60 protein-coding genes and 1 other annotated feature (2 of these 61 running past the window's edge) are annotated in these 55,947 nt (G+C 54.8%); of the genes, 36 read left to right on the top strand and 24 right to left on the bottom strand.

The features are described 5' to 3' along the window. Both norW and norV read right to left on the bottom strand, forming a co-directional pair. Positions 1-532: the 5' end (the start) of an NADH:flavorubredoxin reductase NorW gene (gene norW, locus PG888_RS06100; protein WP_270694418.1), read on the bottom strand. 638 nt of this gene lie to the left of the window's left edge; only the first 532 of its 1,170 coding nucleotides appear in the window; its start codon is at positions 530-532; the stop codon falls past the left edge of the window. Then, a complete protein-coding gene (norV, locus tag PG888_RS06095; protein WP_139707766.1) occupies positions 529-2,010 on the bottom strand; it encodes an anaerobic nitric oxide reductase flavorubredoxin in 1,482 nt (493 codons plus the stop codon). Before norV ends, norW begins: the two co-directional genes overlap by 4 nt. Before the next feature lie 170 nt (positions 2,011-2,180). Here norV and norR point away from each other — a divergent pair, with 170 nt between their 5' ends. Further along, positions 2,181-3,710: a nitric oxide reductase transcriptional regulator NorR gene (gene norR, locus PG888_RS06090; protein ID WP_163129268.1), complete on the top strand. Its 1,530-nt coding sequence runs from the start codon at positions 2,181-2,183 to the stop codon at positions 3,708-3,710. A gap of 122 nt (positions 3,711-3,832) precedes the next feature. Continuing rightward, positions 3,833-4,495 (top strand): response regulator, encoded by a 663-nt coding sequence (locus PG888_RS06085; RefSeq protein ID WP_139707762.1) that lies wholly within the window; start codon positions 3,833-3,835, stop codon positions 4,493-4,495. A gap of 118 nt (positions 4,496-4,613) precedes the next feature. Here PG888_RS06085 and PG888_RS06080 read toward each other — a convergent pair whose 3' ends face one another. From PG888_RS06080 to PG888_RS06070, 3 genes are all read right to left on the bottom strand, one after another. Continuing rightward, positions 4,614-5,570: a sensor domain-containing diguanylate cyclase gene (locus tag PG888_RS06080; protein ID WP_139728109.1), complete on the bottom strand. Its 957-nt coding sequence runs from the start codon at positions 5,568-5,570 to the stop codon at positions 4,614-4,616. 251 nt (positions 5,571-5,821) lie between these two features. Beyond that, a complete protein-coding gene (locus tag PG888_RS06075; RefSeq protein WP_270692958.1) occupies positions 5,822-6,574 on the bottom strand; it encodes a transporter substrate-binding domain-containing protein in 753 nt (250 codons plus the stop codon). Positions 6,575-6,923: 349 nt separating this feature from the next. Continuing rightward, positions 6,924-7,880 (bottom strand): sensor domain-containing diguanylate cyclase, encoded by a 957-nt coding sequence (locus PG888_RS06070; protein WP_270692957.1) that lies wholly within the window; start codon positions 7,878-7,880, stop codon positions 6,924-6,926. An 834-nt stretch (positions 7,881-8,714) separates the two neighbouring features. Between PG888_RS06070 and PG888_RS06065 the strand changes: the two genes are divergently transcribed. Then, a complete protein-coding gene (locus tag PG888_RS06065) occupies positions 8,715-10,280 on the top strand; it encodes a sensor domain-containing diguanylate cyclase (protein WP_270692956.1) in 1,566 nt (521 codons plus the stop codon). A 372-nt stretch (positions 10,281-10,652) separates the two neighbouring features. Here PG888_RS06065 and PG888_RS06060 read toward each other — a convergent pair whose 3' ends face one another. From PG888_RS06060 to PG888_RS06050, 3 genes are all read right to left on the bottom strand, one after another. Next, positions 10,653-11,051: an antitoxin Xre/MbcA/ParS toxin-binding domain-containing protein gene (locus tag PG888_RS06060; protein WP_234664832.1), complete on the bottom strand. Its 399-nt coding sequence runs from the start codon at positions 11,049-11,051 to the stop codon at positions 10,653-10,655. 284 nt (positions 11,052-11,335) lie between these two features. Next, on the bottom strand, positions 11,336-12,877 hold the full coding sequence (locus PG888_RS06055) for a tyrosine-type recombinase/integrase (protein WP_270692955.1): 1,542 nt from the start codon (positions 12,875-12,877) through the stop codon (positions 11,336-11,338). Between the two features lie 346 nt (positions 12,878-13,223). Continuing rightward, positions 13,224-14,378, bottom strand: a complete 1,155-nt coding sequence (locus PG888_RS06050) for a flagellar assembly protein FlgT (RefSeq protein WP_182939014.1) — start codon at positions 14,376-14,378, stop codon at positions 13,224-13,226. A gap of 207 nt (positions 14,379-14,585) precedes the next feature. Here PG888_RS06050 and PG888_RS06045 point away from each other — a divergent pair, with 207 nt between their 5' ends. Next, complete coding sequence (locus tag PG888_RS06045) at positions 14,586-15,206, top strand: FlgO family outer membrane protein (protein ID WP_182939015.1); 621 nt, start codon at positions 14,586-14,588, stop codon at positions 15,204-15,206. Between the two features lie 10 nt (positions 15,207-15,216). Further along, positions 15,217-15,642, top strand: a complete 426-nt coding sequence (locus tag PG888_RS06040; RefSeq protein ID WP_005338717.1) for an LPP20 family lipoprotein — start codon at positions 15,217-15,219, stop codon at positions 15,640-15,642. Between the two features lie 76 nt (positions 15,643-15,718). On the opposite strand, the gene pheA is transcribed toward PG888_RS06040, so the two are convergent. Further along, positions 15,719-16,891 carry a prephenate dehydratase gene (pheA, locus tag PG888_RS06035; protein ID WP_182939016.1) on the bottom strand — a complete coding sequence of 391 codons (1,173 nt, stop codon included), beginning with the start codon at positions 16,889-16,891 and terminating at the stop codon, positions 15,719-15,721. Between pheA and PG888_RS06030 the strand changes: the two genes are divergently transcribed. From PG888_RS06030 to PG888_RS05945, 18 genes are all read left to right on the top strand, one after another. Beyond that, a complete protein-coding gene (locus tag PG888_RS06030) occupies positions 16,890-17,129 on the top strand; it encodes a hypothetical protein (RefSeq protein WP_182939017.1) in 240 nt (79 codons plus the stop codon). The genes pheA and PG888_RS06030 overlap by 2 nt on opposite strands. Then, positions 16,930-17,052: a sequence feature (Phe leader region), on the bottom strand. It overlaps the preceding gene by 123 nt. A gap of 94 nt (positions 17,130-17,223) precedes the next feature. After that, complete coding sequence (locus PG888_RS06025) at positions 17,224-17,835, top strand: HAD family hydrolase (protein WP_182939018.1); 612 nt, start codon at positions 17,224-17,226, stop codon at positions 17,833-17,835. A gap of 18 nt (positions 17,836-17,853) precedes the next feature. After that, complete coding sequence (locus tag PG888_RS06020; protein WP_182939019.1) at positions 17,854-18,132, top strand: DUF6482 family protein; 279 nt, start codon at positions 17,854-17,856, stop codon at positions 18,130-18,132. 79 nt (positions 18,133-18,211) lie between these two features. After that, positions 18,212-19,048, top strand: a complete 837-nt coding sequence (locus PG888_RS06015; protein WP_182939020.1) for a hypothetical protein — start codon at positions 18,212-18,214, stop codon at positions 19,046-19,048. 103 nt (positions 19,049-19,151) lie between these two features. Continuing rightward, positions 19,152-19,724 carry a DUF3157 family protein gene (locus tag PG888_RS06010; protein WP_182939021.1) on the top strand — a complete coding sequence of 191 codons (573 nt, stop codon included), beginning with the start codon at positions 19,152-19,154 and terminating at the stop codon, positions 19,722-19,724. Positions 19,725-19,920: 196 nt separating this feature from the next. After that, positions 19,921-20,571: an autotransporter outer membrane beta-barrel domain-containing protein gene (locus PG888_RS06005; RefSeq protein ID WP_182939022.1), complete on the top strand. Its 651-nt coding sequence runs from the start codon at positions 19,921-19,923 to the stop codon at positions 20,569-20,571. Between the two features lie 180 nt (positions 20,572-20,751). Further along, complete coding sequence (locus PG888_RS06000) at positions 20,752-21,699, top strand: YbgA family protein (protein ID WP_182939023.1); 948 nt, start codon at positions 20,752-20,754, stop codon at positions 21,697-21,699. A gap of 146 nt (positions 21,700-21,845) precedes the next feature. Next, complete coding sequence (locus tag PG888_RS05995; RefSeq protein WP_270692953.1) at positions 21,846-22,733, top strand: MerR family transcriptional regulator; 888 nt, start codon at positions 21,846-21,848, stop codon at positions 22,731-22,733. Beyond that, a complete protein-coding gene (phrB, locus tag PG888_RS05990) occupies positions 22,730-24,151 on the top strand; it encodes a deoxyribodipyrimidine photo-lyase (protein WP_270815658.1) in 1,422 nt (473 codons plus the stop codon). Before PG888_RS05995 ends, phrB begins: the two co-directional genes overlap by 4 nt. Before the next feature lies 1 nt (position 24,152). Then, complete coding sequence (locus PG888_RS05985) at positions 24,153-24,581, top strand: nuclear transport factor 2 family protein (RefSeq protein WP_182939026.1); 429 nt, start codon at positions 24,153-24,155, stop codon at positions 24,579-24,581. Beyond that, positions 24,578-25,312 carry an SDR family NAD(P)-dependent oxidoreductase gene (locus PG888_RS05980; RefSeq protein ID WP_182939027.1) on the top strand — a complete coding sequence of 245 codons (735 nt, stop codon included), beginning with the start codon at positions 24,578-24,580 and terminating at the stop codon, positions 25,310-25,312. Before PG888_RS05985 ends, PG888_RS05980 begins: the two co-directional genes overlap by 4 nt. Next, positions 25,309-26,568: an NAD(P)/FAD-dependent oxidoreductase gene (locus PG888_RS05975; RefSeq protein ID WP_182939028.1), complete on the top strand. Its 1,260-nt coding sequence runs from the start codon at positions 25,309-25,311 to the stop codon at positions 26,566-26,568. The genes PG888_RS05980 and PG888_RS05975 overlap by 4 nt, the downstream gene beginning before the upstream one ends. Further along, a complete protein-coding gene (locus tag PG888_RS05970; protein ID WP_182939029.1) occupies positions 26,565-27,347 on the top strand; it encodes a DUF1365 domain-containing protein in 783 nt (260 codons plus the stop codon). Before PG888_RS05975 ends, PG888_RS05970 begins: the two co-directional genes overlap by 4 nt. Next, positions 27,347-28,603 (top strand): SAM-dependent methyltransferase, encoded by a 1,257-nt coding sequence (locus PG888_RS05965; RefSeq protein ID WP_182939030.1) that lies wholly within the window; start codon positions 27,347-27,349, stop codon positions 28,601-28,603. Before PG888_RS05970 ends, PG888_RS05965 begins: the two co-directional genes overlap by 1 nt. 2 nt (positions 28,604-28,605) lie before the next feature. After that, entirely contained in the window at positions 28,606-29,082 is a 477-nt protein-coding gene (locus tag PG888_RS05960) for a DUF2878 domain-containing protein (RefSeq protein ID WP_182939031.1), read from the top strand. Then, the gene (locus PG888_RS05955) at positions 29,082-29,255 is read left to right on the top strand and encodes a TIGR02450 family Trp-rich protein (RefSeq protein ID WP_182939713.1); all 174 of its coding nucleotides are present in this window, start codon (positions 29,082-29,084) and stop codon (positions 29,253-29,255) included. Before PG888_RS05960 ends, PG888_RS05955 begins: the two co-directional genes overlap by 1 nt. 1 nt (position 29,256) lies before the next feature. Further along, entirely contained in the window at positions 29,257-29,799 is a 543-nt protein-coding gene (locus PG888_RS05950) for a chalcone isomerase family protein (RefSeq protein ID WP_182939032.1), read from the top strand. A gap of 14 nt (positions 29,800-29,813) precedes the next feature. After that, on the top strand, positions 29,814-30,353 hold the full coding sequence (locus tag PG888_RS05945) for a DUF3833 domain-containing protein (RefSeq protein WP_182939033.1): 540 nt from the start codon (positions 29,814-29,816) through the stop codon (positions 30,351-30,353). Positions 30,354-30,426: 73 nt separating this feature from the next. On the opposite strand, the gene nqrM is transcribed toward PG888_RS05945, so the two are convergent. The 9 genes from nqrM to PG888_RS05900 form a co-directional block, all read right to left on the bottom strand. Next, positions 30,427-30,651 carry a (Na+)-NQR maturation NqrM gene (gene nqrM, locus PG888_RS05940; protein WP_005338668.1) on the bottom strand — a complete coding sequence of 75 codons (225 nt, stop codon included), beginning with the start codon at positions 30,649-30,651 and terminating at the stop codon, positions 30,427-30,429. A gap of 9 nt (positions 30,652-30,660) precedes the next feature. After that, the gene (locus PG888_RS05935; protein ID WP_182939034.1) at positions 30,661-31,698 is read right to left on the bottom strand and encodes an FAD:protein FMN transferase; all 1,038 of its coding nucleotides are present in this window, start codon (positions 31,696-31,698) and stop codon (positions 30,661-30,663) included. A 3-nt stretch (positions 31,699-31,701) separates the two neighbouring features. Next, positions 31,702-32,925, bottom strand: coding sequence for an NADH:ubiquinone reductase (Na(+)-transporting) subunit F (gene nqrF, locus PG888_RS05930; protein ID WP_139707906.1), 1,224 nt, complete (start codon positions 32,923-32,925; stop codon positions 31,702-31,704). A 32-nt stretch (positions 32,926-32,957) separates the two neighbouring features. Beyond that, positions 32,958-33,554, bottom strand: a complete 597-nt coding sequence (gene nqrE / locus PG888_RS05925; RefSeq protein WP_182939035.1) for an NADH:ubiquinone reductase (Na(+)-transporting) subunit E — start codon at positions 33,552-33,554, stop codon at positions 32,958-32,960. 3 nt (positions 33,555-33,557) lie between these two features. Continuing rightward, positions 33,558-34,190, bottom strand: a complete 633-nt coding sequence (locus tag PG888_RS05920) for an NADH:ubiquinone reductase (Na(+)-transporting) subunit D (protein WP_139707908.1) — start codon at positions 34,188-34,190, stop codon at positions 33,558-33,560. Next, positions 34,183-34,971 (bottom strand): Na(+)-translocating NADH-quinone reductase subunit C, encoded by a 789-nt coding sequence (locus PG888_RS05915; RefSeq protein ID WP_182939036.1) that lies wholly within the window; start codon positions 34,969-34,971, stop codon positions 34,183-34,185. The genes PG888_RS05920 and PG888_RS05915 overlap by 8 nt, the downstream gene beginning before the upstream one ends. Next, complete coding sequence (locus PG888_RS05910) at positions 34,961-36,190, bottom strand: NADH:ubiquinone reductase (Na(+)-transporting) subunit B (RefSeq protein ID WP_042058348.1); 1,230 nt, start codon at positions 36,188-36,190, stop codon at positions 34,961-34,963. The genes PG888_RS05915 and PG888_RS05910 overlap by 11 nt, the downstream gene beginning before the upstream one ends. A gap of 3 nt (positions 36,191-36,193) precedes the next feature. Next, complete coding sequence (locus PG888_RS05905) at positions 36,194-37,537, bottom strand: Na(+)-translocating NADH-quinone reductase subunit A (RefSeq protein ID WP_075114005.1); 1,344 nt, start codon at positions 37,535-37,537, stop codon at positions 36,194-36,196. 434 nt (positions 37,538-37,971) lie between these two features. Continuing rightward, complete coding sequence (locus PG888_RS05900) at positions 37,972-38,286, bottom strand: BolA family protein (protein ID WP_182939037.1); 315 nt, start codon at positions 38,284-38,286, stop codon at positions 37,972-37,974. Positions 38,287-38,490: 204 nt separating this feature from the next. Here PG888_RS05900 and PG888_RS05895 point away from each other — a divergent pair, with 204 nt between their 5' ends. The 5 genes from PG888_RS05895 to PG888_RS05875 all read left to right on the top strand — a co-directional run bounded on the left by PG888_RS05895 (position 38,491) and on the right by PG888_RS05875 (position 43,356). Beyond that, positions 38,491-39,624, top strand: a complete 1,134-nt coding sequence (locus PG888_RS05895) for a methyltransferase (protein ID WP_182939038.1) — start codon at positions 38,491-38,493, stop codon at positions 39,622-39,624. Positions 39,625-39,641: 17 nt separating this feature from the next. Continuing rightward, a complete protein-coding gene (locus tag PG888_RS05890) occupies positions 39,642-40,226 on the top strand; it encodes a YajG family lipoprotein (protein ID WP_005349692.1) in 585 nt (194 codons plus the stop codon). Positions 40,227-40,228: 2 nt separating this feature from the next. Continuing rightward, positions 40,229-40,816: a peptidylprolyl isomerase gene (locus tag PG888_RS05885; RefSeq protein ID WP_042657198.1), complete on the top strand. Its 588-nt coding sequence runs from the start codon at positions 40,229-40,231 to the stop codon at positions 40,814-40,816. A 173-nt stretch (positions 40,817-40,989) separates the two neighbouring features. Beyond that, positions 40,990-42,369, top strand: coding sequence for an AmpG family muropeptide MFS transporter (locus tag PG888_RS05880; protein WP_182939039.1), 1,380 nt, complete (start codon positions 40,990-40,992; stop codon positions 42,367-42,369). Between the two features lie 156 nt (positions 42,370-42,525). Then, positions 42,526-43,356 (top strand): nucleoside-specific channel-forming Tsx family protein, encoded by an 831-nt coding sequence (locus PG888_RS05875; RefSeq protein ID WP_182939040.1) that lies wholly within the window; start codon positions 42,526-42,528, stop codon positions 43,354-43,356. A gap of 108 nt (positions 43,357-43,464) precedes the next feature. Here the strand turns inward: PG888_RS05875 and PG888_RS05870 are convergent, their stop codons facing one another. After that, positions 43,465-43,947, bottom strand: coding sequence for a YajQ family cyclic di-GMP-binding protein (locus PG888_RS05870; protein ID WP_182939041.1), 483 nt, complete (start codon positions 43,945-43,947; stop codon positions 43,465-43,467). 200 nt (positions 43,948-44,147) lie between these two features. Between PG888_RS05870 and PG888_RS05865 the strand changes: the two genes are divergently transcribed. Next, positions 44,148-45,101, top strand: a complete 954-nt coding sequence (locus PG888_RS05865) for a ketopantoate reductase family protein (protein ID WP_182939042.1) — start codon at positions 44,148-44,150, stop codon at positions 45,099-45,101. A 37-nt stretch (positions 45,102-45,138) separates the two neighbouring features. Then, positions 45,139-45,699, top strand: coding sequence for a DJ-1 family glyoxalase III (locus PG888_RS05860; protein WP_182939043.1), 561 nt, complete (start codon positions 45,139-45,141; stop codon positions 45,697-45,699). Positions 45,700-45,810: 111 nt separating this feature from the next. Here PG888_RS05860 and PG888_RS05855 read toward each other — a convergent pair whose 3' ends face one another. Continuing rightward, positions 45,811-46,017, bottom strand: a complete 207-nt coding sequence (locus tag PG888_RS05855) for a hypothetical protein (protein WP_182939044.1) — start codon at positions 46,015-46,017, stop codon at positions 45,811-45,813. A gap of 131 nt (positions 46,018-46,148) precedes the next feature. On the opposite strand from PG888_RS05855, the gene dinB reads away from it, so the two are divergent. From dinB to rlmM, 6 genes are all read left to right on the top strand, one after another. After that, positions 46,149-47,204 carry a DNA polymerase IV gene (dinB, locus tag PG888_RS05850; RefSeq protein WP_139707965.1) on the top strand — a complete coding sequence of 352 codons (1,056 nt, stop codon included), beginning with the start codon at positions 46,149-46,151 and terminating at the stop codon, positions 47,202-47,204. A 66-nt stretch (positions 47,205-47,270) separates the two neighbouring features. Then, positions 47,271-49,412, top strand: a complete 2,142-nt coding sequence (locus PG888_RS05845) for a methyl-accepting chemotaxis protein (RefSeq protein ID WP_182939045.1) — start codon at positions 47,271-47,273, stop codon at positions 49,410-49,412. Positions 49,413-49,695: 283 nt separating this feature from the next. Further along, complete coding sequence (locus PG888_RS05840) at positions 49,696-50,616, top strand: transcriptional regulator GcvA (RefSeq protein ID WP_042058376.1); 921 nt, start codon at positions 49,696-49,698, stop codon at positions 50,614-50,616. After that, entirely contained in the window at positions 50,609-51,238 is a 630-nt protein-coding gene (locus tag PG888_RS05835) for an alpha/beta family hydrolase (protein WP_182939046.1), read from the top strand. The genes PG888_RS05840 and PG888_RS05835 overlap by 8 nt, the downstream gene beginning before the upstream one ends. A gap of 54 nt (positions 51,239-51,292) precedes the next feature. Then, positions 51,293-51,679: a DUF423 domain-containing protein gene (locus PG888_RS05830; RefSeq protein WP_182939047.1), complete on the top strand. Its 387-nt coding sequence runs from the start codon at positions 51,293-51,295 to the stop codon at positions 51,677-51,679. Next, complete coding sequence (gene rlmM, locus PG888_RS05825; RefSeq protein WP_182939048.1) at positions 51,672-52,766, top strand: 23S rRNA (cytidine(2498)-2'-O)-methyltransferase RlmM; 1,095 nt, start codon at positions 51,672-51,674, stop codon at positions 52,764-52,766. Before PG888_RS05830 ends, rlmM begins: the two co-directional genes overlap by 8 nt. A gap of 82 nt (positions 52,767-52,848) precedes the next feature. Here the strand turns inward: rlmM and PG888_RS05820 are convergent, their stop codons facing one another. The 4 genes from PG888_RS05820 to ppnN all read right to left on the bottom strand — a co-directional run. Continuing rightward, on the bottom strand, positions 52,849-53,307 hold the full coding sequence (locus PG888_RS05820) for a hypothetical protein (protein WP_182939049.1): 459 nt from the start codon (positions 53,305-53,307) through the stop codon (positions 52,849-52,851). 117 nt (positions 53,308-53,424) lie between these two features. Beyond that, on the bottom strand, positions 53,425-54,432 hold the full coding sequence (locus tag PG888_RS05815; protein WP_182939050.1) for an isocitrate dehydrogenase: 1,008 nt from the start codon (positions 54,430-54,432) through the stop codon (positions 53,425-53,427). Between the two features lie 159 nt (positions 54,433-54,591). Then, on the bottom strand, positions 54,592-55,392 hold the full coding sequence (gene xni / locus PG888_RS05810) for a flap endonuclease Xni (RefSeq protein WP_182939051.1): 801 nt from the start codon (positions 55,390-55,392) through the stop codon (positions 54,592-54,594). Between the two features lie 139 nt (positions 55,393-55,531). Then, on the bottom strand, positions 55,532-55,947 hold the 3' end of the coding sequence (ppnN, locus tag PG888_RS05805; RefSeq protein WP_182939052.1) for a nucleotide 5'-monophosphate nucleosidase PpnN. 940 nt of this gene lie beyond the right edge of the window; 416 of the gene's 1,356 nt are visible here — the last part of the coding sequence; its start codon lies off the right edge, out of view; its stop codon occupies positions 55,532-55,534.

Raw genomic sequence — 55,947 nt, 5'->3', positions numbered from 1 at the left:
TCACAATTCGGTCTTGACCCACCATATCCATAGCCAACTCACAGCCGATCAAACCAGCTCCGAGTACCATAATGCGTTTTGCATTCTTAATTAATTGTTCGGCATTGGCATAATCATTTTGGCTATTGAGGGTAACCATTTGATCTGAGTTTGGTATGGAAGGCCGTATAGAACTGGCCCCAGTTGCCAGCACTAGCTGGCCATAATAAAAATCGCCATGATCTGTGTGTACCATTTTGTTATTCGGACTAATGCTATGCACAATCGTATTAGGTGACAGAATAATACGTTGCTGTTCAGCAAATTGAGCCCCCGTCAACTTTGTCATTGCGCTGGCGGTGTAATCACGACTGACCACATGACTCAAGTCCGGCTTGTTATATTCATTGCCATTGTCAGCGGTAATAAGACGGATCGGTCTTTCACCATCTAATTTACGCAAGCTTTTTACCAACTGCTGAGCGGCAAAGCCGCTGCCGATGATGACTATATCCTGGCAGGAACCAACATCACGCTCATTTAAGGCGCTCATACACATGCCTCCACTGCGCATGGTTCGAATACCTCTTTACCGATGCCGCAGCCAGGGCAAAGGAAACTCTCCGGTACAAGGCTCCAGGGAGTGCCAGCCGCAACCAATTGATCCGGCTCGCCTAAGGCGGGGTCATAAACCCACTGGCAGACAGTGCAGAGCATTGCTTGATCATCGTCTACTCCGGCTACAACTGACTGGGTGGTCTCCTCTACAGGGGAGATATCAACAGTTGATGTTTCTTGATGGGCTGCTTTTTCTAGGAGAGGCATCTCAATCGGATGTAACGCCCATTGACGTGCGAGCTGGCGTCCGTGCTCGCGGCATTCTGCCAGTGCAGAACCATCTGGCCGCCATTTGGCTTTCAGAGAAATGCTGATATCAAAGCCTGCATCCATCAGTCGGGTCTGGATACGGTCTACTGCACCACCAGTCCAACCGTAACTACCGAATGCAGAAGCCCGCTTGTTTCTAAAGCGCAGGCCAGTGATCTCCTCCAGCATGCCTGCCACTTTAGGCATCATGACGTTGTTCATTGTGGATGAGCCCACGAGTATTCCCTTGGAGCGGAACACTTGTGTCAGGATCTCGTTCTTATCGTGGCGGGCTACGTTGTAGATCTTGACTGCGACCCCAGGGTCAACTTCGTGAATACCCTGTGCGATGGCATCGGCCATCATACGGGTGTTGTTTGACATCGAGTCATAGAACAGGGTGATACGATCTTCTTGGTAGTGGTCTGCCCACTCCAGATACTTGAGAATAATTTGGGTCGGATCCTCACGCCAGACAATACCGTGGGAGGTTGCCACCATGCTTACTGGCAGGTTGAATCCAAGCACCTCTTTGATTTTAGCTGTCACAAGTGGGCTGAATGGGGTGAGGATATTTGCGTAGTACCGTTGGCACTGCTCCATCAATTCGGTTTGATCTACTTCGTCATTGAACAGATGCTCATCACAATAGTGTTGACCGAAGGCATCGTTAGAAAACAACACTGCGTCCTCAGTCATGTAGGTCATCATGCTGTCGGGCCAGTGCAGCATAGGTGTTTCAATGAACACCAGCTGCTTGCCATTACCGATGTCGAGACTGTCGCCTGTTTTGACTGGATGGAAGTTCCATTCAGGATGATGATGGTGTCCCGTGATTGAGTCGATAGCGTTGTGAGTGCAGTAAATCGGAGTGCCTGGGATACGAGCCATCAATTCGGTCAGTGCCCCTGCGTGATCTTCCTCAGCATGGTTGATCACCACATAATCGATAAGGTTAAGGTCGATCTCTGCTGCAAGGTTTTGAACGAACTCTCGGCTGAACTTATGATCGACTGTATCAATCAGCACGTTCTTCCCTTCACGGATGAGATAGCTGTTGTAGCTCGTCCCCTTGTTTGTCTTGTACTCAGTACCATGAAAATCTCGAACTTCCCAGTCCCGTTGGCCGACCCAGTGAATGTTGTTTTTGACATGAATGGTCATCTGGCAATTCCTCAGTATGTAATAGTTGGTATTTCTTGATATCAACTATTGCAGCTAACATGCCAACCCATAACTTATTGTTTTTGTGAGATTTAATTTATTGATTTGTTAAAATGACATCGCATTGATATTGTTTAAATGACAGCATCAATGTCATTTGGACACTAACGATGATTTCGACAGACAGTTTGGCTCGTATTGCTATAGACATACAGCTGGGGATTTCACATCAAGACAGATTCCACCGCCTTATCCAGAGTATTCGCAGCCTACTGAACTCAGATGCGTCAGCCTTGCTACGGTACGAAGGAGGCCAGTTCATCCCGCTCGCCATCGATGGTTTAATGCAGGACGTATTAGGACGCCGTTTCGCCATCAAGGAGCACCCACGCATGGAGGCAATTGCTCGTGCTGGTGACGTAGTACGCTTTCCGGCAGATAGTAACTTGCCAGACCCCTATGATGGCTTGATCCCTGATCATGCAGAATTTAAGGTGCATGCTTGTGTTGGTTTACCTTTGTTCTCCGATCAAGTCTTGATTGGTGCATTGACCATCGATGGAATGAATCCTGCCCAGTTTGATGACATTAGCGATGAAGAGTTGCGTTTAGTTGGTGCGCTAGCGGCAGCGGCATTAAGTAACTCATTACTACTAGAGCGTTTAGCTCGCCAGAGCAGTGAGCCATTAATACCTTCAACACCAACAGGTGCAGATAGATTCGAGATAATCGGGCATTCTCGGGCGATGCAGCAGCTAAAGCATGAAGTAGATATAGTTGCTAATACTGATTTAAACGTCCTAATTTTGGGCGAAACGGGTGTAGGTAAGGAGTTAATAGCAAAAGCTGTACATCTTGGCTCGCCACGGGCAGATCGCAAATTGGTATATCTCAATTGCGCAGCTCTACCGGAATCCGTAGCAGAGAGTGAACTATTTGGACATGTGAAGGGAGCGTTTACAGGCGCTATTCATAACCGTGCGGGTAAATTTGAACTAGCGGATAAGGGCACATTGTTCCTGGATGAAATTGGTGAATTATCCTTATCATTGCAGGCAAAATTGCTACGTGTCATTCAATATGGAGACTTGCAGCGGATTGGTGATGACACTCCACTAAAAGTCAATGTACGTGTGCTTGCTGCAACGAATCGAGACTTGAAGAAAGCGGTCATCGATGGCGAGTTTCGAGCAGACCTCTATCATCGCCTGAGTGTTTTCCCTATACATGTACCAGCCTTGAGAGACAGAGAGGATGATATCTCCTTGCTGGCTGGTTACTTTTGCGAGTGCTGTCGAGTGAGTATGGGGTTAGAGCAACTGCGGATCCAACCTCAAGCACTGCATCTTTTGAAGGGCTATGACTGGCCTGGTAATGTGCGCGAACTGGAGCATGCCATTCATCGTGGTGCCGTATTGGCTAGAGCAGAGCAACGAAGTCCGGTTCTGACGCTTGCAACCCATCATTTCAGTATAGCTATACCACCAATGCCTCAATCTGGCATAAGTCCTACCGAAAATATGGATGACTTCGCTAGTAACCAAATGGGTTTGAGAGCATCAACTGATGCATTTCAGTCTGCGTTAATTAAAAAGGTACTAGCAGATCATAATGATAATTGGGCTGCAACAGCACGAGCCTTAGATATTGATTGTGGTAACTTACATCGTCTAGCCAAACGACTGGGGTTAAAATCATAAAGATACATAGCTATGGGCCATTATATAGTTGCATCCTGCATATTGGTTAACATATTGATTTATAGTGTTTTTTATGCACATATGGTGTAATGTGACGCTAGCATGGTATTGAGTATGTAGTTATGGACAACAAAGTTTCAATCGAAGAAATGCAAGCATTAAAAGTATTGCTTGTAGATGACCACTCTATATTACGAGCAGGAGTCAAAGCTACACTCTCAACAGATCACCTTATGAAGGTGATTGCAGAGGCTGGCAATGGTAAAGAAGGATTAGAGCTAGCAGTAGAATATGAACCAGATTTAATATTGCTTGACCTTCAAATGCCAGTGCTTAATGGATTAGAAACGCTGAAAAGAATCAGAGCAAAGAAAATAAAAAGCAAGGTCGTTATCTTTACCGAGTCAGATTTGGAAATTGATGTTGTAGAGGCGTTTAGGTTCGGAGCCAATGGATATCTTTCAAAAAATATTGAACCGCTTGATTTAATTAGCTGCATTAAGAGCATATGTGCAGATACATCAATTGAAAGTCCTCAGTTAAACAATAAAAAAATGTCAAGTTCATTATCAGAAAGTAATGTTGGAATTATTGAATCATTAAGCCATAGAGAAATTGATGTAGTAAAACTTCTTGCTGAAGGTCACTCAAACAAAGTCATTTCAAAATTATTATTTATATCTCATGGGACGGTAAAAATACATGTGAGAAACATTCTAAGAAAACTAAAATTAAAGTCTAGAGTTGCAGTTACTGTATGGGCACATAATCGAACTATTAAGTGATTATAATTTAAAAATGTACATTAATAAAAATTATCTTGATATTTTTATTGTTGCAGCTTATTGCCATTCTAGTTAATGACTCTCTTTAATCATATGCCCATAGGGTGCATATGATTTATCAATTCTGCTTGCAACGATACATGGCCTCATCCGCCAATCGGAGTAATATATTTAGGTCTGGTGGTGTAGTTGCATCATACTCCACAACGCCTATAGAACAAGAAAGGGTATATACCTTACCGCTATGTTTATTGAACTCATTGAAGGTTTGAATTACTCGTTGATTGATAGAGTCAACATTGTTCATATTGGTCTCGGGTAGTAAAACCACGTATTCATCACCACCTAATCGAGCACAGATATCAGCATTTCTAAAAATCAAGTTGATCAAGCTGGCGGCTTGGCACAATGCATCATCTCCAACATCATGACCAAATCGATCGTTTATAGATTTGAAATGATTCAAATCTATAAACAATAATGAAAGGCATCTTTTCGTTCTGAATGCATGTTGCAAATACCTCTCAGCCAGAAGAATAAAACCTCGCCTGTTGGTTATCCCCGTCAACTCATCTATTGTCGCCATTTGAACTGCACGTAACTCGCTTTCAACTGTTAATGCCAAGTCGGTAAATAAAGCTCTATCCTTTTCTCCAAAAAACCTAGCTTTACGGTCTATAAGGCACAGCGATCCGATATGCAATCCATCAGTTATTACTAATGAATGACCAGCATAGAATCGGATGTATGGCTCCCCTTGAACCATTGGATTATTATAATAAAGAGGATCTTTGGTTGCATCCTCAATAACAAGCATGCGTTCTTTAAGAAATCCATCTTTACAAAAAGAGATATTATGAAGAGGTTCATGGATGTTTAGGCCATAACAAGGCTTGGCCCACTCGTGTTCATTGTCTCCGAATGAGATCAGGGCAATAGGCACATCAAACATGTTGCGAGCCATTCTTGTTATACGAATGAAACGCTCTTCTGTTGGGGAGTCAAGCACTTGGAGGCGGCGCAATGCATCTAAGCGAAGAAAGTGGGGATCACTGGTTTCAGAGAACGGTTGCATCCTAGCGGCCTTTTTACGTTGTGTCCGAAGCGATGTGATTATGACATCCATTTGGATATAGCTAAATAGAATGCTGGATTACGGATGACAGATTTTTAGTGCGGGTATGCGAAAATGCACATTTTTGGTTGTCTAATGAGACCATTGCTAAGGGGGCAATGAAAACTCAATCGTGTTGTTCTATGAAGGCGAGGATATCATCGATCACCCCAGATGCTTGTAAAGCGCCGTGGCTCGAACTGGATTTTAAATTAATCATAATAGCAAAACTGCTCTTTCAGTTGCTCTACTCTACCTTCGGCTTTCATTTTTTTAAGCATTAAGGCCAAATCTTTAGCTAGCCTTGAGTGTTTCTTATTAATATACGCATAGCCTGCCAAGGTATCAACAATTCCTGCGGAATATATCTTATTATACTCGGTCGATTCCGCAAGCAATGCATGCTTGCTCCTATCAAATACCAGAGTTTGTTCAACAAATACATCAACGCGTCCTTTTATCAGTTTTTTCAATCCCTGCTCAGTTGTGTTTACCTCTGTCGGTAGGGGTAAGGTAATAAGCTTGGAAAGCGCATCTTCGGCGCGTTTTGAGCCTCGTCTGAACTCAACTCTTAATCCTTCCTTATCTAGGCTATGCCAGGAATTATACTTTGATCTGTTGTCATACACATAAGCTTCAATAGTTACGTTGAAATGTGATTCATTCACTCTGATCAAGTTGGTTGTTTGCTGTTGGTATTCAAAGGCCCGATGAATTTCACCATCAACACTGCCATCCTCCGCGAGGATCGGCGCTCTTCCACCAGGAACGCCTTGATATAGAAATTTGTATCCCAATCTAGAAAATGCCTCACTATAAATATTATATAGCCAACACCCATACTTTGAATGATAAGTGTCCTCTGAACTAACTAGAACTATTTTGGTTTCAACAGCAATAGCACATGAAGAAAGTGTCGTAAGGAGAATGAACAATATGTTTCTTATATTGTATTCTGAAAGCATACATACCCCACATTGACACATCCCACTTTTAATATAGCTCATGTTAAAAAATTAGCCATGTAAAATCAAATGATGTTTACAACAGGTCTCACGAGATATGGATTTGCACCACTTAAACTGTGTCTCTTCCCAAATAGTTTGAGCTGCTGAAAGTTAATGTATAGAAATTCGAGTGGCTACTCACCAATGCGTATTTATCGGCAGGCAATTAAAAAGATGCGCTGAAACAAAATAAGAAAAACTCATCATGACTAGGATATATTTTTATACGGTTAATTCCTTTTGCCCGTATATGAATAATAATCTGTCACAGACATGCTCAGATAGTTGAATTGTTGGCGACAGCTCTTTATCGTTGCACTTTGCATGAATACATCTCTTCATCTGCTTGCCGCAGTAGTTGATCTAAATCCGGTGGCATGGTCGCATCGTAAACAACAATGCCTAGAGAACATGAAAGTTGATATGGCTTCCCACTATTGCTATTGAAATCATTCGTTGCCTGATATAGTCGCTCTTTAATTCTGTGGCAATTTTCACCACTCGTCCCTGGTAAAAGAACGACAAATTCATCTCCACCAAGACGAGCGAATATATCTGCATCTCGAAATACTCGGCATAATAACTCGGCCATATGTTGCAATGCGTCATCGCCAATATCATGACCAAACTTATCGTTAATTAGTTTGAAGTGATTTAGGTCTAAAAAAAGTAAGGCCGCTGGGTGTTTTACACGAAATGCATATTTCAAACTTTTTTCGGCGAGCAGCATGAATCCTCTACGGTTAGTTATCCCCGTCAATTCATCTATGGTTGCTCTCTGAACGGCTTGTAACTCACTCTCAACCATGGATGCCAAATCAGCTAACAGCGCTTGGTCTCGTGGGCTAAAACCCCTGGGTTTAGAGTCTATGATGCACAATGTACCCAGCTTCAAACCGTTCCCAACTTCTAGTGGATGGCCTGCATAGAAGCGAATGTGTGGTTCCCCCGTGACTAAGGGGTTGTCAGAAAATCGTGGATCTTGGGCCGCGTCTTCAACTACAAACAGTTCTTCACCGAGAATTGCATGACCACAAAAAGAAATGTCTCGCGGTGTCTCCAATACCGGCAACCCACAACATGACTTGAACCACTGTCTGTTTTCATCCACCAATGAAACCAATGCGATGGGCACATCAAACATGTTGCGAGCCATCCTGGTAATCCGGTCAAAACGCTCCTCTGCGGGGCTATCAAGTATCGCTAATCGGCGCAATGCGTCTAAGCGAAGCCGTTCGTTATCCGGTACTTCTGGGCTTTGCATCAACATCTCCTTGTTGTGTGGGCAGTGTCTGCCGCCAACATATACAGTGTGTCTCTACGTTTGATGTACTGACAGTCTATTACAGTAGATAGACCTATCATTGTGAGCCATATCTCTTTGGTGACAGAGGCAAGGTTTACAAGCTTGGTAACGTGGGTGTAGATAGCTTTACCACCAAGAATCCACCTGGTGCCCTCTATTTTTGTTCGGCCATCCTAGCAAAATGCCACGTCTCAGTTAACCGATTTGTCATTAATGAACTGACCTCATATCATAAAGTCTCCCAGCTTTTGCATCTGGAGCCAACGAGATGGTCAGAGTCATTTTTCAAGCCAAAGTACATACCAGTGTTGACTCCGGCAGGTGGGTCGAAGTCCCGCGTTTATGTTTACAACACTGTGTCGTGGAGGATTTCAAGGCTCACACTAGCTGGAGAAAACTGATCTCATCTTTAGAGCTGGACGAGACTCTGGAAGCGCACACCAATAGGTTGTTTGGTGATGCTAGGCGATTAGACCTGAGCGCAGCACCTGAAGGTGTTTCTGTAGATGAGTTCGGGGCTTTGGCTATTGTGACTATAGATTTGATGTTGTGCGACCAATCCCATTAAAAAATAGCAGATTCATACACTTATGGTTGTCGTTATTCGGTCATTGCCTTCATCGTAGACAAACCTTAACGTTCTGATTGCATGCAAGGTTGCAAGCCGTCATCGAGGAGTGTGCCCTAAATGGTGGGCGTTCAGGTTGGAGGGAGTGATCACAATCATGGGCTCATTCAAATCTTTCTAGTATAGTTAGCCCCTCAGACCTTTTCAGACAGGATGTCGGTGTAATGAGTGATAAAACCCAGTGGAAAACATGGTCATTGATTTCCCGCATGCGTCTTGGGTTAGTTCTGCTTTTCGTCCCCATATTAATTCTCGGGGCCATTTATTACTATCATATGACCGTCACTCTGCAACGTGATTTACAGCAACAGTTAGTATCCAAGAATGATCAACTTCATAATGTTTTGATTAAGCCATATATTGATACCCTCACAACACAGTTTGAGCTTATCTATCGCAATGTTGATTATAAAGACTTTATAGATAACAAGATCAAACATCAGTCTGAATACTTAAAGGACTGGCGGCGTTATCAGGAAACTGCTGGGCTACAATACATCTATGTTGGCACAGAGCATCGACAATTGCTTGTTCATCCTGAATGGCAACCAGACTCAAATTTTAACCCACGCATAAGGCCATGGTATCAACTTGCCGTTAAAAATAAAGGCAAGATGGTTTGGACTGAACCATATTACGACTACATTTACGGAACGCTATCCCTCTCATTAGCTAAAACAATTGAAGATCCGACAGGGAAGTTAGTTGGTGTTTTTTCAATTGATACATTACTTCAACCCATATCAAAGTGGCTTAATTATAAGCAAGATGCTGGGTATCAGATGTTGGTGAATGGGGCTGGTAAGATGTTAGTTCATCCAGATAAAGAGCTAATGTTTACGCCCATGAAAGATATGACTTGGCTTTCGAAGTTCACAAAAGACAAAGGCGTATTCCATGATAAAGAATCTGGGATGTTTGTGGCATATAATAAAGTCGATGGTCAAGACTGGATCTTGGTTAGTGTTGTTCCAGAATCTACCTTACAAGGTGTCATTGAAAGTGTATCACTTAATGTTCAAGGGATCATCGCACTAACCTGCATCCTTTATCTATTGCTCGCGCTATCATGGTCTCGTTATTTTCAACGTATGCTCAATGAGCTTTATGGTGTTATTAGGTCAAGTCGTAATAGCTCATTGAAAACACCCAAAAATAGAATGGTTGAGTTATCACATGTGTATGAGGAAGTGGCAAAATCGACACATGAATTATCAGAGGCTCGCTTACAGGCTAATGTTGACCAACTGACAGGTTTATACAACCGTAGATTTTTTGACATAAAGCTTTCTCAGCTGTTAAAAAAGCAAGAACCATTTTATTTAGCGCTGTTAGATTTAGATGACTTTAAAAAAGTGAACGATACGTTCGGGCACCAAACTGGTGACTCTGTATTAAAAAGAGTAGCGAAACTTGGAAATTCAATTTTTTATGAGCATGGCTGGTTCTGTCGATATGGTGGAGAAGAATTAGCTGTATTGTTTGAAGTGGGCTCTGGGAACTTATCGATATCTTTACTGGAGGCATTAAGGCATGGTGTTGAGCATCTGGACTGGCGTGAAGATGCTCTTCGAGTAACACTCAGTGGTGGGGTTGCTGTTAGTAAAAAAGATATTAGTGCAAAAGAGCTTATAAATGCAGCTGACATTCAGGTTTACAACGCTAAACGCGATGGTAAGAATCGAATTTACGAGTGCATATCAATAACTACTGTTCATGACACCATGTAGCGTGAATCCCATATGATTGATATATATGCAAGAAATAAATTGAAGTTTTACTATTCAGTGCCTTAGGCACTAATTTAACCAGTTATTGTAAGGGTATCTCCTTCGATAGAATTCGTTATTAGATTGTTATGACCTTCAATTATGAGTGTTTATTGATGAAATAATAGCCGTGGGTGTACAAAACTGGTTTATCTTCGCTGCGTAGCAGCGGAATAATGGTGAGCTGCTTAAATTTCATTGATGCTCTCATAATTAGTAAATGGACAGTTTTCCGAATTTTTCAAGTGGGGTAAATGAAATAAATTTCAAAAAATGATGAGATTGGTTGTTTTTGAAGCATTCTGTAGGGATTCGCCTATCAGAAACCTCGATTTAGTTGCACACCCCATGCTGAATCCGCCCCACCAAATTCACAACAGCCTGAACCCCCATCTGTGTAGTCAATAACTCGGCTGGAGCCACGCCACCGAGGCCCCAGGCTGGTCTGTTTAGCCATGACAACGCCTTGGCAGTATCGTTCTTGTTGAGGGATAGTGCCGCATCGAGGGCCTGCACAACGCCGTATACCCTAGCCCCCTGAGAGATTGATAGGGTAGCCCCAATCCTCAGCTTGCGAGCAACAGTGCTCCTGCTAATGCCTGCTAAGCGGCATATCAAACCCGTATCGGTACTCATCAATTCAGCCAGTCGATGAATGATGCCAGGAGCTACGCCAGCTATGATCCAGAGATGTGCACTCAGTGGATCTTGAGGGATGTTGAGAGTCGTCATAAGGGTGGGGGCTGAACTAGCCTGCGTACTGGGTTGATAAACTGAAAGTGACATATTTTACTGTTCCCATATTGACAATGATTTGTTCTCATCATCGTACTCGATGTTCAGATTTTCTGACAGTTACCTCACTGGTTATAATTGTTGATGTTGCTGCTGCTATGGAGGGCACACGCCCCCTCCATGAGCGAATGAACGAACTGAATCATGTTCATGGCCTATACCTAGAAATATGGCCTCATTCAGCAAATCCATTGTAAGAAAATAATAGCTTTATATTCAAGCTACAGCATTTCTTTAAGCCAAAAAATTTGCTCTGCATTTAGTTGGTTTTGGTCACTCAAATCTTTCATTTCTTGTACGAAAGTAGAGAGTTCATCTTTTATATTCTTCTTTATACATCTCCTAACATAGCTTTCATATAAGCTATTAACAGATGGAGGGAAATTCGTTTCCTGTTGCACCTTTATAGCTGCATTAGAATTGGTTGCACTCCTTAACTTTTCTCTTGTAGCTTTGCTGATATTGTTGTCAATATAGTAATTCATCAACGTTTCGAGGCTGTGTCCAGTGATCTTAGATAAATCTTGAATAGGCACTCCGCTTTCTAGTGCTTTTTTGGCAAAAGTATGTCTGGCATCATATAGTCGGCCTATCTTAGGAAAATTAAACTCTTTTTTAACTGCCTGCCAAGTTTTCTGATAAAGGCTCGAAGTTACATGGGGGGCCTTTGCGTCGCGACAACAAGGAAACATTAACTCACCCTCTCGATCACTCAAACTTTTTAGAATTTTGTATTTCGCTACATAATTCCAGTATGAGTCAGACTCAATAGCAACAATGCGTGCAGCCTTGTTTTTACTAATTTGCTCAGGAATACGTATGGATCTATCATTAATATTAAAATTGTTGCTTGTGTTTCTATATATTTCAGAGTTTCTTGCCCCGCATAGGAACATGGTTGCAACTATGATCTTGGAATCCCCACCACCTGGAGTGTCTTCATTAAAAATAAATTCCACGACTTCATTTGTGGGGTCAGTATATGTTGTGACAGGCCTCTTAGGGTTTCTTGGGAACAGAAAAATATGCCTATCAATTTTATTCTTTGGTAAATAGGTGCACGTAACACACATATTAAACAAGCTGTTTAATAAGGAATAGTATTTCCTCATTGTTTCTGATGTTATTGGCGTTTCTTTGTTCTGCCAATACTTTTTGAATATTACTGGATGATCTTCATTAAATTCAGATAGCTTTAGGTCTAACCATGGTTCAAAGGCAGATGAGATTTCCCTTATTGTTTTGTCGGTAACAGGGCTTAATGAATTTCTCTTGTTTGATTTATTTTCACGGTCGTTTTTATAATGCTCTAAAAGATATGTTCTCAATGTAAAAGACTGATATTTCCACTTTTCTGGATTAATCTTTTCAGCATCACTAACTAATCTCTTAAACTCTTCCTTAGCCTGTGTAACGCTAAAAAAACCTTTTTGGTAATGTCCACTTTTAGTGCGAGGCGTCCAATTGCCAATTTTCTGCCTCCGATTTTTATCGTAAACAATATAGAATGTCTTAACACTGTTTCCGATTCTTAGTTTTAATCTTGGTTTGTTCTTTTCATTATATTTTTCATCGTCAGAACTATAGTGCGTTAATTCAACACATTTATTTTTATCATTAATAAATGGAAGACTATCTATGTACTGGTCTTTAAAGGTAAATGAGAATTTCCCTTTAATTATGGCCGCAGGGTGACCCTGGAGCAGCGTCTTAAGATCGAACTCTTCTTTGCGTATGGATGTAGCCGGATTTTTGGGAGCCATTGGGTACCACCGAAAAATGTTCTATTGAGACATTATAGCGGCAAAATAGCGCAAAAGTAGAGTTGAATGGCGTGAATAGCTCTTAAATAGCGCAAAACTGGCATCGATTGCGCCGCTCACAAAACAAGCAGCCTGGTTGTTTATGAATGTTTTTTGATCTATAAAGCTATGTTTTTAAAGGAAATATTTATAATTCCTAATATTTAAGAAATCTTATAACAGCCTATTTAGATAGATTTTTAAGCAATAAACATCCCTTAGGAGGGGACCGCTCTATCCTACTGAGCTACGGGAGCTGTGTGGCGGACATTATACAAGAAGCAACTCCCTTTTAAACCCTTGATTCTTATTCCAATATTGCCAAATCCCCATTCTGGATGTTAAACGGCGAATATTTGTTCTGGCTGCTGATGATGGCGCCATCGTCAAATACCTGCACCACCTCGAACAGGCCGTCGGCCGGATTGCGCATCATGCGCGACTTGCCGTAGGGGTCGATGAAGTCGGCGTTGTGCTGGATGCGGAACTGGTCGCCGAGCTTGACGCCGTTGCGCCGCCCCAGATTGATGTAGGGGCCGCGTTCGTTCTGACCGACCACCCGAGCGGTGACCGGGGCGCAGGTAAGCTGGGCCACCAGATCCTGAGCGGCTTGTTGCAACTGGTAGTTGACCTCCTGGCCATAGCTCGATTGCCAGAACTGGCCGCTGCTGCTGCCCACCTGTTCCCGCTTGTCAAAGGTCCAGGTGGCGCGCCCTTCGTAAACCTTGCGGTTGATCAGGCTGCCGTTGATGCCGTCGAACAGGTAGAGCTGCATGCGAAAGTTGCGCACGGGATCCTCATACCAGCTGGTCAGCTGATTGCCCTGCGGCTCGATGGAGAGATCGTCGATGCTGCCGAGCACTAGATACTGGCTGTCGGTGCGCAGGCTGAGCGCCTTGATCTCCTCGAGGGCGCTGCGATCCCCCTGCTGCAGATGGAGCGGATCGATGCGCAGGTTTTCATCCAGCCACTGGCGCACCGCGACCCCTTGCGGCGCATTGGCGAGAGTTTCGAATAGCCGCCGCGAGAGGTTTTCCGGCATGTCGTCCATGGCGCCATAGCTGGCCTGATCCGGATAGCGCAGCCGTAACCTGACCAGTGTCAAATCCTTGGCGAAGTGCTGGGTCTGGCAGATCTGGCGCTCGGCCTGAATGTCGGCCACCAGGGTGATGTACATGCGACCGTTGCGCACCTCTTCTCGCTTGAGGCGGTATTGGCGAATGTCGCCGCCGGAGCGGATCTGGATCTGCTCGGAGCGCAGGCTGCCATTTTCCAGACGCTGGACGCTGGAAACGGCCGCGCCGCTGGCCAGCAGTGCCTGACGCAGGGCATCGCGGGTCGCCTGCTCGCGGGCGTAGACTTCATCACCCCCCAAAATGGCGGCGCTGCCCTGCGCTTCGATCAGTTCGGCACGGGCGCTCAGGCTGGCCAGCAGCAGGGTCAACAGCAGCGGTAATTTCATAACAGATACCTTGAGTTGGCGGGCAGGCGCGCCATTTTGGAGGAAATGGCGCCCGCTGGCCGACATGGATCACAACACTTACCGGGTGGCAGCGCACGCTGGCGCTGACAATGACCATTAAAAAGCAAGAATCATGCCTCATTCCCGGCTCAAGCTTTGTCCGGCGCGTCCGATAATAAGTCAGGTGCAGATACAGGAAAGGTATCCATGAACAAACTCATCACGGCGTTGGCGTTCGCCCTGGCATTGGCCGGGTGCGGCTCCGACCCTATCAATCGGGATCAGGGTGACCCCCGCCAGGCGGCGCAGGGGATGGAGCTCAACTGGCTGGTGGCGCGTATGACCGATCAGCTGATGGAGCGCAAATCTCTGACCACCCTGACCGAACCCATAGCAGTGGCTTCCTTTGTCGATCTCGATACCCTGCAGGATACCAACTGGATGGGACAGCAGATTGAGGAAAGCTTTATCTACGAGCTCAACCGCCGCGGCGAGGTGGTGGTGGACTTCAAGCTGACCGGCAGCATCAAGGTGACGCCGCAGGGGGATTTCGTGCTGAGCCGCAACTACAAGGATCTCTCCTCCCGTTTGCCCATCTCTCGCATTCTGGTCGGCACTTTCAGCCGCAACAGCAAGGGGATCCTGGTCAACGCCCGTGTTATCGACATGCGCACCAAGATGGTGGAGACCACGGCCCAGAGCCTGCTCCCGCAACAATATCTGTTCGGTGCCAACAACTCGTTTGGCCGGGCATCGATCAATCGCGGTTATCTGATGCGTGACAGTCAGGCCAGACCGGGTGGCCATCTGGTCAACCTGACCCCGTGAGGAGCGAATCATGAAAATCCTGTTTGGTTGCCTGTTGGCACTCTTGCTCACCGGTTGCAGCGGTAACCGGGTGGTGGATTACACCCAGGGTGGCAAGCCCGATGATTTTCCGGTGCTCAAGGCGGTGGGGTATGCGGTGATCGACATCCAGCCCGGCCCCTCCCAGTCTGAGAAGATGTTGCAAGCCATTCGCGCCTCCAAGATGGATGCCTATCGCGAGCTGGCCGAGCAGCTCAATGGCCAGCAGGTGCGCGGCCAGAGTAGCTACCGCGATCTGACCCAGACCTCCAACTCGCTGGATGTGTCTGTGGCGGGCGTGGTGCGCGGTGCGCGGGTGGTTGCCTCCTATCCGCGCGGTAACACCTATGCCACCGAGATGGAGCTCGATACCCGCGCCCTCTACAACATCAACCAGTTGATGGCCGGTCAGTTCTGAGTTGATAGGCAGGGCCTGAAACAGGCATCAAAACAAAAGGCGAGCAGAGTGCTCGCCTTTTGTCGTTGTGGGCTGGTTAACTCCCCATCAGCACCGGCGGTACTGCGGTGGGTTTCACATCCTCGCTCGGGTAGCAGCCCAGCACCTTGATATAGCGGGTGATCTTGGTCAGCTCCACCAGTGCGGCCTGCATCGCCGGGGTCTGCAGGTTGGCGGAGACATCGAGATAAAACATCTCTTCCCACGGGTTGCCCTGCACCGGACGGGACTCCAGTTTGGTCATGTTGATCTCGTGGCTGCGCAGCACCAGCAGCGCCTCGACCAGCGAGCCCGGCTTCTGGGAGGTGGACATGATGAGGGTGGTCTTGGCCGGGATCTGCGGCGCCACGTCGATGGGCTTGCGCGCCACCACGATAAAGCGGCTGTAGTTCTCTTTCTGGTTGGCCAGCTGCTCGGCCAGCACGTCCAGACCATACAGCTCGCCACCGGCGGCGCTGCCGATAGCGGCGGCCTCTGCGCTCGCCAGCTCCTTCACCTTCATCATGGCGCTGGAGGAGGAGTCGCAGATCTCGTGACGGGCCTCTTCCAGCTTGCTCAGATAGTGGGAGCACTGCTGGAACACCTGCGGGTGGGCATAGAAGGTCTTGATGCGGCTTAACTCGGTCGGTACGGCGGTGAGGATGCAGTGCTCGATGGGGTAGGTAAGCTCGCCAACGATGGAGAGGCTGGTGTGCTGCATCACGTCATAGACTTCGTTGATGGAGCCCGAGCTGGTGTTCTCGATGGGCAGCACGCCAAAGGCGGCGCGGCCCGACTCCACCGCATCCAGCACTTCACGGAAATTCTGGCAGTTCACCTCGATCACCTGATCCTTGTAGCGCGCCAGATATTTGCGGGCGGCAAGGCTGGAGTAGGAACCGCGCGGCCCCAGATAGGCGACGCTGGTCATCGGCTCCTGCTGCTCCGGGTTGAGCAGGCTCTGCAGATAGGCCTGCTGGGAGAGCACAGAGTCTTCGATGATGGTGTGGTAGATGCGGGTGATGTACTGGGCATCCAGCCCCAGCACGCGCCCTTTCTGGATCAGGGCGACCAGCAGCTCCTGCTCCCGCTGGTGGTCGCGGATGGGGCGCGGGTTGGCCTGTTTGGCTCGGGCCACCTCGATGCTGAGGGTCTTGCGTTTCGCCAGCAGGGCAAGCAGCTCCTGATCCAACCGGGTGATGTCTTGTCTGATCTCGTCGAGCGTTGCCATGATTGTTCCCTATCCAAGTAATCGATTGATATTAATGCAAAAAAAAGCCTCCGCTAGGGGGAGGCTCGATTCGTCTTTGCTTTCTGGTCACACGACGACAGGCCTTCCCTCAAGCGGGCCGGATAAACGAGAAAGCAAAGAAGAATGTTGGCTGCATGGTCAAAATCCTGATGGTAACGCCCTAACCATTAAGGGATTTGCCGGTCTGATGCAAGTAAAACTTGCCCACGGACGGTGATGGGGGCAGGGTATCCGGTTAAGAAAATGGCGTATGAATGAAGTTCTATTGACGCTGTTTTGACGGCAACCACGCAGTGGAGGAGGTAAAGACGATGACGATTATTTTCGATCTGGGACGGGTGGTGGTGAGCTGGGATCCGGTCGGCATAGTGCGTTCGGTGCGTGGCCCGCAAGGGGCCGAACAGTTGGCGGAACAGCTCTTTAACCACCCGGACTGGCTGGAGGTAGACAGAGGTACCATGTCGCTCCACACCATGGCCCGCGAAGCACAAACGCGCACCGGCCTCTCCGCGGCACAGAATCTGGCCATTTTGCAGGCAGTTCCCGCCTCCCTGCTGCCAGATCCCGCTATGCTAACCCTGATAGCCGAGCTGCACGGGGCGGGGCACACCCTGTATGCCCTCTCCAACATGGGTCATGCCAGTATCGACTGGCTGGAGCAGCATCAGGATTTCTGGCGCTTCTTCAGCGGCAAGGTGGTCTCGGCGCGGGTGCGGATGATGAAGCCGGAGCCGGATATCTATCGCTATCTGCTGGTGTCGTTCGATCTGAAACCGGCAGAGTGCCTCTTCATCGATGACAGTCCCGCCAACATTGCGGCCGCCGAGGCCCTCGGCATCAGGGGGATCGTCTTCACCGATGCGGCAAGTTGCCGTCAGCAGTTGGGTGAGCTGGGCTGTTTGCCCGCCACCGGCAAGGGGTGATGCCCCTGTGGGAGCACTATGGAGCATGGCCGGTTTCGCAACTGGTTGAGTCACTATCCCGAAGCGACCCTGATTATCGCCTGCAAGGATGGCAGCGGTTATCAGCTCTGCATCGAGGCGGAAGGAGAGTGCCTCTGCCTGACCGACAGCGAGGGAGGGCGCCTGACCTTTACCTCGCTGGATCAGGCGCAGGGTTTCTTGCGAGCCCATCTGGTTCATCAGGCAAGATTGCGAATTTATGACGCCCAAAATGAAGATTTAGCAGCAGAATCACAGGAAATAATCATCAAGTTTTAATTTTAACCAGACTCTTTAAGGGTCTATTCAGCTTGTTTCCCGCACAATACTGCACCTGTTCATCATTCGGAGCTGTTTAATGGGTGCCAATGTTGTTGTACTGAATCAGGGATATGATCACTCTTTTCAAGCCAGGGAACAGCTGCTGATTGAGCGACTGGCAAGTTTTGACGAGCTGATTGTCTCTTTTTCGGGACGGTTGGAATCCTGCTACAGCATCGATCTTTGCCGTGCCAGCGGCGTCAAGATCCGCGCCATCACCCTCGATAACCCGACCCGCAGCCGCAGCGAAGTGGCCCGTGCCCGCCGTTATTGCCAGCGTTATGACATCGAGCACTGGATCGTCAAGAGCGACGAGATCGTCTTCTGTGATCGCCTGCCAAATATGGAGGGGCTGATCGACCCGGTTCGCCGCATTGGTGAGCATGTGCAGAGCCGTCCCGAGTGGGCCCACCTGCCCTTGCTGATCCCGGCTGCGGTGGAGGAGCGGGATGACTATCTGGCCCAGTTCGGCTCACTGCCTGCCAATACCATCTGGTTTTTTGCCGACAACGGGGTGATGAGCCGCGATTTTCGCTATGGCTTCAACAAGCGTCAGCTCGGCCGCTGGGGCAAGGGGAGCAACGGTTGCCTGAGCAATCGCTTCACCAATCCACGGCTGCTCAAGCAGCGCTATCTGCGGATGGTGGATCAGGCAGAGCAGATACTGGCCGACATGGGACTGGACGAGGCGCAGGTCTTTTTCCATACCCTGTGCGACTGCTCCACCATCCTGGCCCGGGTGAGTCTGCCCGAGCATCAGCGTGCCCAGGCCTTTGATATGCAATCGGATATTTTGTCTGCTCTCAAGGGAACCGAGTTCGATCTGGTGACCCTGGATATGGCGCAGAAAGAGCGGCACGATCTCGCCATCTAGCTTGCGGGAGGAGCGGGGGGCAAGAACGTGAGTGCTGTCATAGGCAAGGGGTCACGGGACTGTTTATACTGTCGCCCTTTCATCCGTTACCGAGCTTCGCCCTATGAAACCCTTGTCCCGTCTGCTGGTTGCCCTGTGTCTCACTCCCGTGCTGGCACAGGCGGCTCCTCTCTCTCAGGTAACACTGCCCGATGGCCGGCAGGTTCAACTCAACGATGACTTCACCTGGGAGTATCTGGTGGTCAAACCGGCAGACCCCGTGCAGAGCGTGGCTGCCAAGGAGAACTCGGGGGCCGTGGTGGCGGTCGCTGCCCCGGTGCTGACCGATCAGGCCAAGGCCAATCCGGAACTGCTCGCCCAGATGGCACGCGACGGTGTGGTGGTCAAGCTGGACAAGATCGAGGGATCTGACCCGCTGGCGCTGACCTTTATGGTGAGCAATACCGGCAGCCGCAATGTGGTCGGGGTGCGTGGCATGGTGACCCTGTTCAGTGCTGACGGGGTGCAGCTGAGCCGTCAGGAGGCCCGTTTCTGGGTCGCCGAGAACCGCCTGCCGGAGACCTATCTGCGCAAGGGGCAAGCCCGTCCATCGCTCGCCCTCGAGATCCCCCGTCCCGCCGGATTGACCGGTCAGCCGCTGGTGCGGGTCGAAATTGACGAGGTGGTCTTCCGCTGATTTTTTCGCAGATCCGGCCCATGCAAACTGTGTGGGCCGGCAACTTGTTGCCGCTGACACCTCCAGCAATATCTGCTTACATCTGACATGGTTTTGCAACAGCTTGCCGCTCGGCAAGCAGGGAACCTCGCCGCACAATGACTCCATACCTGCTCGTAGCCAGTAGCCACGGGCCCAATCACATGGAGTTATCATCATGAAAAAAGCAACCGTCTCTCTTCTGGTTCTGGCCGGGTTTGCCTCTACTTCCGCCATGGCGCAGGATGCCTTCAGCTACGCCAAGGGTGGCCTGACCTGGGCACACACCAAATCCGACTATCTGAGCCACAACAAGTTTCTGTTCCCCCGTGATGCCAGCAGTGAGGGGACTCGCGATTTTGGCGGTGTAACGCTGGATCTCTCCAAATCGTTCGCCAACAACTTCTACGGCCGTCTGCTCTCCGAGGGCACCTCTGCCCAGCACGGCAATGACAGCATGGGGATTGGCAGTCTGGGTATCGGTGTGTTTACCCCGCTCAGCACCGGCCTGAACCTCTACGGTGAAACCGGTCTGATGGGTTACACCATGGAGCGTGAGCGAGCCTATGACTTCAGGGGTTGGGATACTGTGCTCCGTAAGAGCAGTGGCAGCATGTACGGTGAAGTGGGCCTGCGCTACGACATCGGCGATATCGAGCTCTCCACCGCTTATCGTTACGCCAACATGACCGACGATATGCACGACTTCAAGGTGGGCGGTGCCTACAAGCTCAACCAGAATTGGGCACTGACTGCCGATTACACCTATCGCAACTGGGATCTGCAAAAAGGTTCCATCTCCAGCCTGGGTGTGAAGTACAGCTTCTAATTTTCCTTCCCGTAGTCCGTAGTGTCTTGATTTTTACCCATGGCGTTCGCCATGGGTTTTTTCTTTTTCCGGTGATCCCTTTTTTCTCCTTGTGTCGTATCAGTCGCAAATAGTTATACAACTTTCATTTTTTTGTATAACTGCTATAACTGAATCAAGACTTATACAAGGAGTGTCATCATGTACAAGATTAAAGTCGGTATCAGTGCCTGCCTGCTGGGCCAAGAGGTGCGTTTCGATGGGGGCCACAAGCGCTCCAGCTTCTGCGAACGGGATCTTGGCGCTCACTTTGACTATCACCCCGTCTGTCCCGAGATGGCCATCGGTCTAGGGGCGCCTCGCGCCGCCATCCGGCTGGTCAAGCGCCACGGCGAGATCCGCGCCGAGGCGAGCAACGGCAGCTTCGATGTCACCGAAAAGCTGATTGCCTTCAGCGAGCAGAAGGTACGTCAGCTCGACTTTATCTCCGGTTATATCCTCTGTGCCAAATCACCCAGCTGCGGTATGGAGCGGGTCAAGGTCTATGGCGCCAACAACGAGGGGAGCGCCAAGGAGGGGATTGGCCTCTTTGCCAAGGCGTTGATGGAGGCCAACCCCCTGTTGCCGGTGGAAGAGGATGGCCGCCTGTGCGACCCCATCCTGCGGGAGAACTTTGTGCTGCGGGTCTTCGCTTACCACGACTGGCAGCAGCTCTGCGCCCGCGGCATTACCGCCTCTGCGCTGATCCGCTTCCACTCTCGCTACAAGTATCTGGTGCTCTCCCATGCCACCACCCACTACCGCATCCTCGGCAAGCTGCTCGGCAATCTGGGCAAGTCCACCAATTTGCAGGAGGTGGCCGACAACTACATCAAGGGATTGATGACGGCGCTGACCCTGCGAGCCAACCGCCGCAGCCACACCAATGTGCTGATGCACCTGCAGGGCTACTTCAAGCGAGTGCTGACCCCGGCCCAGAAGCAGGAGCTTGCCGATACCATCGACAAGTACCGCACCGGCATCTTCCCCTTGCTGGTGCCGCTCACCCTGATCCGTCACTACCTGCGCGAGTACCCCAACCCCTATCTCGCCGAGCAGGTTTATCTCAATCCCCATCCCGATACGCTCAAATTGCGCTACGGGCTCTGAGAATGCTGTTTTGTGCGGTCGAGCAGGTCTATCTCGACCTTCACCCCGATACGCTCAAATTGCGTTACGGGCTCTGAATCCGTTCTGTTGCCCCGGCGCATGATTTGCGCCGGGGAGCCTTACCCCTCTGTTTGATGGACGTTGTCATGTCTGATTTATCGCAAGAAGTTGCTCCTCTCGCTGATGAGGGGATCTACCCCATTCGCGAGGTCTCCCGCCTCACCGGCGTCAACGCCGTGACCCTGCGAGCCTGGCAGCGCCGCTACGGGTTGGTACAACCGGCTCGCACTGAAAAGGGCCACCGCCTCTACAGCGAGCAGGATATTCGCCAGATCGGCGAGATCCTGAGCTGGCTGGAGCGGGGGGTGAGTATCGGGCAGGTGAAGGGACTCTTGAGTGAACCCCATTCTGAGCCAGTGAGCGATCACTGGCAGCAGACCCTGGAGCAGTTCAGTCAGGCGTTGCTCGCCTTCAACCAGCGCAAGGCGGAGGCCGAGCTCAACGATCTGCTGGCGAGCTACCCGTTCGAGCTGGTACGCAGCCGTGTACTGCAACCGCTGGTGGAGCGGCTGCTCGGGCTGTGGCGCGAGCGGCCCGATGGCGATCTGCTGCAACAGGTGTGGCTGGGCTGGCTCCATACCCGCTTCGCCCGCCACCTGATCGAGCAGGAGAAGGGCGTGCCGGTCACGTTGGCGAGCTGGGGACAGGTCGGCCCGCTCGATCTGGTGTGGGCCGCTTACGAGCTGATCGGTCAGGGCTATGAGGTGCAACTGCTGGGCGCGGTTGAGCCGCGCCATGCCAGCCTGCTGGAAGGACGCGCCGCCACCCCCTGGCTGGTGCTGCTGGGGGCCGGGCTTGGCAAGCAGGAGCAGGCCGCCGACTGGCCCGCAGGTACGCGCCTGTTTGGCGAGCTGGGGCGCCTCTACGATGATGAGTGGCTTAAAGCCCACGGCTGGCAGGCGAGCCTTGCCGAGCTGATGGTGGACGTGACTGCTGTGGCTGGTGCCAGCGGACGCGGGAGGAAAAAGTCATGAAGCTGGTTTGGTTGCGCAATGATCTGCGCCTTGCCGACAACCCGGCCTTGCGGCATGCCTGCGCTGATGATGAGCCGGTGGCCGCGCTCTTTATCGTCTCCCCCACCCAGTGGCGGCAGCACAAGATGGCCCCCATCCGTCAGCGCTTTATGTTGGCGCAGGTGGATGAATTGGGCCGTGAGCTGGCGGCGCTCGGCATCCCGCTCCATCTGCTGCGAGTGGAGACCTTTGCCGAGGTGCCCGCTGCGTTGGCTGATTTAAGCCGGGAGCTGGGGGTGACCCAGCTCTACGCCAATCAGGCCATCGAGATCGACGAGCAGCGTCGCGACCACGCCGTCAGCGCCGCACTGGCAGAGCAGGCGGTGAGTTGTCACTGGCTCAACGGCTGCTGCGTGTTGCCGCCGGGGCGGGTGCTGACCGGGTCGGGGGAGATGTTCAAGGTCTTCACCCCTTTCAGCCGTGCCTGGCTCAAGGCCCTCGATGAAGATGGTTTTGTCATTCACCGCGCCCCTGCGCCCCGTGGTGAGCCCTTGCCGTGGCAGCCGCTGGCCGAGCGGGAGTGGGTCGATGAGGCGCTCGGCGAGCTGACGGCTGATCCTCTCTGGCCTGTGGGGGAGGCGGAGGCAAGCCGCCGTCTGAATGATTTTCTGGAGCAGGCGGTGCTCGATTATGGCGAGACCCGGGATTTTCCTGCCATCGCGGGCACGTCCGTGCTCTCCCCCTATCTGGCTGCGGGCATTATCAGCCCCCGTCAGTGTGTGGCTGCGCTCCAGCAGCGGCTTGGCTATCGGCCCCAGTCGAAGGCCCTGCCCGGTTTTGTCTGGATCAATGAGCTGGTCTGGCGCGAGTTCTATCGCCACCTGCTGGTACTGATCCCGACCCTCTCCATGAATCGCCCGTTCAAACCCGAGACGGCGGCCTTGCCGTGGAGCTGGGATCCGGATGCCTTCGCTGCCTGGTGCGAGGGCCGTACCGGCTACCCTATCGTCGATGCGGCGATGCGTTGTCTCAACGCCACCGGCTGGATGCACAACCGGCTGCGAATGATAGTGGCGAGCTTTCTCACCAAGGATCTCCACATCCACTGGCGGCTCGGGGAGGACTACTTCATGAGTCAGCTGATTGATGGCGATCTGGCTGCCAACAATGGCGGCTGGCAGTGGGCGGCGGGCACAGGTGCCGATGCGGCACCCTATTTCCGGGTGTTCAACCCCACCACTCAGGGGCAACGATTTGATCCACAAGGGGAGTTCATCCGTACCTGGGTAACTGAACTGGCCGATATTCCCGCCGCTTATGTGCATCAGCCACACGACGTGCTGCGGCTCAAGGGGCGACAGGATTATCCGGCACCCATGGTGGATCACGCCGTTGCACGGGTGAGAGCCATCGAGATGTTTCGCGCTCTGGAGAAATAGGATGAACGAGCCGCTGGCACGCTTTATTGGCCTCTATCAGCAATTGGACAAACAGCAGTTGCACCGCTTGCCCGATGTCTATGCCGAACAGGTAGTCTTCACCGATCCGGCTCACCGCATCGAGGGGTTGGCGGCCCTTGGCGACTATTTTGCTGCCCTCTATCAGCGCCTCGCCTACTGCCGTTTCGTCATCACCAGTCAGCAGCAGCAAGGGCCGCAGGCTTGGCTCGGCTGGACTATGACCTTCTCCCACCCCAGATTGCGCGGTGGTGAGCCGGTGACGGTGGAGGGGGCCACCCGCCTCGAGTTCGACGCGGCAGGCAAGGTGTGCCAGCACCGGGACTATTTTGACCTGGGCGCCATGCTCTACGAGCAGTTGCCGCTGCTCGGGCCCGTGGTGCGCACTATCAAGGGGAGGCTCGGCGCATGAGCGGCCGGGTGCTTATTACCGGGGCGACCTCCGGTATAGGTCGTCAACTGGCGCTAGATTACCGGCGTGCTGGCTGGCAGGTGTGGGGCTGCGGCCGCGATGGCGAACGGCTGCAGGAGTTGGGGCTTCATGGCGTCACGCCGCTGCAGTTCGATGCCCGGGATGTGGCCGCAATGAACGGGATAGCCGCTACGCTGCCGCCGCTGGATCTGCTGATCCTCAACGCAGGCAACTGCGAGTACATGGATGTCGGCGAGGGGTTTGACAGCGAGCTGTTTGCCCGGGTGATCGAAACCAACCTGACCGCCACCGGCCATGCGCTGGCCGCCTTCTTGCCACTGCTAGGGGCGGGATCACGGCTTGCCATCGTCAGCTCATCGGTGAGCTGGCTGCCGCTGCCGCGAGCCGAGGCGTATGGCGCCTCCAAGGCGGCCCTCGACTATCTGGCGGATACCTTGCGTCTGGATTTTGCCAGCAAAGGGATCGGCGTGACCCTGATCCGCCCCGGCTTTGTCCAGACGCCGCTCACCGCCAAAAATGATTTTCCCATGCCCTGTCTGGTGACGGTGGAGCAAGCCTCCCGCGCCATCATGGACGGGCTGACCGCTGGTCGTCACCAGATCCACTTTCCCCGCCGTTTCATCTGGTTGTTGCGCCTGCTTGGTGCGCTGCCGGTGGGGCTCTGGCTGCGCCTTGGCCGCGCACTCGTATCGAAAGGAAGCCATTCATGAAGAAAAAGATCGCCATCGTCGGTTCAGGGATCTCGGGACTCACCGCCGGTTTTCTGCTCCACAAACTCCATGACATAACCCTGTTCGAGGCGGCGCCGACCCTGGGCGGTCATACCGCCACCGTCGATGTGGATCTGGCTGGCCGCAGCTATGCCATCGACACCGGCTTTATCGTCTTCAACGATCGCACCTACCCCAACTTCTTGAAGTTGCTGGCGCGGATCGGCATGGCACGGCAACCGGCTGAGATGAGCTTCTCGGTGAAGAGCCCGGAAGGGCTGGAGTATAACGGCCACAACCTCGATACCCTGTTTGCCCAGCGCAGCAATCTGCTGAGCCCCCGTTTCTATGGCTTCGTCGCCGAGATCTTGCGGTTCAACCGGGAGGCGCGGGCCTGGCTGGCGGATGGTCAACATCAGGATTCAGGCCCCGAGCTGACCCTGGGGGACTTTCTGCTGGCGGGGGAGTTTAGCGACTACTTCGCCCGCCACTACATCTTGCCGATGGGGGCGGCGATCTGGTCATCAACGCTGGCCGATATGCGCGCCTTCCCTCTTGGCTTCTTCCTGCGCTTTTTTGCCAACCACGGCCTGCTCGATGTGGCCAACCGGCCCCAGTGGTACGTGATTCCGGGTGGCTCGCGGGAATATATCGGCCCCCTTACGGTGGGTTGGCAGTCGCAGATCCGCCTCGCCTGTCCGGTGCAGAGCGTGCGGCGGGTCGCGGATGGCGTGGTGATCCAGAGCAGCTACGGCGAGGAGCGGTTTGACGAGGTGATCTTCGCCTGCCACAGCGATCAGGCGCTAGCGCTGCTGGCGGATCCCGGCGAGCGGGAGCAGGCTATTCTCGGCGACATGCCCTATCAGGCCAACGATGTCTGGCTCCACACCGATGCGCGCTGCCTGCCGACCCGTCGCAAGGCATGGGCCAGCTGGAACTATCAGCTCGATGGCAACGACGAGGCACGGCCGCTGGTGAGCTACAACATGAACATCCTGCAGGGTGTGAACTCGCCAGAGCCCTTCTGCGTCAGCCTCAACCCCAAGGGCAAGGTGGATGAGAGCAAGGTGCTGCGTCGCTTCGTCTACCACCATCCGGTGTTTAATCAGGCCTCCATCGCCGCTCAGCAGCGGCGTGCGGAGATCTGCGGCCAGCAGCACACCCACTTCTGCGGCGCCTACTGGTACAACGGCTTCCATGAGGATGGGGTGCGCAGCGCGCTGGACGTCGCCAGGCGCTTCGGAGCCGAGCTATGAGCGACGCCACCGTGGCCACTCAACATGAGCGTGCCGACGAACTGGCTGGCGTCACCAGCGCCATCTGGCAGGGTTCAGTGCGCCACCGCCGTTTTGCACCGCGGGCTCACTCCTTCTCATACAGCCTCTTTATGCTGGGGCTGGATCTCGATGAACTGCCGCAGCTCGATCAGGGGCGCTGGTTCGGGGTTGAGCGGGCAGGGCTGCTCTCGTTTCACCGCCATGACTATCTCAAGGGGAGTGAGGGAAGCCTCAAGCAGGCGGTGTGGCAGAAGGTGAGCGAGCTGGGTGGTGATGCCGAACCCGAGGGGCGGGTGCTGCTGCTCGGCAATGTCCGTTGTCTGGGGTTCTACTTCAGCCCGGTCAACTTCTACTTCTGCTACCGGCAGGGGGAGGCGCGCTATCTGCTGGCGGAGGTGTCGAACACCCCCTGGAACGAGCGTCACTACTACCTGCTGGATCTGGCGGCGCTGGCGCCCCATGACAAGGATTTTCACGTATCCCCCTTTATGGGGCTGGCGATGCGTTACCACTGGCGCATCAGGCCGCCCGCGCAGGAGACACTGATCCATATCGAGAGTCATCCCGTATCCGGTGAAGCCAAGCTGTTTGACGCCACCCTGGCGCTCACGCGCGAACCCTTGTCGCGCAAGGGGCTGGTGGCCCTGCTGGCCCGCTGGCCCTGGATGACCATGAAGGTGCTGCTCGGGATCTACTGGCAGGCCCTGCGTCTTTTTATCAAACGAACACCGATATTTACCCATCCGGAGAGCCGCTAATGGAACTTGCTCAATCTACCCTCTCAGCCTCATTCATCGATAAAAGTGCAAGGCAATTGCTGCTCAAACTGCTGGGGCGTCTCGAACATGGCCAGCTGCTGCTGCGGGATGGTGGTGAGCGCCACAGCTTTGGCGTCGCGGGCACCGGTCTGCATGCCGAACTGGTGGTGCAGGATCCAGCCTTCTATCGCCGTCTGTTGCTGGGGGGCAGCATTGCCGCCGGAGAAACCTGGGTGGAGGGGCTCTGGACCAGCCCGGATCCGGTGGCGCTGGTACGGCTGCTGGCTCGCAACCTGACGCTGCTCGACTCCCTTGAGCGGCGCCTCGGCTGGCTCAGTTTTCCCTTCAACAAGGTGCGCCACTGGCTCAATCGCAATACTCTGACCGGCTCGCGCTCCAACATCGCCGCCCACTACGATCTCGGCAATACCCTCTATCAGAGTTTTCTCGACAGCCATATGCAGTACTCGAGCGCCATCTATCCGAGCGCCGAGGCCACTCTGGAAGAGGGGCAGCAGGCCAAGCTGCGCACCATCTGCGAGCGGCTGGAACTGGGGCCTGACGATCATCTGCTGGAAATTGGTACCGGCTGGGGTGGCCTCGCGGTCTATGCCGCCCGCCACTACGGCTGCCGGGTGACTACCACTACTATCTCCCGAGCCCAGCATGACTATGCCAAAGAGTGGATTGCGCGGGAGGGGCTGGGGGATCGCATCACCTTGCTGCTGGAGGATTACCGCAAGCTGGAGGGCACTTATGACAAGCTGGTCTCCATCGAGATGATCGAGGCGGTGGGTCACGCCTTCCTGCCCGACTATTTCCGCCAGTTGTCACGGCTGCTCAAGCCCGGTGGTCGCCTGCTCATCCAGGCCATCACCATCGCCGATCAGCGCCATGCCCAGTATCTGCGCGGGGTTGATTTCATCCAGCGCTACATCTTCCCCGGTGGCTGCCTGCCCAGCGTTTCCCAGATGGCGGGACTGCTGGCGCGGGAAACCGACATGCAGCTGGTGCGATTGCACGATCACGGCCATCACTATGCCCGCACGTTGGCTCACTGGTGCGAGCGTTTTCTGGGACTGGCGCCCGAGCTGCCCAAGCTCGGTTATAGCCAGGATTTCATCCGGTTGTGGCACTTCTACTTCGCCTATTGCGAGGGGGGATTCTGGGAGCGCAGCATCAGTCTGGTACAGTTGGAGGCTGCCAAGCCGGGCCCCACTGGCTGGTCGGGTGATGTGCCAGTAAGCGGTCACTGACCATGTGGCAGTGGGCTCACCTGCTGGGATTCAACCTCTACTGGTTGCTGGCGGTGAAGTGGCAGCAGCCTGGCCCGCTGCTGGCAATGTTGCTGCTGCACTTTCTTTTCTCACCCAGCCGCCAGCGTGACTGGCGGCTGCTTCCCATCGCGGTGGCTGGCTGTCTGCTGGATGCGCTGCTCTGGCAGCTCGGTTTGTTCCAGTTCCCGTCCGGTTTTCCCTTTTGGCTGGTACTGCTCTGGCTCGGTTTTGCCCTGACGCTGGGTCACGGCATGCGCTGGCTGCTGCGCTTGCCCCGCTGGCAGCAGGCGCTGTTTGGCGTGTTTGGCGGTGCCTCCTCCTATGTGGCGGGGGCCGCCATGGGGGCAGTACACTTACCTTGGGACATCTGGATCAGCACGGCGCTGCTGGCAGTGATCTGGATGTGGTGGTTGCCCGTACTCCTGTGGGTAATGGTCAAGCTGGAGGGTGAGTCATGATGAACGCCTTTTCGACCGACTCGTTGCTTTTTTCCAAATGGACCAAAGAGAGCCAGCACGAGCTCGCTGACCGCTTCTATCTGGTGGTTGCCTGCCAGCGGAACGCGAAAGGGGAGCTAATGCAGGTGGTGATGCAGGATATCAACACCCTGCAGGAACAGGAGATGGACTGACATGAACTGGAAGACCCCAACCACTGGCATATGGGGTGGAATTAACCCGCTACTACTGGCGTTTACGCTCTTTGCTGCAACCGCTGTGCACGCTTCTGCCGCACCTTGGCAGCAGCTGCGCCCGGTCGGGCAGGGGGAGATGAACTGGCTCTGGTTCAAGCTCTATGATGCCACCCTCTACAGTGCGAGCGGGCACTATCAGCCCGGTCACTATCCACAGGCTCTGACCCTCACCTATGCCAGATCCATCGAGCGGGAAGATCTGCTGAGCGCTACTGCCGCCGAGTGGCAGCGGCTCGGTCTTGGCACTGACTCCGAACGTCAGCGCTGGCTCGGCCAGCTCGCTGCACTCTGGCCCGATGTGCAGGCAGGCGACAAGCTCACCTTCTATGTCGACAAGGGTGGGGCAGGCCACTTCTGGTGGCAGGAGAAGCCGCTGGGCACTTTGGCGGATCCGCAATTCTCGGCCGCTTTTCTCGCCATCTGGCTGGCTGACAACAGCCGCGATCCCGCCCTGACCCGCAGCCTGCGCGGCCAACCCTGAACATGGAGTGTCTGATGTCTTTCTATCGTGCATACCGCTGGTTGCTGCTGCTCCCCTTTTTGCTGCTGAGCGGCTGTGGTGCCAGTCTCGATGACTATCGGGGGCAGGGACCAAACTGGGATCTCGCCCGTTTCTTCAACGGCAAGCTGGTGGCTCACGGCTTGGTGACCGACCGCAGCGGCGAAGTGACCAGTCGCTTTCGGGTCGAGATGGTGGGTCGTTGGAAGGATGGCAAGGGAGAGCTGTTCGAACAGTTCTACTTTGACGATGGCCGCCAGCAGACCCGCACTTGGTATCTGAGCAAGGGTGATGATGGTCACTGGCGCGGTACCGCTTCCGATGTGGTGGGGGAGGCGGTGGGTAAAACCCAAGGCTTTGCCCTCAACTGGCGCTACCAGCTCGATCTGGCGCTGCCGGATGGCGAGGTGGTGCGGGTGAGCTTCGATGACTGGATGTATCTGCTGGATGAGGATCGCCTGATCAATCGCGCCGCCATCAGCAAGTTCGGCATCCATCTGGGGGAGGTGATCCTCTATATCGAACGTCAGCCCTGACCACAGTAGCAAGATAACGGCCAGTAAAAAGCGCGCCGATGGCGCGCTTTTGTTTACCGAAAAGCCAGGGTCATCAGATGATGCGGTTCTCTTCCAGCATTTTGCGACGGGCCTCTTCCTTGGCCATCTTCTTCTTGCGGTTGTCGCAGGGTTCCGGACAATCGCACTCTTTCTCGATGCCAACGCTACCCAGGCCGCCACAGGAGCCGGAGATGGTCTTCTTCTGGAAGATGTAACCGATAGCCATGGCGGCTATCACCAGCATGAATACCCCGAAGGTGATCAGAAAAATCTGCATCTGTACCTCTTACTTCTTGACCAGATAGGGCTTGAAGGCATCGGAGTAGGCCTCTTCAAAGCCGTTGTCCGTCTTGGTGATCACGAAGATCGCCAGGCCTCGCTCGTTGGCATAGGCCAGGCTCTTCTCGGTCCCCATTACCATAAATACGGTAGCCAGCCCGTCTGCAGTCATGCAGGAGGGGTGGATCACGGTGACCGACACCAGACGGTGCTGGATCGGCTTGCCGCTGCGCGGATCTATGGTGTGGGAAAAGCGCTGACCATCCAGTTCATAGTAGTTGCGGTAATCGCCTGAGGTGGCCACCCCGTTGTCACCGGGAATAATCACCTCTTGCACCGTTCCGGTGCCCGCGGTGGGCTTCTCGATGGCGACGCGCCAGGGGTGACCCTTGCCGTTGACGCCATTGATCCGTAGCTCGCCGCCAATCTCGACCAGATAGTTGCGCGCGCCCAGGGACTCCAGATACTCGGCCACCTTGTCCACACCAAAGCCCTTGGCGATGGCGGAGAGATCGACGTAGAGATCCGGAATGTCTTTTTGCAGGGTGTCGGCATCCACCGAGGTCACTACGTGCAGGTTACCCAGGCCGGTCTTCTGGCGAGTCTGGGTGATCAGCTCGTCGGAAGGGATCTTAGTCGGCTTCTTGTCCGGGCCAAAGCCCCACAGATTGACCAAGGGGCCGACGGTGACGTCCAGCGCCCCCTGGCTCTCACGGCCAATGTGAATGGCCTCTGTGACGACCCGCGCGGTGTCACGGGACACCACGATCGGCGTAGCACTGCGATGCTGGTTGAAGCGCGACAGTTCTGAATCGGGGCGATAGGTCGACATCTGATCGTTGACCCGCTCCAGCAAGACATCGACCTCGGCTTGCAATTTGGCCGGATCGCTGATGGCGCTGTCCGCCACCTTGATGGAGTAGTAAGTGCCCATGGTGCTACCGGTGATGTGGATCTCCGGTTTGGATTGGACCGTTTCCTGACCGCACCCAGTCAAGAAAAAGGCTAGCCCGAAGACTAGCCAGGTTTTTACAACACTGTGCATGGATTAACCACCAAAGTCATCCAACAGGATGTTTTCGTCTTCAACGCCCAGATCTTTGAGCATATTGATGACGGCAGCGTTCATCACCGGAGGTCCACACATGTAGAACTCGCAATCTTCCGGTGCCTCGTGGTTCTTGAGATAGTTCTCGTAGAGCACGTTGTGGATGAAGCCGGTGTAGCCGTCCCAGTTGTCTTCCGGTTGCGGATCAGACAGGGCGACGTTCCAGGTGAAGTTCTCGTTCTCGGCGGCGAGCATGTCAAAGTCTTCGACATAGAACATTTCACGCTTGGAACGGGCACCGTACCAGAAGCTGATCTTGCGCTTGGACTTCAGGCGACGCAGCTGGTCGAAGATATGGGAACGCATCGGCGCCATACCCGCACCACCACCGATGAATACCATTTCGGCATCGGTGTCCTTGGCGAAGAACTCACCGAACGGACCGGAGATGGTCACCTTGTCGCCAGCCTTGAGGCTGAAGATGTAGGAGGACATCTGTCCCGGAGGGGCAGTCCAGTTGCTCGGGGGCGGTGTAGCGATACGCACGTTCAGCATGATGATGCCGAACTCTTCCGGATAGTTGGCCATGGAGTAGGCACGGATGATCGGCTCATCGACCTTGGACTCCAGTTCAAAGATCTTGAAGCGATCCCAGTCACCGCGATACTCCTCGGGAATATCGAAGTTCTTGTAGTGCACGTGGTGAGCCGGGGCTTCAATCTGGATATAACCACCGGCGCGGAACGGTACGCTCTCGCCATCGGGGATCTGCAGCTTGAGCTCCTTGATGAAGGTGGCCTTGTTATCGTTGGAGATAACAGTACATTCCCACTTCTTCACCCCGAAGATCTCTTCCGGCAGTTCGATATCCATGTCGGAGCGAACGGTAACCTGACAGGCCAGACGCTCGCCATGACGGGCTTCGCCCTTGCTGATGTGATCCAGTTCGGTCGGCAGAATGTCGCCGCCACCGGATTTCACCCGTACCTTGCACTGGCCGCAGGAGCCACCGCCGCCACAGGCGGAGGAGACGAAGATACCGCTGCCAGCCAGCACGCCGAGCAGCTTGCCACCGGCCGGGCTGGTCACAGCCTTGGCCGGGTCACCATTGATGCTGATTGTCACGTCGCCCGCGGTCACCAGCTTGGACTTGGCGAACAGAATGACTGCCACCAGTGCCAGCAGGATCACGGTAAACATGACCACACCCAAAATAATTTCCATCTATCGTTCCTTTCTGATTGCAGGAAAGCCGATTACAGGGAGATACCAGAGAAGGACATGAAGCCCAGCGCCATCAGGCCGGCGGTGATGAAGGTGATGCCCAGACCGCGCAGGCCTTCCGGAACATCGGAGTACTTCATCTTCTCGCGGATACCTGCCAGCGCAACGATCGCCAGCATCCAGCCTGCCCCTGAACCCACACCGTAGACCACAGACTCCATGAAGTTGTAGTCACGCTGCACCATGAAGGAGACGCCACCGAAGATGGCACAGTTCACGGTGATGAGCGGCAGGAAGATACCCAGCGCGTTGTAGAGTGCCGGGAAGTACTTGTCCAGCGCCATCTCCAGGATCTGTACCAGTGCTGCAATCACACCGATGAAGGTGATGAAGCTCAGGAAGCTCAGATCCAGACCGGATACCAGAGCGCCATCTTTAAGCACGTAGTTGTAGATCAGGTTGTTGGTAGGAACCGCGATGGTCTGCACCACAATAACGGCAATACCCAGACCCATGGAGGTCTTTACCTTCTTGGACACCGCCAGGAAGGTACACATCCCCAGAAAGAAGGAGAGTGCCAGGTTTTCGATGAAGATCGATTTAATCAACAGACTCAGATAGTGTTCCATACCTTAATCCTTCGCCTCCACCTGCTTGGGATCCTTGGTGCGTACGCCCCAAATGATCAGACCAATGATGAAGAATGCACTCGGCGGCAGCAGCAGCAGGCCGTTCGGGACATACCAGCCACCGTTGTTGACCAGCGGCAGCAGCTCGATGCCGAACCAGGTGCCGGAGCCCAAGATCTCACGCACGGTTGCCACGCTCAGCAGAATGGCGCCATAGCCCAGACCGTTGCCGATACCATCCAGGAAGGAGGGCAGCGGGGCACTCTTCATGGCGTACGCTTCGGCGCGGCCCATCACGATACAGTTGGTGATGATCAGACCCACGAAGACCGACAGTTGCTTGGAGATGTCATAGGCATATGCCTTGAGCACCTGGTCAACCACGATAACCAGTGAGGCGATGATCGCCATTTGCACGATGATCCGGACGCTGTTCGGGATCTGGTTGCGGATCAGGGAGATGAACAGGTTTGAGAAGGCGGTGACCGCCATGACCGCGAGGGTCATTACAAACGCAGTTTTCATCTGGCTGGTAACCGCCAGCGCGGAACAGACACCCAGCACCTGCAGTGCGATGGGGTTGTTGCCGAGCACAGGCGTCAACAGCAACTTCTTCATTTCGCTCTTGTCAGCCATTGTTGATTTCTCCTGCACGAACCTTGGCCAGGAAAGGACCGAAGCCCTTGGGACCCATCCAGAAGTCGAAGGTATGCTGTACGCCGTTACCGGTCAGGGTAGCGCCGGACAGGCCGTCGATATCATGCTCGGAACCTTCCGGAGCATGGCCCTTGATGACGCGCAGCGCCGGCATGCCATTCTGGTCGAACAGTTTCTTGTCCTTGAACAGCGCCTGCCAGGCTGGGTTTTCGATCTCGCCACCCAGACCCGGGGTTTCACCGTGGTCGTAGTAGGTGATGCCCTTGATGGTCTGGCCATCAGCGGCAACGGCGACGAAGGCATACATGGTTGACCACAGACCCTGGCCATAAATGGGCAGAATGATGTTGTCTACCTTGCCTTCGGCATCTTTGGCGAAGAACACGGGAACCAGTTTGGAGATCTGGCGCAGGCTGGCCTTGTCGTCAGCGGCGGCAAGACGGAGGCTGCGAGCCGGATCTTTCGCTGCCAGCTTGGTGTCGAAGTTGTCGGCATCACCGTCAACAAATTCACCAGTGGTCAGGTCCACCAGACGGGCTTCGATCTTCTCGCCGTACAGTTTGGCCAGGTCGCGCTTGGCCACATCGCTCACATCCACACCGGCTACGGCGAGAATGTTGCTCTGCTTGTCGAGCGCCTTGTTTTCCTGCTGGGTAGAACGCAGGCCCACGGCGGCAACGGATACCACGATGGAACAGGCCAGACAGAGGCCGGTAACCACGCTGACGGTGCCGAGGGTTGAATCTTTATTAAACGCCACGTGCAATCCTCCGCTTGATGTTTGCCTGAGCGACGAAGTGGTCAAACAGGGGAGCAAACAGGTTCGCAAACAGAATGGCCAGCATCATGCCTTCCGGGAACGCAGGGTTGACCACGCGAACCAGCACGACCATCACGCCGATCAGGGCGCCATACCACCACTTGCCTTTGTTGGTAAAGGCGGCAGAGACTGGGTCGGTTGCCATGAAGGCCATACCGAAGGCGAAGCCACCCAGTACCAGATGCCAGTGCCACGGCATGTTGAACATGGGGTTGGTATCGGAACCGATGACGTTGAACAGCAGGGAGGTGGCGATCATACCGATCATCACGCCGGCGATGATGCGCCAGGAGGCGATGCGCATGTAGACGATCATGGCTGCACCCAGCAGGATCATCAGGGTAGAGACTTCACCGATGGAACCCGGCAGGTTACCCAGGAAAGCGTCCATCCAGCTGATAGCCTGACCGGTTGCACCGTTGATCAGCGACATCTGGCCGCCTTGGGCCCACTGGCTCAAAGCAGTCGCGCCGGAGAAGCCATCAACGGCCACCCATACGGCGTCACCGGAGATCTGGCCCGGGTAGGCGAAGAACAGGAACGCACGACCAGCAAGCGCCGGGTTCAGGAAGTTCTTGCCGGTACCACCGAACACCTCTTTGGCCATCACCACACCGAAGGTGATACCCAGCGCAGCTTGCCACAGGGGCAGCTCGGGCGGCACGATCAGGGCAAACAGGATGGAGGTGACGAAGAAGCCTTCGTTGATCTCGTGTTTGCGCACCATGGCGAACAGTACTTCCCAGAAGCCACCGACCAGGAATGCGGTCAGGTAGATCGGGAAGAAGTGGGTGGCGCCAATCAGCATCTTGCTGCCGATACCGGCGACAGCCGGATCGAGGGAGGCACCCAGCATGGTAGCCAGCGCATATTGCCAGCTGCTGGCACCAGCAGCCGAGCCCATGTGGGCAATGGCGGCAATCGCCTGGTTACCCACGTTGAACATGCCCCAGAACATGGCCGGGAACACGGCCAGCCACACCATGATCATCATGCGCTTCAGATCGAGCGCATCACGAACGTGGGAGGCGTTGCGGGTAACGGTACCCGGGGTGTAGAACAGGGTGTACGCCGCTTCGAACAGGGCGTAGTACTTGGCGTACTTTCCACCCGGTTCGAAGTGGTGTTCCATATTTTCAAGAAGTTGCTTGAAACTCATCGCTTAACCTTCCAGTTCAATCTTGGTCAGGCACTCACGCAAGATCGGGCCGTACTCTGTCTTGCCGGGGCAGACAAAGGTACAGAGCGCCAAATCTTCCTCATCCAGCTCCAGGCAGCCCAGTGCTTGCGCACCGTCGCTATCGCCGGAGACCATGTCCCGCAGCAGCAGGGTTGGCAGGATGTCGAGTGGCATCACCCGCTCATAGTTGCCGATAGGCACCATGGAACGGTCACTACCGTTGGTAGTGGTGGTGAAGTTGATCAGCTTGCCCTTCATCAGATGAGAGAGGGTGGTCCGGGTGATAGAGAACTTGTTGGCACTGGGGTTGATCCAGCCCAAGAACTCTTTCTCGCGACCTTCACCCAGCACGCAAACCTGATTGTGGTAGCGACCCAGGTAGTCGTGAACCCCTTCGGCTTTGGCACCACTCAGGATAGAACCGGAGATGATACGGTTTTCGTCGGCACGCAGCTCGTTGTTGGTGAGCTGGCTGATGCAGGCGCCCAGGCGGGTACGCAGCAGACGCGGCTTGAGCACGTTCGGGCCAGCCAATGCGATCACCTTGTCGGTGCAGATCTCACCGGTGGTGAACAGCTTGCCTAGAGCGATCACATCCTGATAGTTGATGTGCCACTGCACCTTGGTGCTGCTGACCGGATCCAGGAAGTGGATATGGGTACCCGGCAGACCGGCAGGGTGCGGACCGACAAAGATCTCTTCCTTGACCTGGGTCAGCGGAGAGTGGGGCAGGCTGCCTTCGCCTTTACAGACGTAAACGGTGCCGTCGGTCAGGCGGGTCAATACGGCCAGGCCATCGAGGAAGGCCTGTGGCTGTTCCTTGATGATCAGCTCGGCATCGGCTGCCAGCGGGTTGGTGTCCATTGCGGTCACAAAGATGGCGCGCGGGGCTGTGCCTACCGCGGGGACTTTGCTGAACGGACGGGTACGAAACGCAGTCCACTGACCTGATGCGACCAGGATCTCTTGCACCTTGCTGCGCTCGAGCTTGGCCAGCTCGGCAGAGGCAAAATGCTCAAATGTCACCTGTTCATCGGAACCGTCGAGGTCGATGACCACGGACTGGAGAACACGTTTGGCACCACGGTTGATTTCTGAAACCACACCGGTGGCAGGAGCTGTGAATTTAACGCCCGGATTCTTCTTGTCTTCAAAAAGATCCTGACCTTTGATGACGCGATCACCTACTTTGACGAACATAGTAGGTCGCATCCCCACAAACTCCTCGCCCAGTGTCGCAACACGGGTGATGGCGGGGCCATCGTAGATTACTTGCTCTGGCGCACCCAGCACGGGGATGTCCAGTCCTCTTTTGATTGTAATCATACTCAATTGCACTACCGTTACGGGAGAGGTTGGTTAGCGCCGAGAAATACATCACGACGGGTGGTTGAATGAGTCGATGTTGTGGCTGTGCCAGGTGGTCAGGCTCAACAATTATTCAACATGCAAGCTCACTCAAAAGCGCTTGAGTTTACCACTTAAGGTGCATTTTCTGCCATGCCAAATGGGCAAAATCCCCGTGCCATCACAAAATTAACCTGCAATGAATAAGCCCCCGACACCTTGTAAGTCGTGGTTTTAAAGGTTTTTTTATTTTGCTACCTCAATGGGGGTATTTGCTGTTGTTTTAACTGTCAACAACAAGCCTCGATGCTGAAAAATACCCCCTTGGATGTAGTCTTTTCGGGGCCAATGGGGAAAGTTTGTTTCATTTTTGTTGGCAGATGCGCAATGAGAATGGTGTGGTGCCGCCCGGTTCAGGAGAGTGACGGTTTGCCAACGCAGCTCGGGGTACGCGGGGCATGGCCTTTTTCCTGCCACTCGCTTGTCGTGTAGGTATGCAGCGCCAGTGCATGAATTGCGCCGGCCAGCTCGTCGGCCAGCACGGCATTGACCTGACGATGACGAGCCAGCAGCCGCTGCCCTGCAAATTGCTCGCTGACGATCACCACCTTGAAGTGGCTCTCTGAGCCGGGTTCCACACGGTGCATGTGGCTCTCGTTGATCACCTCCAGCACGGTGGGGGAGAGGGCGGCGGTCAGCTTTGCTTCAATCAGTTGTTGGAGGGTCATCGGATCGGCTTCCAGAGTGAATGTCGGGCCATTCTATCGGCAGTCGTGCGATCGAATAAGCCCCCGTAAGGGGGAAATCACCGGTCAGTTGCCCCCTTGATGCGCATCGAACTGGTGAAATTCCTGCTCCTCGCTAGAATAGCGCCACTTTGCGTCGCCCCTGGCGCCTGTATACACGAATCAAGCCGAGGTTGGACTCTTCCTATGCAAACCCTTCTCGACACTCCCCATTGCCAGCTCACACTCTACCGCTATCCGCGCCAGAGTCAGGAGACGCTGCAAGCCTGGGATGCGGCTGACGAATATCTGATCAACACCCTGGCGGAGTCCCCCCTCGAGCAGGCGGGCCCCGTCATCATCATGAATGACGGCTTTGGCGCGCTGGCCGCCTATCTGCATCCTCACTCCCCCTGCTGCGTCACCGACTCCTACATCAGCGAGCGGGCGACCCTGGCCAATCTGGCTGAAAACGGGTTGGATGCAGGCGGGATTACCTTGCAGGATGCGCTGGCACCGCTGCCCGATGCCCCTGCGCTGGTGGTGATCAAGGTCTCCAAATATCAGGCACTGCTGGAACAGCAACTGCTGGCATTGCGGGATGTAGTGACACCTGCGACCTGGGTCATTGCCGCTGGCAAGGCGAAGGATATTCATACTTCCACGCTCAAGCTGTTCGAGAAGTATCTGGGGCCGACCCGTACCTCGCTGGCCTGGAAAAAGGCGCGTCTCATTCACTGCGAGCCGCAGGCAGAACGTCCCGCGTTGGCCCATCCCTTCCCGACCGTGTGGCCGCTGGAGGGCACTGACATGCTCATCCACAACCATGCCAACGTCTTCTCGCGCACCAGTCTCGATATCGGTGCCCGCTTTATGCTGGACAACCTGCCCATTCACAGTGCCCGCAAGGTGATCGATCTGGGCTGTGGCAACGGGGTGCTGGGGTTGTCGCTGCTTGCCAAAGACAGCGAGGTGGAGGTGACCTTTATCGATGAATCCTATATGGCGGTCGCCTCGGCACAGCTCAACGTCGAGCACAATCTGCCCGATGCACTGCCGCGCGCCCGCTTTATGGTCAATAACTGTCTCGACGGGGTGGCGGTCGGCTCGGCGGATCGGATCCTCTGCAATCCCCCCTTCCATCAGTTGCAGGCGATCACCGATCATATCGCCTGGCAGATGTTCAGCGATGCGCACCGGGTGTTGCCTCAAGGGGGTGAACTCTGGATAGTAGGCAACCGTCATCTGGACTATCACAACAAACTCAAGCGCTTGTTTGCCAACGCACAAGTCGTTGCGTCGAACAGCAAATTCGTTATTTTGAAAGCCATCAAACGCTAAAGCCAAAGGAAACCATGATGAAAAAGTCACTCTTGCTGCTGGCCGCCCTGATGCTGGGCGGGTGTGCCACTCATTGGCCGGAGACGGCGCTACTCAATCCGCAGGTGATCCCCGCCAACCAGCAATACTACTCTGGCAATCGCATCACCATGGAAGGGGTAGACAAGCGTGAGGCTGCCTACGTCTTCTCCATAAAACATAAAGAGAAAGCGCCGGTGCTGGTCAACAGTGAGCGTCCGCTCAACCTGCTGATGGCCGAGCGGCTGGCCGAAGGGCTGCGTAGCCAGGGTCTGGAAGTGGGCAACAGTGGCACCACCAACCTGACGCTGGTGATCTCCAATGCAGCAGTCAATGTGGAAGAGAAGACCTTTACCTATGTCACCAAGTCTCGCGTCAGCCTGCAGGTGATCGCAGATTTCCAGGGCAACCGTCTGACCAAGCAGTTCAACATGTCCTCCAGCAAGGAGAGCCCGAGCGAGCCAAGCATGGCCGATCTGGAGTCTACACTGAACCTGCAACTGGGTAGCGTGCTGCAGCAGATCATGGCGGATGATGCGCTGCGCGGTTACCTGAAAGGTCAACCGAACGGTGCAGGGGTCTGATGATGAAAAAACTCTGGTTGCTGGCCATGCTGATCGCCCCGCTGGCGTTCGCGGGCCCTAAAGTCAGAATGGAGACCAACCACGGCAATATCGTGGTGGAGCTGGCCTCCAAGCAGGCGCCCCAGACGGTGAAGAATTTCCTGCGCTACGTGGCTGATGGCAGCTATGATGGCAGCATCTTCCACCGGGTAATCCAGGACTTCGTGGTGCAGGGGGGTGGCTACAACCAGCAGTTCCAGCAACTGCCGACTTATGAGCCTGTGGTCAACGAGTCGCGTGGTGGTTTGCCCAACAAGCGTGGCACCATCGCCATGGCTCGCACCCAGGCGGTCGACAGCGCGACTCGCCAGTTCTACTTCAATCTGGTCGACAACAATAACCTCAACGCCGGTGGCGCCGCGGGTTATACCGTGTTCGGTCAGGTGGTGCAGGGGATGGAGGTGCTGGACAAGCTGGCTCAGGTACAGACCGGTTACAGCTCCATTCTGCGTGCCAACGATGTGCCGACCAGCCCCATCATTCTGAAGAAGGTGGTGTTGCTGGCAGAAACCCCGGCGGACAAGAAAGTCGACAAGAAAGCGGGCAAGTAACCCTCGCCGGACGTGGTTCGTCACCGCGCGCTCGTCACACACTATGCAAGGCACATCCCGCTTGGAATGTGCCTTTTCTCTATCCGGGCTTCTTTTGGCCTATCTCTTTGCTCGCCTTGGCTATCTGCCATCAACCTGCCAAAATGACGCACTTTTCCAAAGTCGTCAGGTAGTTGAACATGATCCGCAAACCAAGCTGGAGAGAGTCCCTCGCCGTCTATCTCGAATTTCGGGTGTTTATTCTCTTTGCCATGGGTTTTTCATCGGGTCTGCCGCTGCTACTGGTGTTCGGTACCCTCTCATTCTGGTTGCGTGAGGCCGATGTCAGCCTGACCGATATCGGTTACATGAGCTGGGTGGCGCTCGCCTATGGATTTAAATGGTTGTGGTCGCCGCTGGTGGATCGCATGCCGCTGCCGTTGCTCTCCACGCTGCTGGGGCGTCGTCGCAGCTGGATGTTGTTCTCCCAGTTGCTGATCGCCGCCGCGCTGGTCGGCATGGCGTTCTGCGATCCCAAGACCGAGCTGGCCCAGCTGGCGCTGTTTGCCCTGCTGGTGGCCTTTGCCTCGGCCACGCAGGATATCGTCATCGATGCCTATCGCATCGAATCCGCCCCCGAGCGGCTGCAGGCGGCGATGGCGGCCTCCTACATGACCGGCTACCGGCTGGCGATGATCATGGCGGGTGCCGGTGCGCTGGCGTTGGCGGCCTGGTTTGGCAGCAACAGCGGTTATGACTATCGTGGCTGGCAGATTACCTATCTGGTGATGGCGGGCTTGATGTCACTCGGGGTCATCACCACCCTGTTCTGCCATGAACCGGATATCGATCTGGCCGGGCAGGGCAAGCAGCAGGCCGAGCGCAAGGCGTTGCTACTGGAACAGGGGTGGCCTGCGCCGCTGGCCAGTGCCGGAGCCTGGGGCTATGAGGCGGTCTGGTGTCCGTTTGCCGACTTCTTCCGCCGCTATGGCGGATCGGCGCTGCTGATCCTGGCGTTGATCGCCTGCTATCGGGTTGCCGATGTGGTGATGGGGGTGATGTCCAACAGCTTCTATGTGGATATGCAGTTCAGCAAGACTGAAGTGGCCACCATCACCAAGGTGTTTGGCGTCATTATGACGCTGGTGGGGGCTGCGCTGGGGGGCGTGCTGGTGATGCGCTTTGGCACGCTGCGCATTCTATTTTTGGGGGCGCTGCTCACCGCCAGCACCAACTTGCTGTTTGCCCTGCTCCATCAGGTTGGTCACAACCTGGAGTTGCTGACCCTGATCATCTCGCTGGATAACCTCAGTGCCGGCATTGCGACCGCGGCGTTTGTGACTTATCTCTCCAGCCTGACCAATGTGGCATTCTCGGCGACTCAGTACGCGCTGTTCAGCTCGGTGATGTTGCTGTTGCCCAAATTGCTGGCCGGTTTTTCCGGGCAGGTCGTGGAGCAGATTGGCTACAGCGCCTTCTTTGTCGGAACCAGTTTATTGGGCTTGCCTGTGTTGTTGTTGATTGTGCTGGTAGCCAGAAAGGGGAGTGAGTTGCTCTCAGCGGCTGACAAATAGCAAGCGTTTGCGTAGAATCGGGGGTGATTAGATTCACACTTCCGGATAAAGTTCCCGAGAAGTTGTTTCTCCCCTGATTTTATTTGATTAGAATTCCTCTCGCTCCTTGTGGGCAGGCTACGGAAAACCTCAACTAACGCACAAGAGACCAATAAAATGGCCAAATTTACCAAGACTCTGATCGCTGCCGGTCTGCTGGCTGCTGCCGCTACTCCGGCCTTTGCTGCTGATTACAGCGGTGATATCCACAAGAATGACTACAAGTGGATGCAGTTCAACGTGATGCATACCATTGACCAACGTCCTATCTTCACCAATGACGGTAGCTACAACGATACCTATTTTGAGATGGAGTTCGGTGGTCGTTCCGGTATCTTTGATCTCTATGGTTATGTCGACGTTTTCGATATTTTCGACACCAAGCACAGTGACAAGCATGGTGGTGATAACCTCTACATGAAGTTTGCTCCCCGTGTATCTCTGGATGCGCTGACTGGTCAGGATTTGTCCTTTGGCCCAGTACAAGAAGTTTATCTGTCTACCCTGTTCAACATCGGTGGTTCCCAAGGCTTGAACGAAGCGTTGGTGGGGGTCGGTGCTGATGTGATGGTGCCATGGTTTGGCAAAGTAGGTATGAACCTGTACAAGCGCCACATGAACGAAGCATTTAATGACTTCACAACCGGTGAGGAAGGCCCGACTGGTTGGGACGGCCAGCAGTTCTCCATGAACTGGTTCAAACCCTTCTATACCTTCTCCAACGGTAGTTTCGTCTCTTATCAAGGTTATCTGGATTACACTTGGGGCATGGAAAATACTACCCATTCTGATGGTCTGGGCACCTTCCACGGTATTTACTGGCACTCCGACCGTTACGCTGTTGGCTATGGTCTGAAGTACTTCAATGAAATCTACGGTATTGACAACAACGATTTCAGTAAATCTACTGGTTTCGGTCACTACTTCTCTGTTACCTACAAGTTCTAATAAAACTTGGGGTACAAAAAAACCGGAGTATCTGCTCCGGTTTTTTTATGGCCGCGATTTAGATAGCGTGGCGCGAGTCATTGAGTGCGCCACGGCTGAGTGGACAAATTAGTCGCGGAAGTTCTGGAACTGCATCGGTTGACCCAGTTCGGCGCCACGGACCAGTGCCATGGTCTCTTGCAGATCGTCACGCTTCTTGCCGGTGACACGTACTTCATCACCTTGGATGGCGACCTGTACCTTGATCTTGGAGTCCTTGATCAGCTTGACCAGCTTCTTGGCGATCTCTTTCTCGATCCCCTGCTTGAACTTGACGGTCAGGTGGAAGCGCTTGCCGGAGTGAACGGAGTCACCCACTTCCATGGAGCTGTTTTCGATGTTGCGCTTGAGCAGGGCAGCGCGCAGCATTTCGACCATCTGCTTGAGCTGGAAATCGGCATCGGCTTCCAGTTTTACCTCTTCCTTGTTCAACTCGAAGCTGGCTTCTACCCCACGAAAATCGAAACGGGTGGCCAGTTCACGATTGGCGTTGTCGACTGCGTTCAACACCTCGTTCATTTTGACTTCAGAGACAATATCGAATGACGGCATAGCCGGAGCTCCTCATGTTGCGTTATCGGGGGGCAAATCTACCAGAAAACGGGCAAATTTGCTGATTTTGATAGGGCTGCTCTGCTAGAATCCCCTGCGCACAGGATGGGTGGACCCGTTAGCGTCCACCAGCGAGTTCTTCACTTATCTCCGGTAACAGGTTGAGAGGATTGCAACCCTTACCCTGACAGAGTCACACCATGCCAAGCGGATTAAAAAATTCCCGACAGCCCGTTATGCCACCTGTGATCCCGCAGTGGTCACTGTTGGGTTGTGGCGCCCTCGGCGGCGTTTTTGCCTCCCTGCTGACCCAGAGCGGTCAATCCACCCGAGTCTTGTTGCGCGAACACCATAAGTCCACGCTCCATCCGGGGTTCGATTTCACCTCGCTGGAGGGGCAGGTACAACTGCTCAATATCGAGCGTGGATTTGTCAGCAAACCTGGCAAGATAAAGCGACTGCTGGTGATGACCAAGGCCAGTCAGGTGGTTGCCGCACTGGCGCCGCTGGTGGGCAAACTGGATGCTGGCGTGCCGATCGTGCTGCTGCACAACGGGATGGGCATTGCCGAGCAGGTGGTCGAGATGTTCCCGCACAACCCGGTGATTGCTGGCGTCACCAGCCATGGCGCCATGCAGGGTGGCCATTTCGTCTTCCGTCATACTGGCAAGGGCGAAACCTGGCTTGGCCCGATCAATGAAGCCGCCAAGGCCCACGCCGCGCTCGCGGATGAGCTGGCGCTGGCGCTTGGTCAGGCTGGTTGGGATGAGCAGGTATTGGTACGTCAGTGGCAAAAGCTGGCTATCAACTGTGCCATCAATCCCCTGACGGCCCTCTACAAGCTGAAAAATGGCGAGTTGGCGGGCCCCCGTTTTGCTGATGCCCAGCGGCAGATCTGCGTGGAAGTGGCGGATGTGATGTGCGCCGAAGGCATTACTACCACGGCAGAAGAGTTGCAGCGCCGAGTGATGACGGTGGTGGAACTGACCGCTGACAATTACTCCTCCATGTATCAGGATATGGAGCTGGGACGAGAGACCGAGATTGAGGCCATTACCGGTTTCCTGCTGGCCAAGGCTGCCCAGCATGGCATCGCCGTGCCGGTCAATCAGGGTCTCTATCAGGCGATAAAAGAGAAGAGTCAGGCCGCCTGACCCTTTACATGGCAGAGCAAGCAGCAAGGAGGCGGGAGTGAGTGTACTGGTGCTGGTGGCCCCCGGGTCGGAAGAGATAGAGACGGTCGCCATTGTCGATACCTTGGTGCGTGCCAGCATTGAGGTGGTGCTGGCCTCTTGTTGCCCAGCCGGATCCCGGCAGGTGAAGGCATCGCGCGGGGTACAGCTGGTGGCCGATTGTCATATCGACGAGCTGACCCGTCGGGACTTTGAAGCCATCGTGGTACCCGGCGGTCTGCCCGGCAGTGAAGTGATCCGCGATACTCAGCTGGCCATCGATCTGCTCAAAGAGCATGCTGCTCTTGGTCGCTGGCGCGCTGCTATCTGCGCCGCCCCCGTAGTGGTGTTGCAACATCATGGCCTGCTGGATGGTGCCATCGTCACTAGCCATCCCGGCTTTCAGTCCCGATTACCGACATCGCAGTTGTCACATGAGCGGGTAGTAAGGGATGAGGCTCATCGCCTTATCACCAGTCAGGGGCCGGGCAGCGCCATCGAGTTTGCGCTCGAACTGGTCCGGGTTCTGCGCGGGGATGAAGTGGTGGCCGCCGTCGCTGGCCCTATGGTGCTGCCTTGAGCGCACTCTGCTGCTGAATCCAGCTAGCCATATGTTGAAAAACGGGCCCCGATCAGCTTGATCGGGGCCCGTTTGTTATCTGCCGTTGCCGGCCACGCCATCTTGTCCGGCTCAGTAGTCGTACTGTTTGCACTCCTTCTTGCGAAACTCTTCGCGCCAGCGTGACAACTCTTGCTTTGTGCCGAGCTTGTCCCCTTTCTTGATGGCCTGCTCCAGTATCTCAATCCGGTCGTACAGCCAGCGGCACTCTGCCGTCGGGTTGTTCTTGCCGATGCCGGTCAGCGGCAGCAACCCGAGTCCCAGCCAAAGATATTTCATCCCGAACGCTCCTTGTCATTGTGGTAGAAAAGGTCTCCTTGGAGTCTACCATTTTAGCCGCAACGAGAGAGATAGAGCTGCAGTTATCCTTGGGGTAAGATGATGCCATGTCTGTTTATTTATACAGTGGTATGCGCAAGATCATCCATATCGACATGGACTGCTTTTTTGCCGCGGTAGAGATGCGGGACAACCCGGCGCTGCGGGAGGTGCCGCTCGCCATAGGGGGAGCCTCAGAGCGGCGCGGTGTTATCTCGACTTGCAACTACGTGGCGCGCCGGTTCGGGGTGCGTTCCGCCATGCCGAGTGCACTGGCGAAAAAGCTCTGCCCGCCGCTGGTACTGATCCCGGGGCGGATGGCGGTGTACAAGGATATCTCCCGTCAGCTCAGGGCCATTTTCCTGCGCTATACCGATCAGGTTGAACCGTTGTCGCTGGATGAAGCCTATCTCGACGTGACCCACAGTCGCTGTTGTGGTGGCAGTGCCACCCTGATGGCGCAAGAGATCCGGCAAGCCATCGTCACCGAACTGGGATTGACCGCTTCGGCGGGTGTGGCGCCCAACAAGTTTCTCGCCAAGATCGCCTCGGAGCAGCGCAAACCCGATGGTCTGTTTGTCATTCGCCCCGACGAGGTGGCCGAATTTGTCTGCCAGTTGCCCCTCGGCAAACTGCCCGGGGTGGGCCGCAAGACCGCCGAGCGGCTGGAGGCGCAGGGGCTCTACACCTGCGAGGATGCGCGAACCTTGTCGGCACAAGAGCTGTGCAGTCGTTTTGGCAAGCTGGGCGAGATGCTGACGACCCGGATCTGGGGGCTGGATGAACAGCCGGTGCAGGCGCAGCGGATCCGCAAAACCATCGGGGTGGAAACCACGCTGGCGAGCGATCTCTGTGACGAAGCCGCCTGTCTGACGGTATTGCAGCAACTGTTGCCGGAGCTGGAGCGGCGATTCCAGCTGGCGTGTCCTGCCGGGCAAGTGATGGGTCAGGGAATCAAGCTCAAGTTTGCCGATTTCCATCAGACCACCGTTTATCGCAGTCAGGGTGGTTATCAGCCAGCCTTGTTTGCCCCGCTGCTCAAGGAGGGATTGCAACGGGCACAGGGGCGTTCGGTACGTCTGCTGGGGCTGGTGGTGGGTCTGCCAAAAGAGGGGGAAGTTAACCAGCTATCGCTGGATTTGCTGTGAGAGAGTTAAGTTTTTGTTTATAAAGTCGATACTCTACCCATATCTGCATGAAGTAGGAATATTGGCATGAATGCTCTTTCTGTCCAGGGTCGGATTACCCTGATCACCGGTTGCTGTCTGCTGGTCACCGCCGCCGCTCTGGTTGCCTCCTCGATTTACAACGCGAACAAGATGCAAACGCAGGTGCGACAAGCCACTCTGCATGAGGCGCAGCAGTCAGCCGAAAACTGGATGAAGGCGATGGGCTCGGAGCAGGCGGCCAAGGTGACCAGCTATCTCGATGAAGCCTATTTTCGTGCCAGCTTGCTGGCCGAGAGCGTTCTGTTCCAGCGCAAGAATGGGGCCGAAAACTTTGTCCCGTCAGAGGCGCTGCGCAGCGCCATCAATCAGCAACTGCACGATGCCGTTGCCTCATCGACCAATCTGCTCGGCGTCTATACGGTGTTCGAACCCGATCAGCTGGATGGGGAAGACAGTAACTATGAGGGCTCGACCGCGCTCGGCGCCAACGACAAGGGGCGCTTCTCCAGTTATTGGGCGTATGACAACGGCAAGCTGGTGCCCGAGGTGCAGAATGAAGATGTGCTTGCTGACGACAGCCCGACCGAGGCCGGTGGTGTTGAAAACGAGTGGTATCGCTGCAGCATTCGCACCCGGGCACTCTGCCTGCTGGAACCCTATCTGGACGATGTCGGCGACAAGAAAGTCTTGATTACCTCAGTCTCAGTACCTTTGCTGGAGCAGGGAACATTACTGGGGGTAGCTGGCGTTGATATCTCCCTGACGACCTTGCAGGATCTGGTCTCTACCATGGACAAGGAGCTCTATGACGGCAAAGGCAGAATCTTGCTGGTCAGTCATGAGGGGCGCGTGGCGGGTGCCGATGAGTTTGATGTGACCTTGGGGCGGGAGCTGGATCAGATGTATCAAGGGCTGGCCAGCGAGCTGAAAGGCTGGCTCAATCAGGGTCAGGAACAGACGCGCTGGAGCCGCGATGGCGCCCTGTTGCAGAGCTTTGTGCCGGTCTCCATGCGTGGTACCGATCGTAAATGGGGCATCTACATTGAATTACCACGGGCCGTAGTGTTGGCCTCGGCCCAGCAACTGCAGGATGATCTGGCCAGTGAGGCCAATCGCAGCGTGGTCTCGCAACTCTCTATCGGAGTGCTGATCTCGCTGGTGGCCCTGAGCTTTATCTGGTGGATGGCGCGCCAGATCGTGGCACCTATTCGCGCCGTGGTTGCTCGCCTCAAGGATATTGCCAGCGGCGAGGGGGATTTGACCCAGCGCATCGAGATCCAGCGGCAAGACGAGATTGGCGAGCTGGCCAAGTGGTTCAACAGCTTCCTCAACAAGCTGCAATCGACCATCAGCCAGGTGATTGATACCGTTGCCGGCACCCGCAACAGTGCTGAGCGGGCGGCGCAGGTGGCCGAGCGCACCAGCAGCGGCATGCAGGACCAGTATCAGGAGATCGATCTGGTGGCGACGGCGTTTGAAGAGCTGAGCGCCACGGCGATGCAGGTCTCCGGCAATGCCAGCTTGGCGGTGGCGGCCGCCAACACCACCGATGCCGCGGCGCAAGAGGGCAAATATGTGGTGGCTGACACCCAAGAGGCGATGCGCAAGCTGATGACCATCATCAACGATGCCCAGCCGGTGGTGGAGCGGCTCTCGGCCAACAGTGGCAACATCAATGACATTCTCACCGTTATTCAGGGGATTGCCGAACAGACCAACTTGCTGGCGCTGAACGCGGCCATTGAAGCGGCGCGGGCCGGTGAGCAGGGGCGTGGCTTTGCCGTGGTGGCCGATGAGGTGCGCAATCTGGCCGGTCGTACCCAGAATGCCATCGTCGAGATCCAGACCCTGATCAGCCAGCTGCAGTCCGGTACTGGCGCCGTGGTCAAGGCGATCCGCGATGGTCATGGCCAGGCTGACGAGACGCTCGCCAAGGTGGATCTCTCGGTGCAGGTGCTGGAGCAGATCATCCAGTCGGTCTCCACCATCCATCAGATGAACGAGCAGATTGCCCGAGCGGCGCAGGAGCAGAGCCGGGTGGCGGACGAGATCAACCGTAACGTCAGCAACATTCGCGATGTGAGCCACACCATTCGGGCCGAAGCGGCGACCTCCGCCGAAAATGGTCGCGAGCTCTCCGCTCTCGCTGACAAACAGCAGCAACTGGTGGGGCAGTTCAAGGTATAGCGAGATCAAAAAAGGCGCCATCCAGCTGGAGGCGCCAAACACATTCAGATGACAGACTGGGTCAAATCGAGAAGATTTGAGCCCCTCTTCCCGCAGAGGAAGAAACACAACACCACAATCACAGTCGAAAGACTCACGAAAAACACATGTAAACCAACATGTAGTAGAAAATGTGAGCCATATGACGACTGATTGCTGGGCGAATTATGTTTATTCACTGGTCGACCCGCAACCGACAAATTATAATGCGCCCCATTAGAAAAACTCATCGTCGGCTGGTGTCATGTCTCGTCGTTTACCTCCGCTCAATGCCCTTAAGGCGTTTGAAGCAGCGGCTCGTCACTTAAGCTTTACCCGCGCAGCAGAAGAGTTGTTTGTGACTCAGGCTGCCATCAGTCACCAGATCAAGGCGCTGGAGGAGTATCTTGGCATCAAGCTGTTCCGCCGTAAAAACCGCTCCTTGTTGCTGACCGAAGAGGGGCAGGGCTATTTCCTGGATATCAAGGATATCTTTGCCTCCATCTCTGAGGCGACCGACAAGCTGCTGGCCCGCAGTGCCAAGGGGGCGTTGACCGTCAGTCTGCAGCCGAGTTTCGCCATCCAGTGGCTGGTGCCGCGCTTGGTCAAGTTCAGCGAACGCCACCCCGATATCGATGTGCGGATCAAGGCGGTCGATCTCGACGAAGGGTCGCTCACCGACGACGTAGATGTTGCCATCTACTACGGGCGTGGCAACTGGCCGGGTCTGCGTTGCGACAAGCTGCATACCGAATACCTGATCCCGGTCTGCTCCCCCTTGCTGTTGACCGGGCCAAAACCGCTGCGTACGCCGCAAGATTTGACTCTTCATACCCTGCTGCACGATACCTCCCGCCGTGACTGGAAGGCCTGGTTCCGCCAGCTCGATATCGATGCACCCAACGTCAATCAGGGGCCCATCTTCAGCCACTCCACCATGGTAATCCAGGCGGCGATCCATGGTCAGGGGGTGGCGCTTGGCCACAGCGTGCTGGCGCAACCCGAGATTGAGGCCGGCCGTCTTATCTGCCCGTTCGAGCAGGTGTTGGTGAGCAAAAATGCCTTCTATCTGGTGTGCCAGGAGCAACAGTCGGATCAGGGCAAGATCGTAGCCTTCCGCGACTGGATGCTGGAGCTGGTAGAGCAGGAAGAGGCGCGTCGCAGGGCAAGGCTCGCCGATGCCTGAGGTGATCCGCGAGGGGGCAATTGATGCCCCCGTTCGCATTTTGCTGGCCCACGGTGCGGGCGCCGGGATGGAACACGCCTTTCTTGCCGAGTTGTCACGCCTGCTGGCTGGCCCCGACATCGAAGTGGTGCGCTTCAACTTCCCCTATATGGCCAAACGGGCTTTGGATGGCATACGCAGGCCGCCTGATCGGCAGCCTGTATTGCTTGAACACTGGCATGAAATGATCCGCGAGTTTGCCCATCCACGGCTGTTTCTGGCGGGCAAGTCGATGGGCGGGCGGATGGCGGCGGAACTGTATAGTGAAGGCGAGGGTGAGATGAATGCTGCAGGATTGCTCATTCTCGGGTATCCTTTCCACCCTCCGGTCAAGCCCGACAGTTGGCGAGGCGAGGTACTCAAGCATATTGCAGTGCCAACCCTGCTGTTGCAGGGGGAGCGCGACACCTTCGGTAGTCGCGCCGAACTGGCCGATTTCCCCTTCTCACCCGCCGTATCGGTCCATTGGTTGACCGATGGTGATCATGGTTTCAAACCGCGTAAAGCCAGTGGCGTGAGTGAGCAGGAGAATATGCAGCATGCGGCGGCGGCTATCAGCCATTTTGTGGCCCGGCACGGATAGCTAGAGTGGACTGGCCTTGTTGTTGCCAGCCGTGATGAGAGAGGGAGAGTGAGGATGCAGATCCATCGACATTGGCTGATACTGGCCGGTCTCTTCGGGTTGACGGCCACCATGTTGGGGGCGTATGGCGCTCATGGATTGGCGGCGACCGGCATTACGCCCGAGCGTCTGGCGGCGTTCAATACCGCCGTGCAGTATCAGTTTTTTCACGCATTGGCCCTGCTGGCTCTGGGTTGGTGTGGTGTGCGCAGCAAGGTGATCCACCTGGCTGGCACCGCCTTTGTGCTGGGGATCATCGGATTCTCCGGCAGTATTTACGCCATGGTGCTGCTTGGCAGCAAGGGGCTGGGGCTGATTACCCCGGCTGGTGGCCTCTGTTTTATGTTGGGATGGGCGGCTTTGATTTGGGCCGGCTGTCGTCTTGGAGGAAAAAATGAATAATCTGCTGCTTTATTGCCGCCCCGGTTTTGAGAAAGAGGCGGCTGCAGAGATCACCGAGCGTGCCGGTAACATGCAGTGCTACGGTTTCGCCCGGGTCAAGGACGACAGCGGTTATGTGATCTTCGAACTGTATGACGAGGAGCAGGCGGACCTGCTGGCTCGCAAGCTGCCGTTCCGGGAGCTCATCTTCATCCGTCAGATGCTGGTGGTGACCCATGAGCTGAAGGCGCTGGATGTCGCGGACAGGATCACTCCCATCATCGAGGCGGTTCGCGAATACACCATTTGCGGCGATCTGCGTGTCGAAACCGCGGATACCAACGAAGCGAAAGAGCTGTCGGCCTTCTGCCGCAAGTTCACCGTGCCGCTGCGTCAGGCGCTGCGCAGCAACGAGATCCTGACCAAGAAGGAGACGCCAAACCGTCCGGTGTTCCACGCCTTCTTCATGGCCAATGATCACGTGTTGCTGGGCTACTCCTATTCGTTCAACAACTCCGGATTCCACATGGGGATCCCGCGCCTGCGCTTCCCGGCCGATGCGCCGAGCCGCTCCAGCCTCAAGCTGGAGGAGGCGTTTTACGTGTTCGTGCCGCGGGAAGAGTGGGATGTGCGTCTCTGCTCAGGCATGAAGGCGGTGGATCTGGGCGCCTGCCCGGGTGGCTGGACCTATCAGCTGGTGCGTCGTGGCATGATGGTTACAGCGGTCGACAACGGCATGATGGCCCAATCCCTGATGGATACCGGTCAGGTCAAGCATATCCGGGATGACGGTTTCGTCTGGCGTCCGAGCAAGAAGAACACCTACTGGCTGGTGTGCGACATGGTCGATAAACCGGCGCGGGTCGTTCACATGATTGCGGACTGGTTCCGTGAGGGCGACTGCCAGGAGGCGATGTTCAACCTCAAGCTGCCGATGAAGAAGCGTTATGCGGAATCGGTACACAACATCGAAGTGCTGCGCGAGATGCTCAAGGAGATCGACAACGCGTTCGTGATCCAGGCCAAGCAGCTCTATCACGATCGAGAAGAGATCACCGTGCATGTTTACAACAAGTACTGGGTCTCCAAACTCGAGCCCAAGGCGTGATGTAGCCGTTCAGCCCGAACGATAATTACCAAGGCCGACAGGGAAACCTGTCGGCCTTTTGCTATGCGGCTGCCGGAAAATATCAGAAACGGTAATCGAGGCGCAGGGAGGATTCGTCGTCGGTCACCTTGATCTCTATCTGCAGCGGGAAGGTTTTGTCGACCGGATTGAACTGCATTTTGATGCCATCCCCTCTCAATCTGATTGCCGTATGCAGTCCACCGGCTTTGAATTTGACCTTGGGTCTGAAGCGTTCAATCGACAGACTGATGCTCTTTTCCGGGGTCAGATTGAGCTGCGGGTAGGAGGTGATCTTTTGATTACCAAAGTTGTCGGTGGAGACTTCAATCCCAAACGACAGGGGTTTGGGTGCCTTGAGCAGGTCGTTGGTATCCAGGCTTGAACGCCATACCTCGGTGGCAGTCCGTTTTTCCTGCTGTGGCAGTTTGGCGATTTGGGTTGATTGGGCCTGTTCGAAGGCACTGGCAGTGCCACAAACCAGCATCAGACCCGACACCAGATAGCACCCGTATCCCTTCATGAAAAACACTCCCTGTTCTTCTTCTCTATTGAACATAGTTGCTGTTCGGGGAGTGGCAAAGGATTCGGAAATATAAAAAAGGGAGCCGAAGCTCCCTTTTAAAATCAATGAATTAACTCACATACGATCGATGATGGCCTGGGTGAATTCGCTGGTGGAAGCCGTGCCACCCAGATCGCGGGTGACCCGATCACCGGATTCGATGGTAGCTCGCACCGCTTCGCGGATCCGCTCTGCTTTATCCTGCATGCCGAGGTACTCCAGCATCTGAATGGAGGCGAGGATCACCGAGGTCGGGTTGGCGATATTCTTGCCTGCGATATCCGGTGCCGAGCCGTGCACCGCTTCGAAGATGGCGGCGCCATCGCCGATGTTGGCGCCGGGCGCCATACCAAGGCCGCCAACCAGACCGGCGCAAAGATCCGAAAGGATATCGCCGAACAGGTTGGTGGTGACCATGACATCGAAACGCTCCGGGTACATCACCAGGTTCATGCAGGCGGCATCGACGATCATCTCTTCGCTCTGGATATCTGGGTAGTGGCTGGCGATTTCACGGGCTACTTCGAGGAACAGGCCGGAGGTCGACTTGAGGATGTTAGCCTTGTGGATGATGGTGACCTTCTTGCGCCCTTCCTGACGAGCCAGCTCGAAGGCAAACTTGACGATGCGCTCGGCCCCTTCACGAGTGATGATGCTCATCGCCTCGGCACTCTTGTTGTCATCGCTGCGCTTTTGGCCTGCACCCGAGTACATCCCTTCGGTGTTTTCACGCACCGTGATGATGTCGATATTGTCGTAACGGCTCTTGGTGCCCTTGAAGGAGATGACCGGACGCACGTTGGCGTAGAGGTTGAATTTCTTGCGCAGGGAGACGTTGATGGAGGTAAAACCGCCGCCGACCGGCGTGGTCAATGGCCCTTTCAGGCTCACCTTGTTCTTCTCAATCAGATCCAGGGTAGCCTGGGGCAGCAGCTCGCCATGCTTCTCGAGGGCAACCAAGCCTGCATCAGCATATTCGTATTCGAAATCGCAGCCCGCATGGGTCAGGATCTGGATGGCTGATTCAATGATGCTGGGGCCGATGCCGTCGCCGGGGATCACGGTAATTTTTCTTTTGGACATGAGAGGGTTCCACTTCCAAGGTATAGGGGAGGATGGGGCTGCTTTATAGCATTTACTCAGCAAACCAACCACATTCCTTTACATTCTACTCACTTTCATCAACAGCGAGGGTGAGTCTCGTCATGGTTCGCACCCTTACCTGCATTTTTGTTCGGCCATTTAGTCCGGCTGGGGCGGGTAGCGGATGTCCCGCAGGTTGAATCCCAGCACAATATCACGCTGCAAGCGCACCAGCCGCTGGGCCAGCAGGGCTTCATCCTGATGCTGGCGCAGCTTGAGCAATGGCTTGGCGGCATCCTCTTGAAGGCAGGCCTCGAGCATGGCCGCCAGATTGCCATATTGCTGCAGCAGCTGGGTAGCGGTCTTGGGGCCGATACCCGGTACCCCCTTGATATTGGAACCGCTGATACCGGTCAGGGCCCAGAAGTCGACCAGCTGAGCGGGCATTACCCCATATTGCTGCTGGACGAAGGCGGCATCCAGCCAGCGTTTGTTGAAGTAGTCGCGTACCCGGATCTGCGGGCAGATGAGCTGACAGAACCCTTTGTCGGTGGAGATGATGGTTGCCTGATGGCCGTGGCTGGCGATGCCGCAGGCTAGAGTGGCGATGAGATCATCCGCCTCATCGGTCTCGGAGAGCAGGGCATCGACACCGCACTCCCAGAAAGCATCCTGCAGGGTCGCCAGCCCTTCACGCAGCTCGGGGGGCATGGGCGTGCGCCCCTCCTTGTAGGCTGGATAGACCTCCTTGCGCCAGCTGTGCACCTCGCCGTCAAAGACCGCGATGACATGGGTCGGTTCGCTATTGGCCAGCAGCTTGCGGCAGGTATTGATGAGGTTGGCGCGGGTGGCGACCAGCGCTTGGGCAGGGGTCAGTGCCTGCTGGGCCTGTACCGCGTGCAGACGGCGAATGAGGTTGAGGGCATCGATGATGAGCAGGTGTGGCCGGATAGTTGACATGGGGCACTCTTGGCGGTCGGGACGCCCCATTGTAACAAACCACTCGCCTGATGGGGGATTGATGGTATGCGGGAAGGCATAGCACCAATAAAGAGGGGCGCCGATGCACCCCTCTGTCGATGATGTGGCTGTCTGTACCCTAGCGGACGATTTCGTAGCAGGGCACATATTGGCTGCCCGGCAGCTTCATCCGCTGCTGCTTGACGAAGCTCTCCAGCAGCTTGTCCATCAGGTGCATCAGCTCCTCGTCGCCGTGTAGCTTGAAGGGGCCTTTCTTCTCGATGGCGCGAATGCCCCCTTCCTTGACGTTGCCAGCCACGATGCCGGAGAAGGCGCGGCGCAGGTTGGCAGCCAGCAGTTGCGGCGGCTGGTTGCGGTGCAGATCCAGACTGGCCATGCTGGCGTGATCCGGCTCGAACGGGAGCTGGAACTCCGGCTCAATCTTGAGGGACCAGTTGAATGAGTAGGCATCGCCGACCGATTTGCGATATTCGCGAATCTTCGGCATCGCCTCTTTCATTACCCGGGCCACTTCCGGCGCATCGCCGACGATGA

Origin of the sequence: Aeromonas sp. QDB23, from assembly GCF_027707745.1 — a bacterium.
Lineage (GTDB): Bacteria > Pseudomonadota > Gammaproteobacteria > Enterobacterales > Aeromonadaceae > Aeromonas > Aeromonas allosaccharophila.
This window is presented reverse-complemented; position numbering and strand designations above follow the sequence as displayed.

Excerpts from the sequence above, each read along its gene's own strand:
- norV (WP_139707766.1), bottom strand. The coding sequence starts at position 2,010 with ATGACCATTCATGTCAAAAACAACATTCACTGGGTCGGCCAACGGGAC.
- norR (WP_163129268.1), top strand. The coding sequence starts at position 2,181 with ATGATTTCGACAGACAGTTTGGCTCGTATTGCTATAGACATACAGCTG.
- PG888_RS06085 (WP_139707762.1), top strand. The coding sequence starts at position 3,833 with ATGGACAACAAAGTTTCAATCGAAGAAATGCAAGCATTAAAAGTATTG.
- PG888_RS06080 (WP_139728109.1), bottom strand. The coding sequence starts at position 5,570 with ATGCAACCGTTCTCTGAAACCAGTGATCCCCACTTTCTTCGCTTAGAT.
- PG888_RS06075 (WP_270692958.1), bottom strand. The coding sequence starts at position 6,574 with ATGCTTTCAGAATACAATATAAGAAACATATTGTTCATTCTCCTTACG.
- PG888_RS06070 (WP_270692957.1), bottom strand. The coding sequence starts at position 7,880 with ATGCAAAGCCCAGAAGTACCGGATAACGAACGGCTTCGCTTAGACGCA.
- PG888_RS06065 (WP_270692956.1), top strand. The coding sequence starts at position 8,715 with ATGAGTGATAAAACCCAGTGGAAAACATGGTCATTGATTTCCCGCATG.
- PG888_RS06060 (WP_234664832.1), bottom strand. The coding sequence starts at position 11,051 with ATGACGACTCTCAACATCCCTCAAGATCCACTGAGTGCACATCTCTGG.
- PG888_RS06055 (WP_270692955.1), bottom strand. The coding sequence starts at position 12,877 with ATGGCTCCCAAAAATCCGGCTACATCCATACGCAAAGAAGAGTTCGAT.
- PG888_RS06050 (WP_182939014.1), bottom strand. The coding sequence starts at position 14,378 with ATGAAATTACCGCTGCTGTTGACCCTGCTGCTGGCCAGCCTGAGCGCC.
- PG888_RS06045 (WP_182939015.1), top strand. The coding sequence starts at position 14,586 with ATGAACAAACTCATCACGGCGTTGGCGTTCGCCCTGGCATTGGCCGGG.
- PG888_RS06040 (WP_005338717.1), top strand. The coding sequence starts at position 15,217 with ATGAAAATCCTGTTTGGTTGCCTGTTGGCACTCTTGCTCACCGGTTGC.
- PG888_RS06030 (WP_182939017.1), top strand. The coding sequence starts at position 16,890 with ATGATTGTTCCCTATCCAAGTAATCGATTGATATTAATGCAAAAAAAA.
- pheA (WP_182939016.1), bottom strand. The coding sequence starts at position 16,891 with ATGGCAACGCTCGACGAGATCAGACAAGACATCACCCGGTTGGATCAG.
- PG888_RS06025 (WP_182939018.1), top strand. The coding sequence starts at position 17,224 with ATGACGATTATTTTCGATCTGGGACGGGTGGTGGTGAGCTGGGATCCG.
- PG888_RS06020 (WP_182939019.1), top strand. The coding sequence starts at position 17,854 with ATGGAGCATGGCCGGTTTCGCAACTGGTTGAGTCACTATCCCGAAGCG.
- PG888_RS06015 (WP_182939020.1), top strand. The coding sequence starts at position 18,212 with ATGGGTGCCAATGTTGTTGTACTGAATCAGGGATATGATCACTCTTTT.
- PG888_RS06010 (WP_182939021.1), top strand. The coding sequence starts at position 19,152 with ATGAAACCCTTGTCCCGTCTGCTGGTTGCCCTGTGTCTCACTCCCGTG.
- PG888_RS06005 (WP_182939022.1), top strand. The coding sequence starts at position 19,921 with ATGAAAAAAGCAACCGTCTCTCTTCTGGTTCTGGCCGGGTTTGCCTCT.
- PG888_RS06000 (WP_182939023.1), top strand. The coding sequence starts at position 20,752 with ATGTACAAGATTAAAGTCGGTATCAGTGCCTGCCTGCTGGGCCAAGAG.
- PG888_RS05995 (WP_270692953.1), top strand. The coding sequence starts at position 21,846 with ATGTCTGATTTATCGCAAGAAGTTGCTCCTCTCGCTGATGAGGGGATC.
- phrB (WP_270815658.1), top strand. The coding sequence starts at position 22,730 with ATGAAGCTGGTTTGGTTGCGCAATGATCTGCGCCTTGCCGACAACCCG.
- PG888_RS05985 (WP_182939026.1), top strand. The coding sequence starts at position 24,153 with ATGAACGAGCCGCTGGCACGCTTTATTGGCCTCTATCAGCAATTGGAC.
- PG888_RS05980 (WP_182939027.1), top strand. The coding sequence starts at position 24,578 with ATGAGCGGCCGGGTGCTTATTACCGGGGCGACCTCCGGTATAGGTCGT.
- PG888_RS05975 (WP_182939028.1), top strand. The coding sequence starts at position 25,309 with ATGAAGAAAAAGATCGCCATCGTCGGTTCAGGGATCTCGGGACTCACC.
- PG888_RS05970 (WP_182939029.1), top strand. The coding sequence starts at position 26,565 with ATGAGCGACGCCACCGTGGCCACTCAACATGAGCGTGCCGACGAACTG.
- PG888_RS05965 (WP_182939030.1), top strand. The coding sequence starts at position 27,347 with ATGGAACTTGCTCAATCTACCCTCTCAGCCTCATTCATCGATAAAAGT.
- PG888_RS05960 (WP_182939031.1), top strand. The coding sequence starts at position 28,606 with ATGTGGCAGTGGGCTCACCTGCTGGGATTCAACCTCTACTGGTTGCTG.
- PG888_RS05955 (WP_182939713.1), top strand. The coding sequence starts at position 29,082 with ATGAACGCCTTTTCGACCGACTCGTTGCTTTTTTCCAAATGGACCAAA.
- PG888_RS05950 (WP_182939032.1), top strand. The coding sequence starts at position 29,257 with ATGAACTGGAAGACCCCAACCACTGGCATATGGGGTGGAATTAACCCG.
- PG888_RS05945 (WP_182939033.1), top strand. The coding sequence starts at position 29,814 with ATGTCTTTCTATCGTGCATACCGCTGGTTGCTGCTGCTCCCCTTTTTG.
- nqrM (WP_005338668.1), bottom strand. The coding sequence starts at position 30,651 with ATGCAGATTTTTCTGATCACCTTCGGGGTATTCATGCTGGTGATAGCC.
- PG888_RS05935 (WP_182939034.1), bottom strand. The coding sequence starts at position 31,698 with ATGCACAGTGTTGTAAAAACCTGGCTAGTCTTCGGGCTAGCCTTTTTC.
- nqrF (WP_139707906.1), bottom strand. The coding sequence starts at position 32,925 with ATGGAAATTATTTTGGGTGTGGTCATGTTTACCGTGATCCTGCTGGCA.
- nqrE (WP_182939035.1), bottom strand. The coding sequence starts at position 33,554 with ATGGAACACTATCTGAGTCTGTTGATTAAATCGATCTTCATCGAAAAC.
- PG888_RS05920 (WP_139707908.1), bottom strand. The coding sequence starts at position 34,190 with ATGGCTGACAAGAGCGAAATGAAGAAGTTGCTGTTGACGCCTGTGCTC.
- PG888_RS05910 (WP_042058348.1), bottom strand. The coding sequence starts at position 36,190 with ATGAGTTTCAAGCAACTTCTTGAAAATATGGAACACCACTTCGAACCG.
- PG888_RS05905 (WP_075114005.1), bottom strand. The coding sequence starts at position 37,537 with ATGATTACAATCAAAAGAGGACTGGACATCCCCGTGCTGGGTGCGCCA.
- PG888_RS05900 (WP_182939037.1), bottom strand. The coding sequence starts at position 38,286 with ATGACCCTCCAACAACTGATTGAAGCAAAGCTGACCGCCGCCCTCTCC.
- PG888_RS05895 (WP_182939038.1), top strand. The coding sequence starts at position 38,491 with ATGCAAACCCTTCTCGACACTCCCCATTGCCAGCTCACACTCTACCGC.
- PG888_RS05890 (WP_005349692.1), top strand. The coding sequence starts at position 39,642 with ATGAAAAAGTCACTCTTGCTGCTGGCCGCCCTGATGCTGGGCGGGTGT.
- PG888_RS05885 (WP_042657198.1), top strand. The coding sequence starts at position 40,229 with ATGAAAAAACTCTGGTTGCTGGCCATGCTGATCGCCCCGCTGGCGTTC.
- PG888_RS05875 (WP_182939040.1), top strand. The coding sequence starts at position 42,526 with ATGGCCAAATTTACCAAGACTCTGATCGCTGCCGGTCTGCTGGCTGCT.
- PG888_RS05870 (WP_182939041.1), bottom strand. The coding sequence starts at position 43,947 with ATGCCGTCATTCGATATTGTCTCTGAAGTCAAAATGAACGAGGTGTTG.
- PG888_RS05865 (WP_182939042.1), top strand. The coding sequence starts at position 44,148 with ATGCCAAGCGGATTAAAAAATTCCCGACAGCCCGTTATGCCACCTGTG.
- PG888_RS05855 (WP_182939044.1), bottom strand. The coding sequence starts at position 46,017 with ATGAAATATCTTTGGCTGGGACTCGGGTTGCTGCCGCTGACCGGCATC.
- dinB (WP_139707965.1), top strand. The coding sequence starts at position 46,149 with ATGCGCAAGATCATCCATATCGACATGGACTGCTTTTTTGCCGCGGTA.
- PG888_RS05845 (WP_182939045.1), top strand. The coding sequence starts at position 47,271 with ATGAATGCTCTTTCTGTCCAGGGTCGGATTACCCTGATCACCGGTTGC.
- PG888_RS05840 (WP_042058376.1), top strand. The coding sequence starts at position 49,696 with ATGTCTCGTCGTTTACCTCCGCTCAATGCCCTTAAGGCGTTTGAAGCA.
- PG888_RS05835 (WP_182939046.1), top strand. The coding sequence starts at position 50,609 with ATGCCTGAGGTGATCCGCGAGGGGGCAATTGATGCCCCCGTTCGCATT.
- PG888_RS05830 (WP_182939047.1), top strand. The coding sequence starts at position 51,293 with ATGCAGATCCATCGACATTGGCTGATACTGGCCGGTCTCTTCGGGTTG.
- rlmM (WP_182939048.1), top strand. The coding sequence starts at position 51,672 with ATGAATAATCTGCTGCTTTATTGCCGCCCCGGTTTTGAGAAAGAGGCG.
- PG888_RS05820 (WP_182939049.1), bottom strand. The coding sequence starts at position 53,307 with ATGAAGGGATACGGGTGCTATCTGGTGTCGGGTCTGATGCTGGTTTGT.
- PG888_RS05815 (WP_182939050.1), bottom strand. The coding sequence starts at position 54,432 with ATGTCCAAAAGAAAAATTACCGTGATCCCCGGCGACGGCATCGGCCCC.
- xni (WP_182939051.1), bottom strand. The coding sequence starts at position 55,392 with ATGTCAACTATCCGGCCACACCTGCTCATCATCGATGCCCTCAACCTC.